Below are 55,748 nucleotides of genomic sequence, written 5' to 3'. Positions count from 1 at the left end.
CGATCCCCGGAAGCTGTCAACCGCAGCGTGGAATGGTGGTTCTGCAATGCAGAATTACTGGGATTTCCGTCTATGGGCTTTTCGCGACATGTCTTCAATGTCTACCCCGCCATAACCCGCCGAAATGCGAGGTCTGAAAGACAATGCATATGAGAACGCTTATCATTGCGGCTTTCACGGAATTCGCAGCAACATGAAGCAGGGCATTTCGACCGGTTATCGCGTGGCGGTCGCGTCGCGGGCGATCGCCGGCATCCTGGGCGGCTACGGGCTCGCAGCACTGGCCACGGGCTGCGTCTCGCTCGCGCTGGCACGCTGGACCGATATGGCGCGCGCCGAAGCGGTAGTCACCGCCTCCCTGCTGTCGTTCCTCTGGTACGCGCTGGCCGTGATCTGGGTGTTCGCCGTGGAGTCGGCATGGCGCGCGTGGATCGGACTGGCCGTGCCCTGCGCGGTCCTGGGACTGGGCTGGCAGGCCCTGCGGAGCGCGTAATGGCCGAATTGCGAAAGGGTCAGGGGCTGCGCCAGTCGATGGCGTGGCTGCATACGTGGGCGGGCCTGCTGGTGTGCTGGGTGCTGTTCCTCGTCTTCTGTAGCGGCACCGCCAGCTATGTGAAGGACGAGATCACGCTCTGGATGAAGCCCGAACTGCACGCGCGGCTGGGTGGCGACACAGACGCCGACGCGACCCGTCGGGCTGCCGACGGCGCCATCGCCTTCCTCCGCGAACAGGCACCCAATGCCGAGCGCTGGTTCATCAATCTCCCCGACGACCGCCGTCCCACCACCTCGGTGTTCTGGCTGCGCCAGCCGCGCCCCGAGGATGCCGGCAAGGGCAACCGCGCCCGGCTGGAGACGCGCACGCTCGACGCCGTGACCGGCACGCCCGTGCCCGGCGCCCGCGAGACGCGCGGCGGCGAGTTCCTCTACCGCCTGCATTTCGATCTCCACTACATGTCGGCGATCTGGGCGCGCTGGATCATCGGCTTCTGCACGATGTTCATGCTGGTGGCCATCCTGAGCGGCGTGATCACCCATCGGCGCATCTTCGCGGACTTCTTCACCTTCCGCGCCCGCAAGGGCCAGCGCTCGTGGCTCGATGCGCACAACGCCACCGCCGTGCTGGCGCTGCCGTTTCACCTGATGATTACCTACACCGGCCTCGTGACGCTGCTGTTCCTGTACATGCCGTGGGGCGTGCAGGCGGTCTATAAGGGCGATACGAAGCGGTTCGACACCGAGCTGGGCCTCCGCGCCCCGCGCGTGCAGGCGTCTGGCGTGCAGGTGCCGCTGGCCCCGGTGGGCCCGATGCTGGCGCAGGCGACCGCCCGGTGGGACGGCGTGGCCCCGGCCCGGATCACGGTGGAGCGCCCCAACGACGCCAACGCCCTCGTCACGATGACGCGCGATGCCGGGCGCAGCCTGTCGTCGGTGCAGCCGACCGTCCTGTTCGCCGGCACCACCGGCGCGCTCAAGGAAACCTTCGGCGACGATCCGGCCAATGCCAGCGCCACGCGTGGCGTGATGGTGGGGCTGCACATCGCGCACTTCGCGCCGCCGCTGCTGCGCGGGCTTTTCTTTGCCTCCGGGCTGGCCGGCTGCCTGATGGTGGCGACCGGCGCGCTGCTCTGGGCCGTGAGGACGCGCAAGAGCCACGCCCACACGATTGCTGCCACGGGCCGCACGCCGTTTGGGCTGCGGCTGGTGGAAGCGCTCAACCTTGGCGTGATTGCCGGCCTGCCGATCGCATTCGCCAGCTACTTCTGGGCCAATCGGCTCGTGCCGGTGGGTATCGCGCAGCGGCCCGACATGGAAATCCGCATGTTCTTCGCGGCCTGGGCCATCGCGGCGCTGGTCGCCCAGATCCGCCCGACGCGCGGCATGTGGCGCGTGCTGCTGGGCATCGGCGCCGTGCTGTTCGCGGGCCTGCCGCTGCTGAACGCGCTGACCGGCACCGCCCATCTGGGCGTGACGCTGCTGCAAGGGCCGGCGGTGCTGGCGGGCTTCGACCTGACGGTGCTGGCGATTGGCCTCGGGCTGGGCGCGGCGGCGTGGTGGCTCGGGCGGACTCGTCCGGCGGCACGCGGCGCAGACGCGTCGGCGCGCACCGGTGCCATGGGGGAGGCGTCATGAGCGCACCCGCCATGTGGCCGGCCTGCGTGGCCGGCATCGGATTCGCCGTGGGCGGCTTCACCTGGCTGGCCCAGACCATCGACCGGCATCACGCCGACATCTTCGGCCGGGGCGCCGCGCCCCCGCCGGCCCGCGTGCGCCGCCTGCGCTGGCAGGGCTGGATCGCGCTGGCACTGGCGCTGGCGGCCTGCGTGGCCGCCCAGGGCTGGGCCTTCGGCGTGATCTATTGGGCCGGCCTGCTCACCGTCAGCGCCCTGACAGTGGTGGGCGCCTTCTCTTATGCACCGCAGGTCACGCCGCGCATCGCGCGCGGGGCGATCGGCATCGGTGTGGCGGCTGCGCTGAGCGCGATCCTGATCGTGCAGGCGTAGCGGCACAAACGAGCGTCGCCGTCAGAGCGACGCCACCATCCAGACGGATACGGGAAAAAACCCGCCGGCCGCGATCAGCGGCGCGGACGGGCATGAAATCGTTTTACTTGGGAGTGTCACCTTGTCTTATTCCGTACCGCGTGCCGGACGTGCATCCCGCACGCCGCTGCGCCATCTCGTGGCCGCGCTGGCCGCCGCCGGCGTGCTGCCGACCATCGCCTTCGCCCAGGAAGCGGCCCAGCCCGCCGCCAGCGCGGAGAGCGCGACGCTGCCCGCCGTCACCGTGCATGCCGACGCCTCGGCAGACCAGCTGCCCGCGCCCTACGCCGGCGGGCAGGTCGCACGCGGCGGCCGCCTTGGCGTGCTGGGCAACCAGGACTTCATGGATGTGCCGTTCAGCGTGRCGTCGTACACGTCCCAGCAGATCCAGAACCAGCAGGCGCGCAGCATTGCCGGCGTGCTGGCCGATGATCCGGCGATCCGCACCGCCTACGGCTTCGGCAACTTCGCCGATACCTTCGTGGTGCGCGGCTTCCCGCTGACCACCGACGACATCCAGTACAACGGCCTGTTCGGCATCGCCCCGCGCCAGCTGGTGGCCATCGAAGGGCTGGAGCGCGTGGAAGTGTTCCGCGGCGCCAGTGCCTTCCTGAACGGCGTGTCGCCGAGTGGCTCCGGCACGGGCGGCATGATCAACCTCGTGCCCAAGTACGCCACGGCGGCGGACATCACCCAGGCGACCATCGACTATACGAGCGACTCGCAGGTGGGCGGCCATGTGGATGTGGGCCGCCGTTTCGGCAAGAACAAGGAATTCGGCGTGCGCGTCAACGCCATGGCGCGTGGCGGCGATACCCCGGTGGACAACGAGAGCCGGCAGCAGCGCCTGTTCACGCTGGGCCTGGACTACCAGGGCGACGCGTTCCGCGTGAATGCGGACTTCGGCTACCAGAAGCAGCGGATCAACCAGGGCCGCAGCACGGTCCAGCTGTCGGGCACGGCTTTGCCGGCGGTGCCGTCCGCCTCGACGAACTTCGCCCAGCCATGGACGTATTCCGAGCTGGAAGACACCTACGGCACGATCCGCGCCGAGTACGACATCACCAAGGACTGGACCACCTACGCTGCCTTCGGCGCGCACCACAGCAACGAGTTCGGTAACTACAGCGGCGCGAACGTCGGGAATAACGGCTTTGGCACGGCCACGCGGCTGACCGTTCCGTTCAAGCAGGATACCTACACCGGTGAAGTGGGCGTGCGTGGCCGCTTCGAAACCGGCCCGGTCAAGCACACGGTGAACCTGAGCTGGTCCGGCCTGGAGCAGGAGAAGAGCAGCGCCTTCCAGTCCTCGCCCGCGTTCCCAACCAATCTCTACAACGCGCCGACCGTGCCGTACCCGGCCGCCCCGACCACCGGCAATATGGCCGATCCGAACGTGACGGGCCGGGTCAACATCAACGGGGTGTCGTTCTCGGACACGCTGTCGTTCCTGAACGACCGCGTGCTGCTGACCGGCGGCGTGCGCCAGCAGGTGATGAACATCCGTGGCTACGCAACGGCCACGGGCGTGCAGACGGCGAACTACAGCGAGTCCGCCACGTCGCCGATGTTCGGCCTGGTGGTCAAGCCGCTCCAGAACGTCTCGCTGTACTACAACTACATCGAGGGTCTGGCGCAGGGCGGCACCGCGCCGTCCAACACAATCAACGCCGGGCAGGTGTTCGCGCCGGCCAAGTCGAAGCAGCATGAAGTGGGCGCGAAGTACGACGCGGGCAGCTTCGGCACCACGCTGGCGTTCTTCCAGATCGAGCAGCCGACGGGCGTCACGCAGGGCAATGTGTTCGCCGTGCGGGACCAGCGCAATCGCGGCGTGGAGTTCAGCGTGTTCGGCGAGCCGCTGCGCGGCGTGCGCCTGCTGGGCGGCGTGTCCCATATCGACTCGAAGGTGTCGAACACGGGCAACGCCAACACCGAGGGCAAGCCGGGCGTGGGCGTGCCGATCTACACGCTGACGATGAGCGGCGAGTACGACCTGCCGTTCCTCCCGGGCGCGACGGTGTCCGGCCGCTATATCCAGACCGGCCGCCAGTCCGCCAACACGACCAACACCATCAGCCTGCCGTCGTGGAACCGCTTCGATCTCGGGGCGCGCTACGCCTTCAAGGCGTCGCAGCTGCGCTATACGGTGCGGGCGGGCGTCGAGAACATCGCGGACAAGGACTACTGGGCGTCGTCGAGCGGCGGCATCCTCGTGATCGGCCAGCCGCGTACCTTCAAGCTGTCGATGACCGTGGACTACTGAGTCCGCAACCAGTCGCGCGGGGACTGGCCGACCTTGGCCAGGAACGCGCGCGACAAGGCCGACGGGTTGGCGTAGCCCAGCGCGTCGGCCATCAGTTTCAGCGGCACGCCGTCACGCAGGCGCGCCTGCGCAAGGCTGATGCGCCAGTCGGCCAGATAGTCGGCTGGCGTCTGCCCCACCACCTCCCGAAACGTCGCCGCGAACGCGCTGCGCGACATCCCGGCGCAACCCGCCATCGACTCCACGCTCCATGCCTCGCCCGGTGCCTCGTGCACGGCCACCAGCGCCCGCGCCAGGCGCGCATCGGACATGCCCGTGATCAGGCCCGGCTGGATGCCGGCTTGCTCGGGATGGTCGAGCAGCCAGCGCAGCAGCTGGATCAGCACCACTTCGAACAGCCGGTCGGCCAGCAGGCGCTGGCCACAGCGCACGCGCTCCGTCTCGGCGAACAGCAGCGCGAGCGCGGGATCGAGCCCATCTACCTGTGCCAACGGCAGCACGATCAGGGGCGGCAGGGCGCGTGCCAGCGGATTCATGGCCCCGCCATCGAAATCGAGCGTGGCGCAGGTGAACTGGGAACCCTCCACCGGCGGATTGTGGAAGGTGTGGACGGCGTAGCGCGGATAGAACAGCAGCGACGGTTCCTCGATCACCAGCCGGGTGGGCAGGGCGCTCGCGCCATGGGTGACCTCGGTGCGCCCTTCGCGCAACACGTGCAGGAAGCCGCGGCCGGCTTCATCGAAGCGCGTGACGCCGCACAGCGGCCCGGCATGGAACAGGTGCGCGCGGACGCGGAAGCGTTCGAGCAGCGCGGACAGGCGATCGGGCGGGGATTCCGGCAGCGAGGACATGGGTCTGGACGGTCTGGACGATCTGGACGAATAGGATGATTTCGTGGAAGAATTGTATCCCTTCGTACGATGCCTGCGGCCATAGTAGAGACACCCCGGACGCCAGGCGATTCAGCCGGCACCCCGGGAGCCTCTCTCACTGTCGCTCTATATATAGGAGTTCATCATGACCGCACGTGTTTCCCTGCCCAACCCCAGCAACGCCCCCGCCGGCAGCGCCGCCGCCCTGGCCCAGATCCAGGCCGCCTTCGGCACGACCCCGCAGATGTTCCGCGCCGTGGCCAATTCGCCGGCCGCGCTGCAATCGATGTGGGGCGCGTTTGGCGCGCTCGGCAGCGGTGTGATTCCGGCGCAACTTGGCGAGAAGATCGCCGTGGCCGTTGCCGATCGCAACCGCTGCGATTACTGCCTCGCCGCCCATACGGCGCTGGGCCGCAAGGCCGGCGCCACCGCTGAGGAGATGGCCGCCGCCCAGGCTGGGCGCGCCGAGGATGCCCGGACGGCCGCGGCGCTGGCCTTCGCGCTGAAGCTGGTGAACGACCGGGGCCAGGTGTCGGACGCCGACGTGGCCCAACTGCGCGAAGTCGGCTTCGGCGACGAAGAAATCGTGGAAATCGTCGCCCACGTGGCCCTGAACCTGTTCACCAACTACATCAACGTGGCGCTGAACGTGCCGGTGGATTTCCCCGGCGTGAAGCTCAACCCACGTTGAGCCGGTAAGCCGCCGTCTAGCGCAGCAGGTTCGACCGCGCCAGCTCGATGACCTCGTCGGCGCGGCCGTTCATCACGGCCTTCATCGCCCACAGGCTGAAGCCCTTGACCTGCTCCGCCTTCAGGGACGGCGGCATCGCCAGTTCCTGCGTGTTGGTCACCACGTCGAGCAGGGCCGGCCCGTCATGCGCCAGCATGGTGGCGATGGCCTCCGGCAGCAGCAGCGGGTCTTCCACGCGCTGGGCATGCACGCCGATGGCGCGCGCCATGGCCGCGAAATCGGGGTTCTGCAGCGACGTGCCCGACTCCAGGTAGCCAGACGCCTTCATCTCCAGCGCGACGAAGCCAAGCACGCTGTTGTTGAAGATCACCACCTTGACGGGCAGGCCCTGCTGGGAAAGCGTCAGGAAATCGCCCATCAGCATTGCAAAACCGCCGTCGCCGGACAGGCTGATGACCTGCCGCCCCGGATAGGCGGACTGGGCGCCAATCGCCTGCGGCAGCGCGTTCGCCATCGACCCATGCGCGAGCGAGCCGATCAGCCGGCGCTGGCCGTTCATGCGCAGGTAGCGCGCGGCCCAGATCGTCGGCGTGCCGACGTCGAAGGTGAAGACGGCGTCCTCGGCGGCCTGCTCGCTCAGCAGGCGGGCCAGGTACTGCGGATGGATGGGCTTGCGGCCACTGTCGCCCGTGGCGAGGTCGTCCAGTTGACGGCGTGCGTCGCGATAGTGGCCCAGGCTCGCCGCCAGATGGGCTTCGTCGGCCTTGGGGGCCAGGCGGGGCAGCAGGGCGTCCAGCGTGGCGCCGACATCGCCGACCAGCCCCATGTCCAGCCGCGTGCGGCGCCCGAGGTTTTCCGGACGGATATCGATCTGCACGACCTGCGCGCCCTCGGGGTAGAACTGGCGATAGGGGAAATCGGTGCCGAGCATCAGCAGCGTGTCGCATTCCTGCATGGCGTGGTAGCCGGAGCTGAAGCCGATCAGCCCGGTCATGCCCACGTCGTACGGATTCTCGTATTCGATGTACTCCTTGCCGCCCAGGGCGTGCACCACGGGTGCCTTCAGCGTGGCCGCCAGTTGCACCACCTGGTCGTGCGCGCCGGCGCAGCCGCGCCCGCACAGCAGCGTTGTGCGCTGGCTGCCGCGCAGCAGGCTGGCCAGGGCGTCGAGCGAGTCGGCGTCCGGCGTGACCACCGGGGGCCGCAAGGCGATGGCGGCGGGCGCGGACTCGGCGAACGTGCCCTCGCGCAGCGCCACATCGCCCGGAATCACGATCACGGCCACGCCCCGGTGGCCCACTGCCGCGCGGATCGCGGATTCGAGTACGCCGGGCAATTGCTCGATGCTGGTGACGAGTTCGCAGTAGTGGCTGCACTCCCGGAACAACTGCTCGGGATGCGTCTCCTGGAAGTAGCCGCGGCCGATTTCGGCGCTCGGGATATGGGCGGCGATGGCCAGCACCGGCACGCCGGAGCGGTGGCAATCGAACAAGCCATTGATCAGATGCAGGTTGCCGGGGCCGCAGCTCCCGGCGCAGACGGCCAGCTTGCCGGTCAGGTGCGCCTCGGCGCCCGCTGCGAATGCGGCGGTCTCCTCGTGGCGGGTATGGATCCAGTCGATGTCGCCGCGCTGGCGCAGCGATTCAGTGATGCCGTTGAGGCTGTCGCCGACGACGCCGTAGATGCGTTCGACGCCCACTGCGTGCAGGACGCGGGTGATGAGGTCGGCTGCGTGGTTGGCCATGGTGCTCTCCTTGTACGATCGGTGCCTGCGAGCGAGGCGGAATCCCAAGGTACAAGGGTAGGCGGTGATGGCCGGGGAGGATAGCGCGCGGGGCCGGTCCTGTCCGATCCGCACGGCGCGTCGGCATGTCGAATGCGCCCGGACCATGAAAAAGGCCGCCATGGCGGCGGCCTTGCGGGGGCGCGGCGCGTCGCTTAGGCGTGCAGCGCGGCCGGTTGCAGCGATTTGCCGGTCAGGCTGGCTACGGCGACGGCCATGGCCTGCTCGCGGGCCTCGGCGGCGGCCGGCGCGGGCATGAAGCGCTCGGGGGCTTCGCGCGCCAGTTGCTGGAGGTGGCGCAGCTTGGCCTGGAGGCCGGGTTCCACGCGCGAATCGGGCGTCACCGTCGACGGGCAGGCCACGCCGAGGATGTCCAGTGCCTGGCGGAAGTTCTCTACCGTCAGGCCCTCGACCGGATTCACCTGCACGAGGTGGCGGCGCTGCGCATCCGTCATCGAGGCCGGTGCGGCCGTCGACAGGATCACCCAGCTACCCGGCGCGGCACGCTGTGCGAACCAGGCGTCGATCTCGGCGCCATGGCCGCCCGCCACGCGCGGGGTCATGCCTTCCACCTGGAGGTCGAGCTGTTGCAGGATCGCGGCCGGTGTGCCACGGCGCCAGGCGTCGGACACCACCACGCGGGCGCCGGCAATGCCGAACAGCCGGCGCAGGAAGCCCAGTGCGATCGGATCGAAGAAACGGACATCCCTCAGGGTGCCGCTCGTTGGCGTACCGCCCAGGCGGGCAGCGGAGCGGTCCGAGTAGAGGACGCCGGGTACGTCCAGCATGATGAGGCGTTCAGACATGATTTCCCTGTGGTAGTCGGTACTGTTTGGTCGAGACAAGCGTACTCGGCAATTCGGCTTCTGCGGCGACACAAAACGTGCGTAAGTGCAACAGTTCTGTAACTTCTACACCGGAGGCGTAAATGCCCGTTACCCCTTGTTCTCAAATGTTTCCGGCCGACACACCTGCCTGAATCCGGGGTCGATTCCGGCGCGGATGTGGGGCCAATGGAGAAGAAAACGAATGCACCAGCGCATCGGTTGACACGTCGCGATTAGGGGAATTACTAGGATTTACCCGAGGCGGGATTGGAGGCCGAGAAGGGGCGGGCAAGGACGGTGGGGCGATGGGGGGCGGTGAGGCGGCTTACCGCTTGCGCAGTAAACGCATTTCGAAATGCTCGAATGATTGCTGGCACGCCGCGCTGCAAAACAGCACGGTCGGGCCCACGGGTTGCTCGCAGCCATGACAGGCGCCGCACGGCTTGAGCCGTGGCGCCCAGTCGCGGCCCGCCGCGTCGAGATCATCATGAAAGGACGAATCGTCCTGCACTGCCTTGCGTAGCGCCATGCCTGGTCCTTGCTGTGCGTCTCGATTGAGAGGCAAGCGATCATGCTAGCCGGGCCGTGACCCGGGGAGAATCAGCATTCGCTTATTTACGACAGCAAAGACCGGAAACTTTAACAATGGCGTGACATTGCTGCGGTGCAGCGTGGCAGGGCTACTGGAACTGGAAGCGCGACACGTCAGATTCCAGCGCGGCGGCTTCCTCGTCGAGCCGGTTGGCGTGCTGTGCCACGGTGTCCACCAGCGCGCCGTTCTGCGCCCCGGTCTGCTCGAGTTCCGCGAGGGCATCGCCCACGGTGCGGATGCCGGCGGCCTGTTCCTCGGCCAGCGCGCGCAGATGGCCCGCGAGGCTGTGGCTGCGATCGACCGCCGACTCGATCCCTTCCATCGCCGCCACCACGGTGCCGCTGAGGCTGGCGCCGCGTTCGATCTCGCGCGTGGCGTCGCCGACGATGCCGCCGATCTCGCGGGCGGCGTTGGCGCTGCGCTGGGCCAGCGCGCGCACTTCCTGCGCGACCACCGCGAAGCTGCGCCCCGCCGCGCCGGCGCGCGCGGCTTCCACGGCGGCGTTGAGCGCGAGGATATTGGTCTGGAACGCAATGCCCTCGATCACCGTGACCACCTCGGCGATATTGCGCGAATGGCCCAGCACGTTGGCCATGGTCCCGTTCATGTCGCGTACCACCGCCATGCCGGCGCCCGATGCAGTGCGCGCCTGGTTGGCCATCGTGCTCGATTCATTGGCCTGCTCATGCACCTGTTCGACGAGCGCGGTCAGGCGAGTCATGCTGGCCGCCGCGTGGCGCAGTGCCTCGGCCTGCTGCGCAGTGCGTGCCGCGAGTTGCTGGTTGCCGTCGGCAATATCGCCGCTGGTGTCCGTGATCTCGTGCGCTGACTCCTGAATGCGGGCCAGCACGCCGGCCAGTTCGTCGCGCATGCCAGCCAGGAAATAGAGCAGGCTGGTCTGATCGTCCMTGCGCAGGTTGATATGCGCGGTCAGGTCGCCGCTGGCGATGCGGTTGGCTGCCGCCGCGGCGTCGCGCGGTTCGCCGCCGAGTTCGCGCGTCAGGCTGCGCGCTGCAAACCACGCCAGCGCGCCGGCCGCCACGAAGCTGGCCACGAGCAGCGCGGCCATCAGCGTTTGTGCGCCGATCTGGCTCGCGGCAACGCCCGCCACGGTGTCGGCGGCCTGCCGCTCCAGGCCGGCGCGCGTGGCTTCCATCAGCGCGCCGAGCTTTTGCAGTTGCTCGCCCAGGAAATGGCCGTCGACGGAAACGGCGCTGTCGAACTGCAGGGCGTCCAGCGGCTGCTTGTTGATCAGCGCCACGTAGCCTTGCATCAGTTCACCTGCCGCTGCGCGCTCCTTTTGCAGCGCCTGTGCCTGGCGCGGCGCGGCCTGGCGCACGCCGTCCACGGCGGCGTCGAGCTGGCGCATGGCCTGCTGGATGTCCGCGCCGGCAGCGTCGCGCTCGGTGGTGCTCGTGGCCAGCGTCAGCGCCAGCTGCGCGCGGCCCAGCGTAGCCAGCGCGGCCTGCGCGCGTTCCGCCGAAATGGCGCCGCGCATGTCGCGTTGATACAGGATGTCGGTGTCCTGCTTGAGGGAAACCAGATTGAGGATGCCGATCAGGCCGACCACGGCGCCGAAGACATAGACCAGAATGAATGCGGCGGACAGCCGCGCCGCCAGCGGCAGTCGCACCAGCCGTTGCCACACGGCTTCGCCGCGTGCGCGCGGCAGACTCAGTTGGATGGCTTGCAACACGAAACAGACTCCTGCCGGGATTGCCCCGGCCATGCCATGACCCGATGCCCGCCGCGTGGCTGCCTGACCGTGCCGCCCGGTGTGGACGACCGGGGCATATTCCCGTTGCGGTGCGCCGCCATGCTCGGCGAACGGTGTGACGCAGGCGTGACACCCTCGCACAACGGGGAGATCGGCGCAGGCCGCAGAGGGCGGGTTACGGCTGGAGCAACGGCTGGCCGGGCGGGCCCGTCAGGTCGGCGCGAACGGTCTGGTCGAGGATGTCGAGCCGGTAGCCCTGCGCGTACACGACATTGACGGTGACGCCGTTGGCCGGGCAGAGATCGAGCGTGCGGCGCATGCGCGAGACCAGCCCCGCCAGCGCGCGCGAGAGCGGTGGCAGGTCATGACCCCAGATCATATGTTCGATCCGCTTGCTGGCCAGGATGCGGCCCGCGTTGGCGAACAGCAGCGTGGCGAGGTCGAACTCCTTCGGCGTCATGGCGATGCGGCGCCCATTCAGCATGGCGAAGCGGCCGGGGCTGTTCAGCTCGTAGGGGCCGGCGCGCATCGGCAGGTTGTTGCGGAAGCGCGCGCCGCACATGCGCCGGCGCAGAGCGGAGATGCGCGCCAGCAGCACGCGGTTGCTCAGGGCTTCGAGCACGTAGTCGTCGGCGCCGGCGTCGAGCGCCTCCACGAGGTCGTTGTCGTTGTTATGCTGCCCGCCGATCATGATGATCGGCATGTCGCGGGCCCGCACGGCGCGCACGGCACGGATCACGTCGATGGCGGAAATGTCTTGCAGGTCGCGGTCGACCAGCAGCATGTCGTAGCTGTCATGGCTGAGGCCGTGGATCAGGTCCCGGCCGGCAAGGAAGAGGGTGCACTGGAAACCCGCGAGGGAGAGCAGGTCCTGGATGGGGTGGAGGCGGGCCGCGCGGCTGGCCAGTAAGGCAATGTTGGTCGAAACACTCATGCTACAACTACCAGAAAACTGAAACGGATTGACGGAGAGGAACCGTCAGAGCGTAGCGGCGGCATGCCCGGCCGGACAATCGCCATTCCCTTAAATGTGGGATCGCCGCGAACCGGGTCAGGCTTATCCACAGAACGTGTGGATAACTGGCGGGTGGGCGGAGGCGCACCGGCGCCGGCACGCCATTGCATCGGCGCGCCTAAAAATGAGGCAGCCCGACCGGCATATGGCGATCGGGGGATGCCCTCATGTGACGGGTATGCCAGAATACGGCTCATCCATGTACGGGCCCGCAGCGCCGAACCATCCGCCTATGTTGATGAGTCCTAGCGTGATCGCCGCAGTGATGGTCGCCTTCCATATCGTGGGCGTGATGGCCGCACTGCATGCCGTGATGACGGTCCGCACCGCGCCCGGCGCCATTGCGTGGGCGGGGTCGCTGGTGATGATGCCGTACTTCGCGCTGATTCCGTACCTGATCTTCGGCCGCAGCACCTTCGCCGGCTACGTCAATGCCCGCCGTTTCAATAATGACCGCCTGCGCGAGATCCGCCGTGGCATGACCGCGTCCGAGCGCGAGGCCATGTCAGCCTGCGTGGTGACGGCGCCGGCGCAGGCCTGCATGCGCGCGCTGCCCGGTCTGACCGGCATGCCGTGCCTGGCCAACAACGACGTGCGCCTGCTGATCAACGGCCAGCAGACCTTCGAAGCCATCTTCGCTGCCATCGACGCCGCCACGCAGGTCGTGCTGGTGCAGTTCTTCATCGTCCATGACGACGAACTGGGCCGCGAACTCCAGCGCCGCCTGTGCGAGCGCGCCCGCGCCGGCGTGAAGGTCTATTTCCTGTTCGACAGCATCGGCTGTCACGGACTCGGACGCGGCTATGTGCGCACGCTCCAGCAGGCAGGGGTGGAGGCGCGGCCCTTCGCCACGCATCCCGGCTTCGTCAATCGTTTCCAGCTGAATTTCCGCAACCACCGCAAGCTGGTGGTCGTGGACGGCGCGCGCGCCTTCCTGGGCGGGCACAACGTCGGCAACGAATACCTGGGCGCGCGGGCGCCGCTCTCGCCGTGGCGCGATACGCATATCGAAATTCGCGGCGCGGCGGTGCTGGAGCTGCAGATGGCGTTCGCCGAGGACTGGTACTGGGCCGCGAAGGAGGTGCCGTACCTGATGCTGCCGCCGCATGGCGATGTGGGCGAGATGATCTGCCAGGTCGTGCCGTCCGGCCCGGCTGACGCGCAGGAGACCTGCTCGCTGTTCTTCGTCGAGGCGATCCAGTCGGCGCAGAAGCGGGTCTGGATCACCTCGCCGTACTTCGTGCCGGACGAGGCGGTGTTCGCCATGCTGCGCCTTGCCGTGCTGCGCGGGGTGGACGTGCGCATCCTGATTCCATCGCGCCCGGACCACCTCGTGGTGTACGCGGCGTCCACCATCTACGCCTACCAGGCGGTGTGCGCGGGCGTGAAGGTCTACCGCTACCAGCCCGGCTTCCTGCATCAAAAGGTGATCCTGATCGACGATGAGGCCGCCGCCGTGGGCACCGCCAATCTCGACAATCGCTCGTTCCGGCTCAATTTCGAGATGATGGTGATGACCGCGCATCCGGCCTTCGCGCGGGACGTCACGCGCATGCTCGAGGCCGACTTCGCCGAGGCGCGCGAGATCAGTCGCGACGAATTTTTGGCCTCGCCCGCGCTGCTCCGGGTGGCGATGCACGTGGCCAAGCTGTTCGCCCCCATCCTCTGAGCAAATCCGCTGCCGCCGTTGTCCACATTGGCGGCTGGCGCTCCTTGTGTACACTGTCTACTATACAAAGCAGAATGAGTGGACGATGTCCACATGGGAGTTTGATATGAGCCGAGTCGCCGCCACGCCGCCCACGCGGAGCACTTATCGACATGGCGATCTACGGCGCGCCTTGCTCGAAGCCGGGATCGATCTCGCACGCACCGGCGGCCCGGAGGCTGTGGTGCTGCGTGAAGCCACGCGCCGCGCGGGCGTGGTGCCGAATGCCGCGTACCGTCACTTCGCGAGTCGGCAGGACCTGTTGGAGGCGGTGCGCGCCGCGGCCTTGTCCGGCCTGGCCATGGCCATGGAGACCGAACTGGCAGCGCTGCCCGCCAATGCCTCCGCCACCGAGCGCGCGCGCGGGAGCCTGCGCGCGGTGGGTGCGGGCTACCTCCGTTATGCGCTGGCCGAGACAGGCCTGTTCCGCACCGCCTTCTCGGTGCCGGACGATGTAGAGGACGACCCGGACCCCGCCAAGGCCGGCAACAGCGGCCTCAACCCGTTCCAGTTGCTGGGCGCCGCGCTCGATCATTGGGTCGATGCGGGCCTGCTGCCAGCGGCGCGCCGCCCCGGCGCAGAGTATGTCGCCTGGTCCGCCGTCCACGGGTTAGCCATTTTGTTGATCGACGGCCCCCTGCGCAGCCGCGCGCAGGAACAGGCCGGCATCATCGGTGCGCGGCTATTGGACATGGTGGAGAACGGCCTGACGGTGGCCTGAGACCAAAAAAATGCCACGTGGCGGGGACCACGTGGCATCCAAGTAAAAGAATGCCAGCGAGGGGTCAACTCTGGCACTCCATCGGGTACCTGCATTGCACAGGCGGGGCCAAGTGTAAGAAGACAATTCTGATTCGTGAATAGGAATAGTCCGAAAATGGATTTCCGCCCCGCAAATACTGTCTAACGGCCATGGGGCGACGGTCGAAGCCGCCCTCGGCTTTGATGCAGGTCAATGGGAGTGCACGATGAATGGGGCGCGCGGTTGGATGATGGCGGGCATTGCGGGCGCCACATGGATGCTGGGCGGCTGCGTGGCATATCCCGGCTATGACACGTACTACGGCAGCTATCCGTCCGGCTATGCCTCGTCAGGCTATGACTCGTCGGGGTACTACGGCGGCTACTACAGCGGCTATCCCGCCTATGCCTACGGCTATCCGTATGCCGGGTATCCGTATTACTACCGACCCTGGTATGGCGGCTTCTACGGCAGTGTCTGGTATGGCAGCGGCTATCGCGGCTACTACGGGCGTGGATATCGTGGCTATTACGGGGGCTACCACGGCTACCACGGGGGACACGGCGGGTACCACGGCGGGTACCACGGCGGCTATGGCGGCTACCGTGGCGGTGGTTATGGCTATGGCGGTGGGGGCGGGGGAAGAGGCGGCGGCGGGCGCGGTCGACGCTGAGCGCCAGCGCGCCCGCGCGATGCCGGCAGGAGCAATGCCTACGGCAACTGCCGAAGCTGTCCGATCACGGACATCAACCGCCCGTGTGCCACGATGACCGACGACTCGTCCTGCAGCGCCTCCTGATAGCGCTTGCGAAACGCCTCGTCCCCGCGCTCGCTGAACAGCTTCTGCGCGGCGGCGGCCACGGCCCGGCAGGTATCGTCATGATGTTCGTCGCCCTCGAGTTCTTCGTCGATCTCGATGATGAGGCGCGACAGCGGGTCCAGCCAGCGAAAGAAAGATTCTTCGGTGACCAGCTGCACGAACTGCCCGGCTGGAATCGGACCGTGCAGACGCTCGTATTGACCACGGTCGTAGCCGATGACTTCCTTGTGTACCTGGAGCAATGCCGCGCGCAGGGCGCGCAGGCCTAAGCGGCGGGTTTCCTGGGTGGCAAGGAACTGTTCGCTGGGCATGCCTTTTCTCCACTTTCCTGTTCCAGGGCAGGGCGTGTCGACATGACCCGTCGGCGGGGTCCTCCCGGGAACCGCCATCGCCTGCCCGATCGTTTTCGGTATGCATCGCCATGCGGCATGACATGGAGTATGCGTGAGTCAGTATAGGAAGCGCACGTGGCGCAGACCAGCGCGCAAGCCTAGCGAGATACCCGTATTGCGGCCCTGCGGCAAACCGTGGCGGCCATGTGGGTGAGTCTGAAACAAGATGTCGATGGTGCGATGCAAGGCACCGCTCAGGCACCCGGACCTTGCAACGATGCCCCCGCCGTGGCGATGATTTCCTCTGGGGAAGGATGCGCGCGCGCAGTCAACCGCATGCGTGCGAGCAGCGGAAGATGATCGGACGCCAGCCGCGTCAGCGCGCTGCGATGGCCCGCCACCGACACCAGGTGCGCGCGTGGCGAAGTCCAGATCCGGTCCAGCGCGAGGAAGGGCCAGCGCGACGGAAATGTCGAGACATGGGGTGTGCGTTCGAAGTACGCATGCAGCCAGCGCAGCGGGCGCCCCCACAGGAACCACTCGTTCACATCGCCGAGCAGGATGGTGGGCTGCTCGGGCGCCTCCGCCAGCGCGGTGAGCAGCCGGCGCACCTGCCAGCGCCGCTCGCCGGGCATCAGTCCGAGGTGCGTGGCAATCACGCGCAGCGCGAAAGTGTCGTGCTCCACGGCGTTGCATTCGAGCATGGCGTCGATGGCGCCGCGCGGCTCATGCCCCTTCACGCTGAGGTCGATATGGCGGATGCGCAGCGGCCGGTAACGCGTGAGCAGGCCGTTGCCGTAGTCGCCGTCCTCGCGGACCAGCGTGGGGCCGGGAATGGCGTGCAAGCCGCTGTGCGCGGCGAGGAAGCGCAGCATGTCGAAGCCGGTATGGCGCGACTCCACTTCCTGCAGGGCGATCAGGTCCGCGCGCAGTTCCGTCACCACATCCGCGATGCGCTTCGGTACGAAATGCCCATCGGTGCCCACCCCGCCGTGGATGTTGTAGCTGGCCACGGCGATCTCCGCGTGCAGGGAACCCGAGGGGTCCGATGCGGGATTCGATGCGGGATTCGATGCGGGAGGCAACGGCGCGTTCATCAGGCCCCCTCGCGCGAAGGCGCGCTGGTGCACGGTGGCGGGTGCCGCGCCGCCGCTGTCGCGACCGTCGCAGCCGTCGCTGCCGCATGGAGTTCGGCGTTCGCCGCACGCTCCCGGCGCTTGCGCCGCCGGCGCAGCAACACTGCCACGGTGATCGGAATCAGCAGCACCAGCGCCAGCAGGGCGAAGGTGCCCGCGCCGGGGTCTTTCGCCACGGCGGCAATCCGGTCCACCAGCGAGGCCGTGACAACAATGCCCGGCGTCATGCCGATGGCAGTGCCGAGCAGGCAGTCCCGCAGCCGGATGCGCGACGCGCCCACCACCAGGTTGACCAGCGTGAACGGCGCCACGGGCACAAGCCGCAGCACCACCATCGCCAGCACGCCATGCTGGCGCACCTTCTGGCTCACGCGGTTCAGCCGGCGCCCGCCAAGGCGCCGCACCGCGTGGCGGCCCAGCAGGCGGCCGGCCGTGTAGCCGCCGGCCGCACTCAGCACCGAGCCGCACAACGCCAGCAGCGCGCCGTACCACGGCCCGAACACGACCAGCGTGACCACGATCAACAGCGTCACCGGAAACATCACCAGCCCGCCCGCCACGAAGGCGGCCATCATCGCGCCCGGCGCAAACGGCATGTCGCGCACGCGCTCGATCATCGTCAGCAGGTAGCGGAAATCGGCCCACTCGCGCAGCGGCGTATAGCGCCACGCGAAGGCCATGCCGCCCAGCACGAGTACCAGCAGCACGAACACCGCCACCCGGTTGGCCGCGTGGGGGCGGGCCTCCTGGCTGACGAACTCGGCCATGATCTGCTCGCTGTCGATGGGCTCGATGGGGTCCAGCAGCCGTGCATCGGGCAGCGCGGCATCCACTTCTTCCGGCACGGTCGGCGAGAACCGCTCCAGCGTGCGCCCGTCGCTGCGGTGCAGGGTTTCGATGGCGGCGTGCAGGCCGCCGGCATCCGCCAGCGCGGTGTCGAGTTCCTCCGGCGTGACGGCGAGGTGCTCGCTCAGCAGCCGCCCGCGCATGGCCCGGATGCCGGCGGCGATCTTTGGATGGCCGTTGGCCTCCACCACGAGGTTGCATTCGGTATCGAGCCCGAACGAGCGATTGCTGAGATTGGCCGACCCGATGGTCAGCAATTGGTCGTCCACCACCATGACCTTGCTGTGGACGTTGACGCAGGCATCGCCAAGGTCCGGCACATGGGGGCAATACAGGTGGAACCGTTCGTGCTGGTCGGCGCCGCGCAGCCGCCGGCAGAGCCGCGCGCGCAGCACCCCCATGCTCGCTTCTTCCAGCCAGCCGCTCTCGGTGCGCCGCGAGACCAGCGCAATCTCCGGCCCCTCGGGCTCGCGCAGGCGCTTGGTGAACGCGTCGGCGATCAGGCCGGAGCTGAAATACTGGTTCTCGAGGTAGATGCCCTCGCGCGCCGCGCCGATGGCATCCAGATACAACTCGCGGATCTCGGACACGCCGGGATCGTCCTCGCACGCCGGCGCGGTCCGGCTGATGCCGACGTCCACATTGGTGAGGTCAGGCTCGACGCTCTCCGGCCACGCATCCCCCAGCGGCTGGTCCGGCACGCGCGGCTGGCGGCCCGTGGCGCGCAGCCAGCGCGCCGCCGCCAGGTCGCCCAGCGCGGCGGCGGCATCGCCATCGACCACGCACTGCACGTCATGGAAGGGCGGATAGGGCTTGCCGTCCAGATCCACGCGGCGCGGGTCATCGGCCAGATGATGATGGGTGTCCCAGCGCCGGATGGTCAGGTCCAGGCCGCCCACGAAGGCCACCTGATGATCGACCACGACCACCTTCTGATGGTGCGAAGCCCCAGGCGGATGGTTGCCATCGAGCCGGAAAGACAGTCGCCGATGGGTCTGCCAGTGCATCTTGGCGTCGGGCAGCCACTCGCGCTCCAGCGCGAACACCATCGCGAAATCCCAACTCAGCACGTAGATCCGCAGCCCACGCCGGCGTTTGCACAGCGTGTTCAGGAACTCGCGCAGCGTGGGCGGCAGGCCATCGGGCGGGTCATCGCCGCCCGGGTTCATCACCATCCGGCTGTCGATGTCCCAGCCGAGGATGAACACGCTGTGCGTGGCCTTGGCCAGCGCCTCGCGGAGTGCGGAGAAATACGCATCGGCGTCGACCAGCATCGAAAACCGCTGGCACGGCTCCACCCGCCAGCAGTTGTGGCCGGGACGCAGGAGCGGGGAATTAGGAAGGGCGTCGGACATTACCCCGCCACAGGCGCAAGTTTTGTACCGGATGGGGATCTGGGGCTGAGGCTAGGTTCTGGCGATGGCGGAGCACCGCCGCCGGTGTGCGCTTTACTCGGCTTTGTAATTTTGACAATCGACGGAGAGGGATGGCGAGCGCGTCAGCCGCGCCGCGCCGCCTCACGCCAAGCCCCCGGCGGCAGGCCGAAGCGGCGGGCGAACGCGCGGGTAAAAGTCGTCTGGTCGGGATAGCCGACGCCGAAGGCGATGTCGGTCAGCGGCATCGTGCCGGCCATCAGCCATTGCACGGCCTGATCGAGGCGCAGGCGGGTCTGGTAGCCGTGCGGCGTGTCGCCGAAGGCTTCGCAGAACAGGGTATGGAAGTGGCGGGCGCCCCAGCCGAAGCGGCTGGCGAGTTCGTCGGCGCGGGGTGGTTCGGCGAGGCTCGCGCGCAGGCAGGCGTCGATCGCCATGACCGGGAAGCGGGCGGCGTCGTGCCGGGCGAGGTCCTGCCCGAGCGAGGTGGCCAGGTTGCCGGCGAGGATGGCCGCGCGCTGCCAGTCGTGCTGCGGCGGGGCGCCGGGCCGGGTTTTCGGGATGGTGACGAGCGTGCGCACCTGCGCGGCGAGCGGGCCCTCCAGCGCGAAGGTGCGCGGGCGGGCCATCAGCCGGGCCGGCAGGGCCACGGAGCTGGCCGGGAAGTCGGCCACAAGCTGCAGGTTCTCGGTCAGGCCCACGCAGACATGGTGTTCGCCACCGGGCACGACCAGGCCGTGTTCGGCATCCACACGATAGGCGTGACCGTCGATTTCCAGTTCGATGGCGCCGTCCACGCCGAACAGCAACTGGTGGTAGTCGTGCGCATGGCCGAGCGGCTGCGGCTGGAATCGCCGCGGCTCGACCAGCGGGGCGGCGTGGTCAGCGCGCTTCGGCACGTTGCGTCCGTCCCTGGGTCTGGCACAGCCACACGCCGGCGCCGGCCACGGCCATGCCGAGCCACTGGAGCGGCACCAGATGGTCGCCAAACAGCAGCGCAGCCTGCACGGCGGCCAGCGGCGGGGCGAGGAACATCAGCGCGGCGGCGTTGGCGGCGCGCCCGCGGCGCACCAGCCCCAGCAGCAGCCACGTACCGAGCCCCGACAGCACCAGCGCGGCATAGGCCAGCGACGCCCACAGCGTGACGCCCGGCTCCCAGTGCAGCGCGCCCGGGCCGCCGTTGACCGTGACCAGCGCGCCGGCCACCAACATCGCGCCGGCATTCTGCCAGGCCGAGCTGGCGCGAATGTCGGCCTTGGCGATGGAGGTCTTCTGCAAGAGCGTACCCATGGTGATGGAAACAATGGCCAGCAGGCCGATCAGCACAATCCACGGCGACACCGCGTGCGGCGCGCCGGCCCGCATCGCCGGCAGGACGACCAGCCCCACGCCGGCCGCGCCGAGCGCGAGCCCGCGCCAGGTGCGCATCGAAGGTAGCTCTTTTAATAGTGGGATGGCAAGCAGCGCGGTCAGCAGCGGCTGCAGGGCGCCCAGCAGCGCCATCACGGACGGCGACAGCCCGTGCGCCACGGCGCCGTAGCCGGCACACAGGTAGATGCCCTGCATCAGCGCGCCAGCCAACAGGTGGCGGGGCACCTCGCGCGCCGCCGGCCACGCCGCCCCGGCCAGCGCCGCCGCCATGGTGAACATCAGCCCGGCCAGCGCAAAGCGGGCGAGCAGGAACAGGCTGGTGTCGGCCACGGGCACGACTGCCTTGCCGACGATAAAGCCGGTGGACCAGATCAGGACGAAGGCCAGGCCAGGCAGCCAGGCGGGCAGGGGGCGCGACATGGAAGCGGTACTCGATCAGATTCCGGGCGGCCGGTCAGTGGCCGCATTGGGGGAGATTGTCCGGCAGGGTAGCGGGGCGGGAGGGGGCTGTCTTGGCGATTCCTGCAATCGATCTTCAGACAAATCCGATGGACCTCATGGACAATATGCGCCTTGTCCACGTCTTCCGGCCCCGATCGGGCCGCGTTCCCGCCATGCCAACGACCGCGCCGCATCACCGCCTGATCCAGGATCTCGGCCTCGTGCCCCATCCGGAGGGGGGATTCTACCGGGAGACCTACCGCGACGCCGCGCGGGTCCGCCGGGCCGACGGCGTGGAGCGCGCCGCCTCCACGGCCATCTATTACCTGCTGTGCGATGACGCGTATTCGGCGTGGCACCGCATCTGCGCGGACGAAGGCTGGCATTTCTACGCCGGCGGGCCGCTCGACGTGCATGTGATCGATGCCGCAGGCCGGTTGCACACCCACCACCTCGGCAACCCGCTGAACGACGCGGGCACCGTGTTCCAGGCGATGGTGCCGGCCGGCTGCTGGTTCGCGGCCGAGCGCGTGGCGGGCTACGCCGGCGGCTACTCGCTGGTCGGCTGCACGGTGGCGCCCGGCTTCGAGTTCAGCGAATTCGAACTGGCCGATGCGGCCGCCCTGGCCGCGCTGGCCGCCGCCCATCCGCATCACGCCGAGGTGATCGCCCGGCTGGCGCCCCGGCTCCCGCAGGGCTGACCGGCCGCGCTCCCTACGTTCGCCGGCAAGTTTTACGCGTAGCGGGCGGGCCTGGCCGCTGCCGCACGCCGATTTGGCGGCGTGGGGCGGCCGGGAACGGCTTTTGCAGAACCGGTCCACGGACCCGTTTTCGCAATGTCCGCATCCCCACCCCGCAAAAACCCCACAGAACGAGGAGTCATCATGGATAAGTCCAAGATCCCGGTCGGCCAGCGCCCGGCCCTGAGCCTGTTGCTGGACGACCACCGCGCCGTCAAGAAGCTGTTCAAGCAGTTCGAGGAAGCCAAACAGGACAGCGCCAAGCAGTCGATTGCGGCGGAAACCTGCCACGCGCTGAGCATCCACGCCCAGATCGAGGAGGAGATCTTCTATCCCGCCCTGCGCGGCGTTTCGGACAAGATCGACGACATGCTGGACGAAGCCAAGGTCGAGCACATGGTGGCCAAGCAGTTGATCGCGAAGATCGAATCGGGCGATAAGGCCATGCTCGACGCCAACTACAAGGTGTTGACCGAGTACGTCGGGCACCACGTGGAGGAAGAGGAAAGCGAGCTGTTCAAGGCGGTGATCCAGGCCAAGGTCGACCTCAAGGCGGTGGCGGCGCAGCTTGAGGAGCGCAAGCACGAACTGGAAGGCGTGACGGCCTGACCGTTGGCGCGGACGAAGAAAGGCCCATCCGAGGTGGATGGGCCTTTCTTTATCGCTGCGACGCGTGGCGTTTAGATCGCTTCATCGCCCTTAACCTTGATTGGCGAGCAGATCGGCCAGTTCATCGGCGTGTTCTTCCTCCACGGCCAGGATCTCTTCCATCATGCGACGCGTGGTCGGATCCTTGTCGCCCAGGTACTGGACGATCTCGCGATAGCTGTCGATCGCAATCCGCTCGGCCACGAGGTTCTCGCGGATCATGCTGGCGAGGTCGTCGCCCTCGGAGTACTCCGAATGGCTGCGCGTCAGCAGGCCGTCCGGCGACAGGTTGGGTTCGCCGCCCAGTTGGACGATGCGCTCGGAAATCTGGTCCGCGTGGCCTTGCTCCTCGTTGGAATGCTGGAGGAATTCGTCGGCAACGCTCTTCGAGTTCGGGCCCTTGGCCATGAAATAGTGGCGGCGATAGCGCAGCACGCAGACGATTTCCGTGGCGAGTGCGGTATTGAGCAACTCGATCACGGTGTTGCGGTCGCCGTCGTAGCCCTCGGTGACGGCGCCGTCTTCGATCTTCTTGCGGGCACGTTCGCGGAGAGTCTTGATGTCGGTGAGGAAGGGTTGGGATTGCATTGTGATGGACTCCTTTGCCAACCGTGAGCGGGGACTTGTGTGGGCACTTTATGTGGGGATTTGGTGCGTATCTATCTTAGAGTTCCGCGCACGCCGCGCGGCGTCAGCCCGTGCCCCATTCTGCTATCGGGTTCGGTCCTACAACCCGCCCGCCGGGGCTAGGCCGGCAGCAGCCGCGCGCGCAGGAAATCCACAAAAGCAGTGACTTTGGGCGATGCCACGCGGCGGCGCGGGAACACCGCGTGGAAGTCCTGCGCCGGCCCGGTCCACGCCGGCAGCACGCGGCGCAGCCGGCGCGCGGTCACGTCCGGGGCGAGGCTGCGGTCCATCGCCAGCGAGAGTCCTTCGCCGGCACACAGCGCGTCGTGCAGCAGCGCGGGGTCGCTCGCCACGATCACCGGATCGATCGGAAAATCCCGCGCACGGCCGGCGGCCTGCCGCAAGGGCCACGCATAGCCGCGCTCGCGCCGCGCCTGATGAAGCGCCAGCGTCGCGTGGTCGAGCAGGGCGGCGGGATGGTCTGGCACACCGTGCCGCTTCAGGTAGGCGGGGCTGGCATAGACGCCGGTCGGGAAACTGCCGAGCCGGCGTGCGATGAGATCGGAATCGGGCAGCACGCCGAGGCGCAGCGCCACGTCGATCTCTTCGGCAACGAGGTCGAGCGGCACGTGCGAGGCAAGGATCTCCAGACGCACTTCGGGATAGGCCGCACGGAAGGCGGCTAGCAGCGGGGCGATCCACGTGGTGCCGAACGAGTATGGCAGCGTCACACGGAGCCAGCCGCGCGGGCCGTGCTGCAACTGCTCGACGGCGGCCTGGGCGTCGTCGAGGTGGCGGGCCAGGAGCTGGCTGTGCTCGAAGTAGGCCGCGCCGGCGTCCGTCAACGCCAGCCGGCGTGTGGTGCGGAGGAGTAGCTGCGTGCCGAGCTGGGCCTCCAGCGCCATCACACGCCGGCTGACCGTGGTCTTGGGCATCTGCAACGCGCGCGCCGCCGCCGTGAAACTGCCCGATTGCACCACGCGCACGAAGATCAGCGTGTCGTTAAGGTCTGCCGCCATCGTTCTGGTCCCTGCTAAGGCCCGCTTTTAGGAGAAATGCGATTGTCCCATCAATGGGCCAATGCTGCCCGGATCCGGGGACTAATCACGACGCCACTCGCTCCGTAAGATCGCCCCATCGAATCCAACAAGGCAGGAAGGCGATCATGAAATTGAGCGAATACGTGACCTATGACGCGGTCGGGCTGGGCCAACTGGTGGCGCGCGGTGAGGTGAGTGCGGGGGAACTGGCGGAAGTGGCCCGCCGTGCGATTGCCGCCGTGAATCCGAGGATTGGCGCGGTGGTGGAGGACTGGCCGGCCGATGCAGCCGGGTCTTCGGCGGCACCCGGCAGTGGGCCGCTGGCCGGCGTGCCGTTCCTCGTCAAAGATCTCGCGCTGTCGATGGCGGGCAAGCGGCTGGAGCTGGGCTCGCGGCTGGCGGCGGGCCTCGTGGCGCCATCGGACTCGTTCCTGATGCAGCGGCTGCGCGCCGCCGGGCTGGTAACAATTGGCCGAACGGCTACGCCGGAGATGGCGTTCAGCACCGCGACCGAGTCCGTGCAGCAGGGCGCCACGCGCAACCCCTGGCAGCCGGCGTTGAGCGCGGGCGGTTCCAGCGGCGGGGCCGGTGCCGCCGTGGCGGCCGGTATGGTGCCGCTGGCGCATGCGACTGATGCCGCTGGGTCGATCCGCGTGCCGGCGGCGTTCACCGGCCTGTTCGGGCTCAAATCCACGCGTGGCCGGGTCTCGAACGGTCCCGGGCTGGACGAAGTCTTCGCCGGGCTCGGCGTGCAGGGCGGGCTGAGCCGCACGGTGCGCGACAGCGCCGCGCTGCTCGACGCCATGCACGGCACCGCCGCCGGCGAGCCGTATCACACGCCCGCGCCGTCCCGACCCTTTCTCGACGAAGTGGGGCGGGAACCGGGCCGGCTGCGCATCGGCGTGATGGTGCCGCCGTTCAACGGGGCTGGCGTGGCCCCGGTCATGGCGCAGGCGGTGGCGGGCGTGGCCGCGCAGTTGGCAGGGCTGGGCCACCATGTCGATGACGTCACGCTGCCGCTGGGCGCATCGTGGGAGGCGGTCGTCCTGGCGAATGCGCGCATCTGGTGTGCCACGCTGGTCGGCTGGATCGATGGCGTGGCAGCGGCCACCGGGCGCCCCATCGACGCCACCACGCTGGAGCCGCAAACACTGGCGGCGTACCGCTACGGCCGGCGCGTCACCGGCCCCGCCTTCGCGGCAGCGCTCGACGTGCGCAACGCGGTGACGCGGGCCACGGCGACCTGGTTCGATGACATCGACGTCCTGTTGACGCCAACGATGCCGGCCCTGCCTGAGCCGGTGGGTACCTATGCCGCCGGCGCGGAAACCATGGATGGACTGGACTGGACCGACCGCGTGTTCCGGCACTCGCCCTACACGCCGGCGTTCAACGTGGCGGGGCTGCCGGCGATGTCCGTGCCGCTATGCGTGGACGCGGCGAGCGGGCTGCCGATCGGCATGCAGTTCGGGGCGGGGTTCGCGGAGGAGGGGGTGCTGTTCCGGCTGGCGGGGCAACTGGAACGGGAGATGGGCTGGGCGGGACGCCGGCCAGCCGTCTGGGCTGGCGCGGCGCAGGCTTGATGGGCGATCAATACCCGTAACGGTTGTAACCGGGGTTGTAACCTTGGTTGTAGCCCTGGTCATAGCCCTGCTGGTACTCGACCTGCCCGTAACCCGCCGGTGCGGCCGGCGCGCACGGCACGTAGGCGCGCTGGTAGTTGCTGTAGCAGTATCCCGGTGGCACCTGCGGGGCGGCGTAGGCCACCGGCTGCGGCGGCGCGTAGACCGGCGCCGGTGCAGCCACCACGGGCTGGCTGAAGACCGCCGCGCCGATGGCCAGCGCCGCGATGGCGCCCACCGCCAGCGCAGCCGCGGCGCCGTCCGACCCGCCGCCACCGTGATGGCGGCCGCGGGCCGACGCCGGCCCGGCGGCCAGCATGGCGGCGCAGAGAACGGCAATACCGGTGTAACGAATCGATTGGCGCATGTCGGGCTCCTTGTCGGCCGATGATCGGCCTTGCTCGATGGAAGCCATCATGCCCTGCGACGCATTACAGTGGGTTACGCGATGGTGAGCAGATGTTACGGCTGCAACATATGGCGCCGTGCCCGGAAGCGACCCCGCTTACTCGCTGGCTTCGGCCAGGAACCAGGCGCGGCGCTGGGCCTCGTCGATCCAGTTCTCGAGCAGGCTCGCCGTGGCCACGTCGCCGTGGTCGTCGCAGACGGCGTGGGCGTCGAGCATGATCGCGGCCAGTTGCAGATTGTCGGCGCGCAGTTCCGCCAGCATGTCGCGCGGGGCCACGCGGTCGGCATCGTTGTCACGCAGGCGCTGCTGGCGGGTGACATCGCCGATGGAGCGCAGCGTGGTGGCGCCGAGCTTGCGCACCCGCTCGGCAATGTCGTCGGTGATGGCGAAGATCTGCGCCGACTGCTCGTCGAGCATCAGGTGATAGTCGCGGAAGTGCGGGCCGGACATGTGCCAGTGAAAGTTCTTGGTCTTCAGGTAGAGCGCGAAGACATCGGCAAGCAGCGGGTTGAGGTGCGCCGCGATGGCGGCGACGCCCTTGGCGTCCGGGACGGACGTGGCGACGGTGGTGGCGGTGACGAGGGAGGGTGCGGGCATGGTGGCTCCTGGTTGTCAGGGTTCGGCCCGCCATGATCGGGCCACGCCCCGCGCCGGCGTTGCCGCCGGCCCCCGGAATTGTCGATAACGCACGTTGGCGCGTCGGGCCGGGGGCGGCCGGGCAGGCTACCCGCCGAGCCGGACCAGACTATACATACATATAGTTCCGCCGCAGGGACGGGCCTCGTATCATGCCAGCACGCATCCCGGCAAGTCGGTCCGGGCCCGCTGCGTGTTTCAGTCCGGTCGAGGTAGTCGCTTTGCACAACAAACAATTATTGGCCATCGTTGACGACGACGACTCCGTGCGAGTCGCCACGTCGCGCCTGGTTCGCTCCCTGGGCTGGGAAGTCATCCTTTTCGACACCGCCACGGCATTCCTGAACTCCGGCTGTGCCGCCGAGGTGGATTGCGTGATCTCCGATGTCCAGATGCCCGGCATCACTGGCATCGAGATGCATCGCCGGCTGACAGAAGCCGGCGTGCACGTGCCCGTGATCTTCATTACCGCGTTTTCCGTGGAAGCCACGCGCAGGCAGGCGATGAAGAACGGTGCACTTTCCTTCCTCAATAAGCCGGTGGACGGCGCCGCACTGCAGGCGTGCCTGGATCGGATCGGCAAGGCGGCGCCGAGCGCATAAGTGCCGTGCCCTGCGGTGCGTCACTTTTGCCACCCGCTATGTATAATTCCTGCGCACACATCCCGCGGGATCGATGGCACGTCCGTGCCCGATCGCACCACGACTGTGCAAGCGACCGCCCCGCAAGACTGCCGACGGCCAGCGGTAGTTGAAACCGCCGAAGTCCCCCCCGAGGAGCCACCCCGAGCATGTCCGAGCCAACCGCCGTGCACAGGCCGAAATCCGAGAATCCGCGCGCGCTGCTGACCCTGGCGGCCCTGCTGACGCTGGGGATTTTCCTGATCGATGTCCTGACGCCGCTGACGATTGCCGTCGCCGTGCTCTACGTGGTGGTCGTGCTGCTGGTGGCTGCCACCGGCTCGCAGCAGGCCACGCTGTATTCGGCCATCGGCTGCGCCGCGCTCACCATCTTCGCCTTCCTGTTCCAGCGCACGGTCACCGAGGACGCCGGCCCGCTGGCGCGCTGCGTGTTCAGCCTGCTGGCGCTGGCCAGCACCTCGCTGCTGGCCATGCGCAACCTCGCCAAGACCGCCCAGCTCCACGAGGAAATGCAGATCCGCGCCACGGCCGAGGCTGCGCTCGCACGCAGTGAAGCCTTCCTGGCCGAAGCGCAGCAACTGAGCCAGACCGGCAGCATCGCCATGCGCGTGCCCGGCGACACGATGACGTGGTCCGACGAGGCCTACCGGATCTTCGGCTACGACCGCACGGTGACGCCGGGTCCGGACCTGGTCCTGGCGCGCGCCTATCCTGAAGATCTGCCGCTGGTGATATCCGTGCGCGACCAGATGCGGCAGGGCGTGCACCTGATCGACGTGCGGCATCGGCTGCGCATGCCGGATGGCACGGTCAAGCACGTGCACCTGGTGTCGCGCCTGCGCGAGTCGGCGTCGGACTATACCGAGTACGTAGGCGCGCTGATGGACATCACCGCCGCCGTCCAGACTCAGCAGGCCTTGCAGCGCACCTCCACCGAACTCGCGCACGTGATGCGCATGACCACGCTGGGCGAGCTGGCGGCGTCCATCGCCCATGAGGTGACGCAGCCGATCGCGGCCATCGTCACCTGTGGGGACTCCGCGCTACGCTGGCTGAACCGGGCGCAGCCGGACGTCGCCGAGGCCACCCAGTCCATCGACCAGATGATCCGCGACGCGCGGCGCTCCAGCGACATCATCCGGCAGATCCGCTCGATGGCGCAGAAGCGCGATCCGGTCTACGCCGAGACCGCGCTGGACAGCCTGGTGCGCGAGTCGATCGAACTGATGCGCCGGGAGCTGCAGGACCACCATGTGGAGTCGGCGATCGACCTGGCGCTGCCGGACGCGATGATCTGCGGCGACCGCGTGCAGCTTCAGCAGGTGCTGATCAACCTGCTGCTGAACGCCGTGCAGGCGATGGAGGGCACCGGCCGCCCCCGCAAGCTTTGGGTCAACACCGCGCTGGCCGAGTCGCGCCAGGCGCAGGTCACCGTGCGGGACGCCGGCAAGGGCATCGCGCCGGAAGAGGCCGGGCGGCTGTTCAGCGCGTTCTTCACCACCAAGGCCGAGGGGATGGGCATGGGCCTGTCGATCTGCCGCTCCATCGTCGAGGCGCACGGCGGCCGCATCTGGGCCGACTCGCCACCCGAGGGCGGCGCGGCCTTCCACATCATGCTGCCGCTGCATCTCGCCGATGCACCGGACGGCGAATGCGCGGCCCTTCAGCAGACCGCGGAAGCAGGGAGCGAACATGGGCAATGAGTCGGGCGCGGTCAACGAGGCGGCGAGTGGCGTGGTCTATGTGGTCGATGACGACGAGTCGATGCGGATTGCCGTGGCGATGCTGCTGCGCTCCGTCGGCCATCAGGTGCAGACGTTCGCCTCCGCGCAGGAATTCCTGGCGTGCGAGCGGACCGACGCGCCGAGCTGCCTGATCCTCGATGTCCGGCTCAAGGGCCAGAGCGGCCTCGCAGTGCAGGAGCAGATCGGCGCGGACCAGGTCAGCATTCCCATTGTCTTCATGACCGCCCATGGCGACATTGCCATGTCGGTCAAGGCGATGAAGGCGGGTGCGACGGACTTCCTCGCCAAGCCGTTCCGGGACCAGGACATGCTGGACGCCGTGAACAGCGCCCTGGCGCGCGACGCCCAGCGGCGCGTGGCCGATCAGTCGAGCGCGGACTTGCGCCAGCGCTTTGCCACGCTGACCCAGCGTGAGCGGGAAGTGATGGCACAGGTGGTGCGCGGGCTGATGAACAAGCAGATCGCGTCGAACCTGGGCCTGAGCGAGATCACGGTAAAGATCCACCGTGGCCAGGCCATGAAGAAGATGGGCTCGCGTTCGCTGGCCGACTTCGTGCTGAAGGCCGAAGCGCTCGGCATGACGCCGGCGGCTTCGCAGTAAGCCATCAGCGATCGCGTCAGACCGGCGCCCACGTCGAGATCAGGGCCGCCATGCCGCAGCAGGCGGTGCAGACACCAAGCCAGTAGCAGATCATCTTGCGTTCGCGTCGCGTGACGGCGACGGGGTAAGACACGTGCTGGGCGGACATGGTCGGGGTGTGGATGTGCATGATGGGCTCCGGGGGGCAGGCCGGAGCATCGGCGTGCCGGATGCCTGTCGCGATGGCCCGCTGTCGGGGCATCGCAAGAGGCGGTCGCTGGGTGCTTGGGCCTGGACTCAGGCGTCCGACTTCTCGGGCGATGCCGAGACGCCGGTCAGGTCGCGCCCGGCCAGTTGCAGCGTGGCGGAGGCATTCGCGGGCTGGTCGAAGCGTGCACCCTGGGTGTACGGGTCGCGCGGGGAATCGACACGGGCACCATCGGTGTAGGGGTCGCGCGGCGAGTCGACGCGGGCACCGTCGGTGTACGGGTCACGCGGCGAGCTGACGCTGGCGTGGGCCACGGAGGCGAGGCCGCCGAGGCTGCCCAGCACGAGCAGGGCGGTTGCGGAAACGATGCGTTGGGTGCGTGTGGTCATGGGAATCTCTCCATCAGTGAGGGTGCAGCTTTGGGTTTCCTGGCGGCTGCCGCGCATTGCTGGCTGCCTGGAATCAAGCTTAGAGACTCACGCCCCGAAAATCATTTGTACATCCGTCGCCGGCGATAGCGCATTCGTTGCGGGACCTCATCCTTAGGTTTAACTCGCCGCAACCCCGGCCACGACGGCCTGCGTGAGCAGGACGTCGGCGAGGATCATCGCGTCGGCATTGCGCGCACGCGGACGCTGCGGGCGGGGCTTGTAGATGGCATCGCCGGGCTCGATCTGGCGTCCACTCATCGCGCAGAAGCCCGCCACGCGCGCGAAGGCCGTGCCCCATTGCTGCTCGCCGTAGCGGCAGTGGGTGGCATCGTTCCACGACAGCACAGCGGTGTGCGAATCGGGCATGTCGATGATGCGGATCAGCACGCCGGCCAGATCCTGGCGACCGCAGCGCTGGTAGGACACGGGGCTGCCGGCCGGTTGGTCGGACTGCGCAAACAGCAGCCCGAGTGCCTGCTGCCAGGGGTCGGGGCGGTTGCGCGTGGGCGCAACCTGGTCTGTCACGAGGTTGTCTGCAAGCATGATGGGGCTCCGGGTTGAGGGCGACGGCTGCTCAGGCAGCCTTGCGCTCCAGGCTGCGTTTTACGCGCCAGTTGTAGGGGGTCTCGCCCACAAAGCGCTTGAACACGGTGGTGAAGTGCGATTGCGAGCGGAAGCCGCAATGCATGGCGACGTCGAGAATCGACTGGCCGCTGGCGCTCAGCAGCGACTGCGCATGTTCCACGCGCCGCCGCAGCAGGTATTCGTGCGGCCGCAGGCCGGTGGCGCGGCGGAACTGCGCCGCGAAGTGCATGCGGGTAAGGCCGGTGCTCTGCGCGATATCGGCCAGACCAATCGCTTCGGACAAATGCGCGTCGATGTAGTCCGTGGCACGGCGCAGGCGCCACGGCGGCAGCGGCGCCAGGCTGCCGCCCGGGGCCTCCGTCGCACCGGCCTGGAAATGCCGCGCCACGAGGCGCGAGACGATGGCCAGGCTCACGCTCTCGACGAAGATGCGGCTCGCGCCGGCGTCCTGCACCTGGGTCATCGCTAGGGCCTGGCCGAGCCGTTCGAGCGCCGGATCCTGCAGCAGCTTGGGCGAGTCGAGCACGATGTCGCCGGCATGGGGGCGATCGAACAGGTCGGCGTGGCATTCGGCCAGCACCGCCTGCGTGGCGTAGAGGTGGAGCACGTCGGCGGGCGCCTGGAAGGTGGCGCGCACCGGTACGCCCGGCGCGGTCACCTGCACGGCCCCGGCGGTGACCCGCCCATCCACCAGCGGCCGGCCCGCATGCACGAACGCCAGCGTGGTGCAGCGCAGGTTCATGGCGATGCAGTGGTGGGCGTCGGCGCCGGGATGGGAAACCTGGAACGGTTCGCTGGGCTCGAGCGTCCAGCGCGAGACCGGGATCTGGGCGCCCGTGTCGTGGGAAGGTGCGCGCCACTGCTGCTCGGCGCCGATGAGTCCTGGTGGCGCGGGTAGGCGGGCGGTACTGACCGGGAAGAGCGAAGCGTGATGCATGACGGCCCCTTTGAACTGAACGTTGAAGCGGTTCTGGGCCGCTAGACCCAGCATGGCTTCAAGGTATATCAGGCAAAGAAGGCCGAATAGCCCTACAAACGGTTGCGCACGGTGTCAAATGGTTTGCGCAACTCATACCTTGGTTTAGTCGGCGGGGGACCGGCCACCAAGGGAAATGGGCTTCCGAAGAAGCAAAACGGGCTTCCGAGGAAGCCCGTCGCCCGCTAGATATTACGCGGTCTCATAAGGATATGCGTTCAGGCGCTGACGGGCGCGCCGCCCGCCGCCGATTCCTTGGCGAACAGGCTCTTGGACGTCGCCACATGACCGGCCAGCACCGGCCGCAGCACCACGATGGCCAGGAAGGCCGCCGTCAGGTCCATGCCGGCCACGGTGTAGAGCACCGTGGACCACGTGCCGGTGGCCTCCATCATCAGGTTGCCGATCGGCACGAACAGCGCGCCAATCCCCTTCGCCGTGTAGAGCACGCCGTAGATCTTGCCGATGTGCTTGGTGCCGAAGGCGTCGCCGGCCAGTGCCGAGAACAGCGAGTAGACCTCGCCCCAGGCCAGGAACACCACGGCGGACAGGATCAGGAACGCGTACGGGTTGCTGCCGAAGTACCCCAGCGCGATGATCCCGATGCCCTCCAGCGTGAAGGCGATCACCATCGTCTTCTCCCGGCCGATATGGTCCGAGATCCACCCGAACATCGGCCGCGAGATGCCGTTCATGATGCGGTCCAGCATCAGCGCCAGCGGCAGGGCCGCCATCACGAAGAAGTGGAGATCGACCTTGAAGTCCTTGACGCCGAGGTCCTTGGCGATGACGCCAAGCTGGGCCACGGCCATCATGCCCCCCGTCACGACCAGGATGAACATGATGAACATCAGCCAGAACAGCCTGGTGCTCATGGCCTCCTTGAGCGTGTAGTCACGCGTGGCCTGGGCCAGTTTGTTCGACGCCCGGGTTTCCTGGCTACGCGGCGAACGCAGGAACCACGCGGCAACAAACGCGATGGAGCCTTGCAGCACGCCGAAGAAGAAGAACGTGTCCTGGAAGCCGGACGTCTCGATCATCGCCGCGATGGGCAGGATCGTGGCCGCCGAGCCCGCGCCGTAGCCGCCGGCGGTCAGGCCAACCGCCAGCCCGCGCCGGTCCGGGAACCATTTCAGGGCATTGTTGATACAGGTGGCATAGATCGACCCGACGCCAATCCCGCCCACCGCCGCGCCGAAGTAGAAGCCCGCCAGCGTGGTGGCCTGCGAGTTGATGATCCAGGCCGCGCCGATGAACAGTGCGCCGAACGCCACCATCAGGCGCGGGCCGAACTTGTCGATGAAGTAGCCCTCGATCGGCGCGAGCCAGGTCTGGACCAGCACGAACAGCGTGAACGCCACCTGGATCTGCGCGCGCGGCCAGCCGTAGGTCTGCTGGATTTCCGGCACAAACAGCGTCCAGGCGTACTGGATGTTGGCCGTGGCGACCATACAGACGACGCCGAAGGCCAGCTGGATCCAGCGGGTCCGTTCCGATGCCTGCTGGTTCGGGGTGAGTGCGGCGGAGGATGGACTAGTCATGGCGCGCTCCCTGGGTGGTTTGTTGTGGCATGTTTTGTCTCCTGTTTCCTGGATGCGATGTGCGCTCGCGAAAAGGAATAAATCGTATGCCGGCCCATTTATCGATTGGGCGGTCAAATACAAAGTATGTGATATACCAGCGCAGCGCAAGAGAAAGACGCAGCAGGGTTTTCACCAAATACAGTGATTATCGGAATCAATGTGGCTGGCTCAGATGAGGGACGAATCAATAATGGCAAAAAAAAATGCCCGCAGGCGTCCCGGCGGGCGGAGGCACGTTGCGTGACACCAGTCCGCAGCATGTAGTCGCAGTTATACGCACAAAATAAAGGGCGCGTACGTGGTTTTCCGCCAAATGACAAAAATGTAATGGAGATAATCCAGGCAGGGCGATGGATTAAATCGCAAATTGACGCGATGCGGAAAAATGAAAATAAGTGGGAATAAGCGGCGGGACGTCGCGCGGGAATAAATGCGGCCAGTCCGATTGATGGATTATCAGCGGGGACGAATCAGATTAACTCATGAATCCGCGCGGCAACGCGCGGCGGGGGCGAGGGAAACCTCAACCCCAGTGCCGCACCCGCCCGGTATCCACGTGCACGAAGTTGTCGCGCGTGTAGATGCCCACGCCGCCGCCGCCCAGGGACACCGCCGCGTCGCGCAGGTCCGCCAGCGGCACGCCGGGCAGGCGGATGTCGATGGCCATGCCATCCATGTGCAGGCTGCGCCGGGCCACGCCACCGCCCCGGGTCTTGCGCAGGCGCTCATTGGTGACCGGGCTGCGGTAGCCGGAAATCACCTCGTACGCCTGCTCGGCGCCCAGCACCCCGCGCAGGTCGGAGAGCAGCCCGAACAGCTTCGGGTCGATGTTGCCGACGTCGCCCGAGTAGTGGTCGCGCAGGAAGCGGTTCAGCGCCTGCTGGGCGTCCGGCAGCACCTGATCACCCATCGCGTAGACCAGCGAGATCTGCTCGCCGGTATGCGTATGCGAGAACGACAGCGCCCGCGCGCCCGGCACGCTGGCCAGCGCCAGACGCGGTACCGACAGCGCTGACAGACCCGCAGCTAGGGCCACACCGCCGGACTGGCGGAGGAAACGGCGACGGGCTGGCGTGTTGTTGGAATGCGTCATGGCGATGGGGGCGAAGGGGCGATCCGCAAAACCGGGAGGTCAGGAAGGACGCGCCGCGCTCGCGGCAGCATCGGTCGTGGGGCTTTGCCGCCGCACGGCACGCTGCTGTAGCGCCTGATCGAGCACTTTGTCCTGCCCATAAATGTCAGCGAGGAAGTATACCCGGCCATCGGCCCGCGCAATCGCCGTGCCGTAGGCCAGCACCACTGGCAACGGCGCCTGCAGCGACACCGTGTTCGAGCTGCCCTTGGTCATGGCCTGACGGATGCGCGCCTCGGTCCAGTCCGGCTTGTCCTGCAGGACGAACTTGGCGAGTTCGACCGGCGCCTCCACCCGGATGCAGCCATGGCTGAAGTCGCGCCGGTCGCGCTGGAACAGCTGCGGCGAGGGCGTGTGATGGAGGTAGATGTTCTGGTTGTTCGGAAACACGAACTTGATGTCGCCCAGCGCGTTCAGCGGCCCAGGCCGCTGGCGGATGCGCATCTTGCCGGCCAGCACCGCGCTCAGGTTGGCCTCGTTCAGCGTCGGCACGGCCGTGGTGCCGGACACGAACTCGAAGCCCTGCCGCGTGAAATAGCCCGGGTCGCGCCGGAAGTGCGGCACCAGTTCGGCCCGCGCGATGGAGGGCGGCACGTTCCAGTAGGGGCTGAACTCGATGTAGCGCATGTCCTCCTCGAACAGCGGCGTGCGCGTGTCCAGCGCCTTGCCGACGATGACCTTCATCTCCAGCCGGATGTCGAGCTTGCCGTCGCGATAGTCGTAGGCGCGCAGCACGAATTCCGGCACGTTGACCACGATCATGCGCGGGCTGTCGGCCAGCGGGGTCCAGCGCAGCCGCTCCATGGTCAGCGCGATCTGCCTGACGCGTGCCGACGGGGGCGTATTCAGCTGGACCAGCGTGCCCTTGCCGATCACCCCATCGGCGGTCATCCCATGACGGGACTGGAAGGTCTTCACGGCCTCCACCAGCGCGCCCTTGTAGCCATCCGGTGCGGGCGTGCCAGCCGGCAGGTCGCCCAGCGCCGCCAGCCGTTGGGCCAGTTGGGGCAGGGCGCTGTAGGGCTGCCCCGGCGTCAGCTTGCCGCCGGGCGGCGCGGGCAGCGGTGCATTCCACAGCGGCTCGGCGGCCAGCGCGCGATAGCGGGCCAGCGCCGTGCGCAGCGTGCCATAGAGCGGGAACGCCGGCGGCGCTTCGCGAATCGCATCGGGCAGCCGGTTGGCGGCCAAGGCGGCGCGCAGGGTGGCGTCCGGGTCGAACGGCTTTTCCTTCGAGACATCGAAGCCCGCATGCACCTTGCGCGGATCGACGCGCCCCCGGTGCAGATCGGACAGATAGTGTTGCATCGACTGGGTCAACGCCCCGTCGATACGCTCCACGGCTTCCGGCGCCAGCGCGGGTCCGGCAGCGGCCTGCGTGACCATGCGGCCCAGCGACTCGGCATCGTAGTCCTGGGCCTCGAGCCCATCGGCGCCCGCATCGCTCAGTGCCGTCACGGCCTGCCGCGCGGCCTGCGTCGGCTTGCCATCGACAAACCAGAGCGGCTCCGCCCACGCACTGGCCGCGCCGCAGAGCAGCCACGCCACGCAGGTCGCGGCAAGGCGGTAGCGGGCACGGGAGGGGGATGGGGCGGGCGGGATCGGCGGCGTTACGGCAAATGTCATCGTCATTGGCATGGGCGAGTGCATTGCGGGAACGGGGTATCGTACCCGATCGCCATGCGACGGTCGCTCACCCGGACGGCAATCTCCTCGTCGTGCGTGACCAGCATCAGTGCCGCGCCGGTGTCCGCGCAGGCTTCGAGGATCAGCGCCAGGGTGTCCTGCTGCGTTACCGGGTCCAGCCGCGAGGTGGGTTCGTCGGCGAACAGGAAGGCCGGCGTCAGCAGCAGCGCGCGCAGCAGCGCAAAGCGTTGGAGTTCGCCGCCAGACACCGCGCCCGGCCGCCGCGCGAGCAGGTGCGGCGCCAGTTTCAGCCGTCTGAGCAGCGGCGCGATGCGCGTCCGGTCGATCCGGTGCAGCGCGGCCAGATCCTCCAGCGCGCGGCCAATGCTGGTATGCGGGGCGAACGCGCCGGCCGGGTCCTGATAAAGTTTTTGATAGCGCACTTTTGCGATCCCATCCGGCCGATGTACCGTGCCGCCGTCCGGTGCGACCAGCCCGAGCAGCACGTTGCCGAGGGTCGATTTGCCGCTGCCGCTGGGCCCGGTGACCGCCAGTCGCTCGCCGGCGTGCAGGGTCAGGTCGAGGGAACGGAACAAGGTCCGGTCGCCGAATTGCTTGGTCACGCCGCACGCGCGCAGGATGTCATCGCCACCGGGCGACGGGGCGGTCAGCGGCGGCCAGTTCGCTGGCTCGGCGGCCACCAGCGCGCGGGTATAGGCATGCCCGGGCGCACCGAGGACCGCCGCGGCGTCTCCCCGTTCGACCAGCTTGCCGTCGAGCATGACCGCCACATCGCCGCCCAGCGCACGGGCCACGGCGATGTCGTGCGTGATCGTCAGCAGCGCGCACCCTTCGCCGAGCGCCGCCTGCAGCCGGGCCACCAGTTCATCGCGCCAGACGCGGTCGAGGCCTTTGGTGGGCTCATCGACAATCAGCACCGGCGCGCCGCCCGCCCGCGTGATGGCGAAGGCCACCCGCTGCGCCATGCCGCCGGACAGCGTCGTCGGCCACGCCTGCGCCGCGTGGGCCATGCCCAGCCCGTGCAGGTCGTGCAAGGTACGGCGCCACGCCTGCGCGTTGCCGATCCCGGCCAGCGCATGCGTCTCCGCCAGTTGCCGGCCCACCCGCATGGTTGGATCGAGCGCGAACCACGGCTCCTGCGGCAACAGCGCCAGTTGTCGGCCCCACATCGCCCGCCGCGTGGCGGGGTCGGCGGCGTCGCAGCGGCGGCCATCGACCGTGAGGGTGCCGCCCGCGCGCAGGCCGCGCGGCAGCGTGCCCATCAGCGCATGCGCCAGCAGGCTCTTGCCGGAGCCGCTTTCGCCGAGCAGCGTCAGGGCGCGTCCGGCCTCCAGCGTGAACGACACCGGCGCAAGCAGCTGGCCGTCGGCGCTGTCCACGGTCAGCGCATCCACGGCCAGCAGGGGATGGGTGTCGATGCGGGTCATGCGTCGGCCTCCGCCGGCGCGCCGGTCGATACCAGCACCAGCCCCAGGATGGCGATCCCGAGCAGCAGGATCGGCCAGGCGATGATCCACGGCGCCTCCGCCGCATAAGGGAGCAATTCGGTCATCATCAGCCCCAGTTCAGCCGCCGGCGGCTGCGCGCCCAGGCCGACGAAGCCCATCGCCGCCAGCGCCAGCACCGCCGCGCCGGCGCCAAAACTCATCAGCGTGGCCAGCAGCGGCGCCAGCTCGGGCAGCAGATGCCGCCGCACGATATAGCCGGGACCGAAGCCGAGCAGCCGCGCCGCTTCCACATGATGGCTGGCCAGTACCACGCGCGCCGTGGCCCGCGTCACGCGGTAGTACTCGACCCACAGCACCAGCGACAGGCCGACATAGAGCGGCCAGTAGTCGCCCGGCGCGAACGCGCTCAGCAGCAACACCAGCAGCAGGCCCGGCAGCGCCAGCACCGCGTCCGCCACGGCGCCGGTCAGGCGCTCGGTCCAGCCGCCGCGCCACGCAGCCAGCAGGCCCAGCAGCGTGCCCGGCACGGCGGCGGACGCCACGCTCAGCAGCGCCAGCCCGAGCGACAGCCTTGCCGCGCTCGCCAGCCGCGCCAGCATGCTGCGGCCCAGATGGTCGGTGCCGAGCGGCTCGGCCAGTTGCGGCACCTGGAGAATGCCGTAGAGGTTCTGCTCGAACGGGGCGCGCGGCGCCAGCCAGGGGCCGACGATGGCGAACAGCGCCAGCATCAGCAGCAGGGCGGCGCCGGCTTTGCGGCGGGGATGCCAGGTCATCGGCCCCTCCCGATGCGCACGCGCGGATCGATCGCCGCGCAGGCCAGATCCACCAGCGTATTGAGCGCCACGAACAGCAGTCCCATGACCAGCGCCGTGCCCTGGATCATCGGCACGTCCCGCCCGAAGATCGCGTGAACCAGCGCATGGCCGATGCCGGGCCATGCGAACAGCGTCTCGATCACCACCACGCCCTCCACCAGAAAGACCAGTTGCACGCCGAGGTAGGCCACCAGCGGCACGGCGGCATTACGCACGCCGTGGCGCAGCAGCGCGGCCCGGTCAGAGAGCCCCTTGGTGCGCGCGAACAGGAAATACGGCGAGGCGGTCACCGTGGCCATCGCATCACGTGCCACGCGCATCGCCGTGGCGGCGAGGCCCAGCCCCAGCGTGAGCGCCGGAGCGATCAGCGAGCCGTGCGCGGCATCGCCGCCGGCTGGAATCAGGCCGAGTTGGACCGCCAGCACGGCCACCAGCACGATGCCGAGCACGAACGGCGGCAGCGCGCGCAGCAGCACGGACAGCCACAGCGTCAGCCGGTCCAGCCGGCCTGCGGGCCGCAAGCCCGCCGCAAAGCCGAGCGGCACGGCGATGGCGCACGACACCGCCAGCGCCGCCAGCGCCAGCGACAGCGTATGGCCCAGTTGATGGGCGATTTCGGCGGCCACCGGCGCGCCCGTCACCGCCGAGACGCCCAGGTCCATCCGCAGCAGGTGCCCCCACCACGCCACGAGGCTCTCGAACCACGGCAGGCCGAGTCCCAGCTCCATGCGCACCGCTTCGGCGGCCTGCGCGGTGACCATGTCGTAGCCATAGCGGCCGGCGGCGATCCGGAACGCCATGTCGCCGGGCAACAGCCGCATCATCAGGAAGCTCACCGTGCCGACCAGCGCAGCCACCACGAGCGCCTGCACGCCACGCTGGAGCACGATGCGGCCAAGCTGGCGCGTGGTGTCGCGCCGGAAGGTGGCGGTAGGCACGGCCACCGGGTCGGCGCCGGGCAACGCGGCGCGGGTCAGGTTTTCCATTGCAGTTGCGTCAGCCGGTAGGAACGTTCGAAGGGATCGATGGACACCCCAGCCAGCCGGGGGCTGGCCGCCAGCGTCTGGCGATACCAGACCACGGGGATCAGCGGCATCGCGTCGTGCAGCGTGTCCGCCACCTGCCGGCGCAGTGCCTCGGCGCGCGGGCCTTCCGGCGTGGACGGCAACGCGGCCAGCGCGGCCGTCACCGCCGGCGAAGACCAGCGCATCGGCCCCCAGTCGCCGCCCTGGCCCGCGAAGTCCTGCGCCACCGCACCGAAGGCGTCCGGCACCACGCCGAAGTTGCGCGCCAGCAGGCCCACCTCGAGCGTGCCGTCGCGATGCCCGAACGGAATGTCGCTCGAATTGCCCACGGCTACGCGCACCGTCACGCCCACCTGCCGCCACTGCTCCTGGATGGCGGCGGCGATGACCGGCAGCTCGGGCCGGTCCGGGAAGGTGCGCAGCGTCAGCGCGAGCCGATCCGGGCCGCGCCGCAGGACGCCGTCGGCATCGGGCCGGAAGCCGGCCTCAGCCAGCAGGCCGCGCGCGGCGGCAGGGTCGTAGGGCAGCGCGGGGAGTCGCGGATCGTGCCAGCCGGGCAGGGCGGGCGGGAACAACTGGCCTGCTGCCAGTGAAGGATCACGCAGGATGGCGCTGGCGATGCCGCGCCGGTCCAGCGCCAGTGCCAGCGCGCGGCGCACTCGCGCATCGGCCAGCAGGGGATGGCTGGCATTGAGCTTCAGCAGCGTGGTCCGGGGAATCGTCACGGCATGCACGGCCACGGCGCGGCCACGCTGGAGCCGTGCGATGCTGCCCGGGTCGAGTCCATAGGCCAGATGGGCTTGTCCGGCCTCGGCCATCAGCGCGCGCATCTCGGCGCGGCCCACTGACAGATACTCGGCCCGGGTCACGGCTGGCCGGGCGCCGTGCCATCCGTCGAACGCTTCCACGGCGAAGTGCTGCGGCGGCGCGAGTTCGGTCACGCGGTACGGGCCCGATCCGATGATCGCGCGCACCGTGCCGTCGGCGCCGAACGAGGCCGGCGCCAGCACCTGCGTGCTGCTATGGGAGAGCAACGCCGGCAGGGGGGCGAAGGGGCGCGTGAGCCGGATGCTTACCGCACCGGTTTCGGCATCGATCCCCGCGATCGGCGCCGCAGCCAGCACCCCGGCGGCATGGCGGGCGCGTCCGAGGGCGGCGACCACATCGGCGGCCATCACCGGCGTGCCGTCATGGAAACGCGCGCCCGGCCGCAGCGCGAAGCGCCATTGCAGGCCGTCTGGCGACATCTGCCAGCCGGCCGCCAGCCCCGGTACCGGCACGCCGGCCGGGGCGTAGTCGACCAGCGTCTCGGTGACCTGCATGCGCGAGAACAGGTAGCCGTTGCGCAGCGGATCGAGGCTGGACAGCTCCCACGGCCCGATCACGCGCAAGGTCGGCCGCGGCTGCGCGAACACGGCTTTCCCAGCGCCCACCGTCGACACAATCGGTGCCGCCAACGCAGCCTTCAGCAGCCGCCTGCGCTTCCCAATGTTCCCCATGGCGTCAGTAGCTGAGCCGCAGGCCCAGCCGCACCGTGCGGCCCGCGCCCGGCAGCACCCAGACGCTGCTGTAGGAACTGGCGTACCAGGTCTTGTCGAACAGGTTGTCCACGTTCAGCGTCACGCGCACCGTCTTGCTGTACTGCCAGTAGGCCAACAGGTCTGCCAGCGTGTAGGCGGGCAGCGAGAAGCTGTTCTGCGCATCGCCCGACCGTTTGCCGACGTAGCGCACGCCGCCGCCCACGCCGTAGCGCTGGCCGATGGGCGCAGCGTCCTCGTAGACCGCCATCAGGCTGCCGCTGGTGCGCGGGATGTTGAGCAGCGGCGTGCCGACGGGCAGCGTGCTGTCCTCGGTGATCTCGGCGTCGGTATAGGCCAGGTTGCCGCTCAGGCGCCAGTGCTTGCCGAGCTGCCCGGCCACGTCCAGTTCCACGCCCCGGCTGCGCGCCTCGCCGGCGGCCACCGAATAGGATGGATCGACCGGGTTCGCGGTCAGCACGTTGCGCTTGCGGATCTCGTACACCGCCAGCGTGCCGCCGATGCGGCGGTCGTCGCTGTCCACCTTCACGCCGGCCTCCACGGCGCGGCCGTGCTCGGGCGAGAACGCGTTGCCTGCGGCGTCGCTGCCGGCGTTGGGCCGGAACGAGCGGCTGGCGTTGGCGAACAGCGACACGTTGTGGCTGGCCAGATAGGTCAGCCCCACGCGCGGCGACACCGCCGTCTGGTGCTGGCTCGTCTCCGTGCCGCGCAGCCGGTTGTCGAGCGACTGGTTGAACGTATCGAAACGCACGCCCGCCAGCAGCCGCCAGCGCTCGCCCAGCCGCAACTGGTCCTGCGCATAGAGGCCGAGGCTGGTCTGGCGCTCGTAGGTGTCGGTGTTGGGGGCCAGCGCGGGCGGCGTCTGGCCGTACACGGGCCGATAGATGTCGATGGCGTAGGGCGCGGCGGCGCTGGGGTTGCGCCGCAGCTGCACCTGCGTATTGGCGAAGCGGTAGGTGTCGATGCCGACGATCACCTCGTGCCCGACCGGCCCGGTGTTGAACTTGCCGGTCACATCGGCCTGCAGCGACACATCGTCGGACTGATAGTCCCGATAGCGCCGCTGCCGCGTCAGCGTACGGTTGTCCGCCTGCAGCGCGCTCGCCTCGGTCGAATAGCCTTCCAGGCTGCCGCCGCGATAGGCCACGGCCAGCCGGCCCTTCCAGACGGGTGAGAACTGGTGCTCCACGCTCAGTTGGTGCGACTGGCTGTCCAGCCGCATCGCGCCGTCATTGGGCTCGCCCAGGAAGCGCGAGCGCGGCACCGCGCCGAGCCGTCCCTGCACCGCCACCACGCCACGGTCCAGCGGCGTGGTGAAGCGCTGGAATTCGCCCGCGTACTGGACGATGGTGTCGGCGCCGAGCATCCACGTCAGGGACGGCGCCACCAGATAGCGCTGGCTGTCGATGAAGTCCCGCGTGCTGCCCTGGTGGTCGGCCACGGCCACCAGCCGGCCTGCCAGCGTCTCGGTAATCGGCCCGGTGAGGTCGGCGGCGGCGCGGTAGCCGTCGCGGCTGCCCACCTGGAGATCGTAGGTCTGGCCGGGCTGGAAGCGCGGCTGCTTGGTGACGATGTTGAGGCTGCCGCCGGGCTCGCCGCTGCCATAGAGCGACGAGGTCGGCCCCTTCAGCACCTCCACGCGCTCGATGGTCGCGGCATCGCGCGGGGCGGTGAAACCCCGGTTTGCCGTGAAGCCGTTGACCAGATAGGCCGCGCCGGTGTTCTCGTTGCCGGAGAAGCCGCGGATCGCGTAGTTGTCCCAGAGGCCGCCGAAGCTGTTCTGGCGCGCCACGCCGCTCGCGTAGTCGAAGGTCTGGTCCAGCCGCGTGGCGCCGATATCGTCCAGCAGCGCGCGCGGCAGCACTCGCACGGACTGCGGCACCTCGCGCAGCGGGGTCTCGGTGCGCGTGGCGCCGCTGGCCAGCGCCGGCGCGTAGCCATCGTCCGCCTGGCTGACTACGGACACCTCGGGCAGGAGCGGGGCGTCGTCGGCCTCGGCGGCAGTGGCGGCCATGGCGGTGGTCGTGACAAGCGCGGCGTAGCGCAGCCGGTGGCGGCGAGCGGAAAAATAACGAGTTCGCATCGGAAAAGATGGTCGGCGAGGGAAAAGGGACAACTTCCTTTTTGCAACAGAATTGCATTATAGGGAAATTTGCGACGAATACGCCACCACTTTTTCCGCAGATCGACAGGCGAAACAACCGCAACAAAACTATTGAAAAGGCCCCCGAAAAAATTGACTTCAGCCGCGCGGGCCGGGGGCGTAGCCTGTGCGGATCCCTATCCTGACCGCCCCCATGCCCGAGCTGGCCGACCTCGTCACGCCTTCGCCGCCCTCGTGGATGCCGCAGACCATCGGCTGGCTCGTGGTGGGACTGGTCATCCTGGCCGGTCTTGCCTGGCTGGGCTGGCGCGCCGGGCGGCGCTGGTATGCCAATCGGCATCGACGCGCGGCGCTGGCGGAGCTGACGCGCTGGACGCCCCGGCTGGCCGGCGACGACCACGCCCGGGCGCAGGCCCTGCTGGCGCTGGCCGAACTGCTCAAGCGCGTGGCCTTGGCCGAATGGCCGCGCGAGGCCGTCGCGCCCTTGTCCGGCCCCGGCTGGCACCAATTCCTCCACGCCCACGCGGGCACCGCCGCCGACGCGGTGCCCGGGCTCGCCGCGCTGGTCGATGACGCCGAGTACCGGGGCGCCACCGTGCTGGCCGCGTGGCCGCCGCAACAGGCCCATGCCACAGCCGATGCCTGCCGCCGGTGGATCGCCGCCTACCGTCGGGATAGCCGGGATAGCCGGGAATTGCCACCCAACCGCCGATGATCGTCTTCGCCTATCCGTGGCTGTTCGTGCTGTTGCCCCTGCCGCTGCTGGTCTGGTGGCGGCTGCCGCCGTACCGGGAGCGCAGCGCCTCCGTGCGACTGCCGTTCTTCGAGGAAGTGGCCGATGCGGTCGGCCTGAAGCCGGCCACCGGCGCCCACGTGCCGCGCCGCAACCTCGTCCAGCGCGTATTGGCCCCGATTGCCTGGGCGCTGGTGGTCACGGCGCTGGCCCGGCCGCAGTTCCTGGAGCCCCCTCTATATAAGAAGGAGCCCGTGCGCGACCTGCTGGTGGCGCTGGACCTCTCCCAGTCGATGGACACCCGCGACTTCCGCGATACCGCCGGTGCGCTGGACACCCGCGTGCATGCCGTGCGCCAGGTGGTGGGGGATTTCGTCGCCCACCGCCCCGGCGACCGCATCGGCCTGATCGTCTTCGGCGACGCCCCGTACCCGCTCGCCCCCTTCACGCTGGACCACGCGCTGGTGCGCACGCTGATCGCGGACATGGTGCCGGGCATGGCCGGCGCCAGCACGGCGCTGGGCGATGCCATCGGCCTCGGCATCAAGCTGTTCGACAACAGCCACGCCGCCGAGAAGGTGATGATCGTGCTCACCGATGGCAACGACACCGCCAGCCGCATGCCGCCGGCGCAGGCCGCCGAGATTGCGCGCACGCGCGGGGTGGTGGTGCATACGATCGGCATCGGCGACCCGGCGGCCACGGGCGAGGCCAAGGTCGACCTGGATATGCTCAAGCGCATCGCCGGTAGCACGGGCGGGCGCTATTTCTTCGGCGCCGACCAGAACGCGCTGGCGGCGATCTACGCCACGCTGGACCGCGTCACCCCGCATCAGGAGAAGACCCTGAGCTGGCGCCCGCGCCGTGAGTTGTTCATGTGGCCGCTCGGCGTGGCGGTGCTGATCGTGCTGGGCTACCAGCTGGCGATGGCCGTCTACGCGCGCTGGACCTTCCGCGCCGCCCCACGCGCCTCCCGGGAGCCTGCCGCATGAGCGCGCTGTTCGAATCGCTCGCCCAGTTCCACTTCCTGCGCCCGTGGTGGCTGCTGGTGCTGCTGGCCGCCGCGTGGCTGCCGTGGGCGGTGGGGCGGCAGGGGGATGTGCGCCGGCGCTGGCGCGGCACCATCGCCCCGCATCTGCTCGATGCCCTCGTGGTGGGCGAGAAGCGCCGCCGCGCAGTGCGCCCCGTGCATGGGATTGCCGCGCTGCTGGCGCTGGGCGCCATCGCGCTGGCCGGCCCCACCTGGGAGCGCGAGCGCCCGCCGTTCCTGGCTGACAAGGCGCCGCTGGCCATCGCCATCGACCTCGGCACGACCATGGACGCCATCGACGTCAGTCCCACCCGCCTGGAGCGCGCCAAGCTCAAGGTCAAGGCGCTGCTGGCGCACCGCGACGGCGGCCGCACGGCGCTGTACGCCTACGCCGGCTCCACGCATATGGTCCTGCCGCTGACGGACGATGCGGACCTGCTCCAGACCTTCGTCGATGCGCTCCAGACCCGCATCATGCCGGTGCCCGGCAAGGACACCGCGCTGGCCGTGCGCACCGTCGACACGGCGCTCGCCAAGGAGCCGGTGCCCGGCACGATCCTGTTGCTGACCGATGGCGTGGAAGGCGGCGCCGCCAAGGCGATACAGGCGCAGCACGGCAGCCGGCGCACGCAGGTGGTGGTGCTCGCCATCGGCACGGCGGAGGGCGGGCCGCTGCGCGCGGGCGACGGCGCCGCGCCCGGGCTCGATGCCGATGGCCTGCACGCGCTGCGGGACAGCGGTATCCCGGTGGCCACGCTGACCACGGACAGCGACGCCGACGTGACCTGGGTGCAGCGCCATGTGCAATCGCATGTGGAGCAGACCCACGCCAGTGACACGCAGCGCTGGCGCGACGCCGGCTGGCCCCTGACCATCCCCATCGCGCTGCTGGCCGTGCTCTGGTTCCGCAAGGGCTGGTCCGTGCGATGGATCGCCGGGCTGGCCGTGGCGATGGCGCTTGGCGCGCCGCCTGCGCCTGCACAGGCTCAGGCTCCAGCCCAGGCCGAAGAGAAATCATGGACCTGGGCCAACCTCTGGCTTACCCCCGACCAGCAAGGCCGGCGCGCGTTCGAACGCGGCGATTACGCCACCGCCGCGCAGCGCTTCACCGATCCGATGTGGCGCGGCGTGGCCTACTACCGCAACGGCCAGTACGCGGAGGCCGCGCGCGCCTTCGGGCAGGTCAACACGACGGATGGCCAGTTCAACCTCGGCAACGCGCTGGCGCGGCAGGAAAAATATAAGGAAGCCTCGGCGCGCTATCGGCTGGTGCTGCAACAGCGGCCCGGCTGGCAGCCGGCGCAGAAAAACCTCGCGCTGATGACGCAGATGCTGGCGCGCAAGCCGCCCCCGCAGAGCGACGAGGAGTCGCCCGACATCCCGCCAGACAAGATTGTCGACGACCCGAGCAAGCCCCCGCCGCCGCCCAGCGACCAGACCCAGCAGATGGGCCGCGTGCAGCAGAACGCCGAGATGTGGATGCGGGCGATCCAGACCTCGCCCACGGAGCTGCTGGCGCGCAAGTTCGCGCTGCAGGAGGGCAAGCCATGAGCGGGTGCCGGATGCGTCACGCCGTGGGCGTGGTCCTGCTGTGTGCCGCTACGTTCGCCCACGCGGCCGGGCCCACTGTGCACGTGAAGGTGGTCGGGCCGCAGCCGGTGGTGGCGGGCCAGTCGGTGCAGGTGGAAGTCACCGTGCTCGCGCCGAATTTCTTCCTGTCCGCGCCGGCCTTCCCGGTGCTGCAGATCCCGGGCGCGGTGGTGACCATGCCCGACGACCGTGGCATCAACTCCACCGAGACCATCGACGGCGCCAGCTTCGCGGGCATCCGCAAGACCTACGTGGTCACGCCGCAGGGCGCCGGGGACTTCGCGTTGCCGCCCATCGAGTTCCGCTTCACCCACGCCGGGAGCGATGGCAAACCGCAGACGGCTACCGTCACGCTGCCGCCGACGACGATCCACGCCAGCGGGCAGGCGGGAAAGAGCGGGCAGGGCACGGCGACGCTTCCGGCTGGCGCGCTCCAGGTGACCCAGCAGTTCGACAAGCCCATCGACGAGGACACCAAGCTGCGCGCTGGCGACGCGCTGGTGCGCACCATCACCATCGTCGCGCCGGGCACCCCAGCGATGATGATCGCCCCGCCGGCCCCGCCCGCCCTGCAGCCGCCGCGCGGCGTGCGCCAGTTCCGTGCCGATCCGGTCCTGCAGGACGACGCCTCCGGTGGGCGCCGCATCGAAACCATTACCTATGTGTTCGAGGACAGCGGCCGCCACACCTTGCCGGCGGTGCCGGTGAGCTGGTACGACGCCGCCACGGGAAGGCGCGCGGCCTCGACGGCCCCGGCGGTGACCGTGAACGTGGCGCGCGCGGCACCCGGGCTGGGGCTGTCGCCGTCGGGCGGGCTGGCATGGCGCCCGCCGGCCTGGCTCGACGAGGTCGACTGGCGCATCACCGGCGCCATCGTCCTCGGGGTGCTGGCGCTGGGCTACGGGATCTGGCGATGGCGTAGGGGGCACGGTGCCGCCAGCGCCGCATGGCGCGCGCGCTGGCATCGCACCACGGAGACGTGCAGCAACCTCTGGCACCGCTCCGGCCTGCCGCCGCTGAATCCCGGCCAAGGTCCCGGCCAGGACTAGTTCTTTTCCGAAATCATTCAGATCGCACAAAAAAAGTTTGCATTCCTTTCGCTGCATGGAGCCTGCAAACTCCTCAGTGTTCACTGAAGTGCACTGGACGAGGGGTGGCATGTCACAGGGGCAGCGAGGGAAAGCTAAGTTGGGTGCGAAGGTGGCCCACGAATCCACATGGCGCGGCCGACTCTGGCTGGTGGCCCTGGCGGGCGCGATGGCGCTGGCTGGCGCGGGTGGCTCGTACTGGTATGCCTCGCGCAGCGGTCCAGGCGCGGGTGCGGGTGCATCGGCCGTCAAGCCGGGCGATGGCATCAGCGGGCCGCTCGGCATGGTCCATGTGCCCGGCGGCGAGTTCCTGATGGGCAGCGACCACAAGATGGCCCAGCCCAATGAACGTCCGGCCCACAAGGTGCGCGTGCCGGGCTTCTGGATGGACCAGCATCACGTCACCAATGCCGAATTCCGCAAGTTCGTCACCGCCACGGGCTACCTGACCACAGCCGAGCGCGCGCCTGACTGGGAGACCATGAAGGTCCAGCTTCCGCCCGGCACGCCGCGTCCGCCCGATAGCGCGATGGTGGCCGGCGCGATGGTCTTCGTCGCCACCAATGGCCCGGTGCCGCTGCGCGAGAACTGGCGCTGGTGGCGCTTCGTGCCCGGTGCGGACTGGCGCCATCCCACCGGCCCCGGCAGCAGCATCGAGGGCAAGGACGATCATCCCGTGGTGCAGGTGTCCTATGAGGACGCCGAGGCCTACGCCAAATGGGCCGGCAAGCGCCTGCCGACCGAGGCCGAGTGGGAATTCGCGGCGCGCGGCGGGCTGGAGCAGGCCACCTACGCCTGGGGCGACCAGTTCGCGCCCGATGGCCGCCAGATGGCCAACGTCTGGCAGGGCCAGCAGGTGCAGCCGTTCCCGGTGGTCAGCGCCAAGGCCGGCGGCGCGGCGGGCACCAGCCCCGTGCGCACCTTCCCGGCCAACGGGTACGGGCTCTATGACATGACCGGCAATGCGTGGCAGTGGGTGGCCGACTGGTATCGCGCCGACCAGTTCCGCCGCGAGGCCGCCGAGATGAAGACCGTGGTGCTCAACCCGGCCGGCCCCCGTGACTCCTGGGACCCGAGCGAACCCGGCGTGCCCGTGAAAGCGCCCCGGCGCGTCACGCGCGGCGGCTCCTTCCTCTGCAACGAGGACTTCTGCCTGAGCTACCGCCCCAGTGCGCGGCGCGGCACGGACCCGTACACCAGCATGTCGCACCTCGGCTTCCGGCTGGTGATGGATGACAGCCGATGGACGGCCCTGCGCAAGCAGCCGGCCACCGCGATGCAGCCTCCCCAGGACAGCGCGACCTCGCTGTCCGCCCAACTTTCCTCAACCGGAGTCAATCGATGAACGCGAAAGGACTTCCCTCGCAGCGGGCTACGGCGCGCCGCTGGCAACTCGCGGCCACGGCCGTCGTCGCGGCGCTCGCGATAGCGGGCTGTAAGCGGGCCGATGAGAACAAGCCTGCCGAGACGCAGGCCCCGGCCGCCCCGGCTGCTCAGGCCCCGGCCCCGGCAGCGCCGCCGCCCGTGACATCGACGACACCTGCCCCCACCACCCCCGTCCCGGCCACCGCCCCGGCGCAGGGCGCCTCGCCGGTGGCCGCCGCCCCGGCTGGCGCACGCAGCGGCAAGCCCAACATCGTCGTGATCTTTGGCGACGATGTTGGCCTCGGCAACGTCAGCGCGTTCAGCCACGGCGTGGTCGGCTACAAGACGCCGAACATCGACCGCATCGCCAAGGAAGGGATGATGCTGACCGACTACTACGCCGAGAACAGCTGCACGGCGGGCCGCTCCACCTTTATCACCGGACAGACCGTGTTCCGCACCGGGCTCTCCAAGGTGGGCCTGCCAGGCGCGCCGGTGGGCCTGCAGGACCGCGACATCACCATCGCCCAGGCCCTCAAGCCGCTGGGGTACAACACCGCGCAGTTCGGCAAGAACCACCTGGGCGACCAGGACCGCTTCCTGCCCACCAAGCACGGCTTCGACGAGTTCTTCGGCAACCTGTACCACCTGAACGCCGAGGAGGAACCCGAGCGCCCGTACTGGCCCAAGGACAACCCCGACTTCCTCAAGTACTACAACCCGCGCGGCGTGATCCACAGCACCGCGGACGGCAAGATCGAGGACACCGGGCCGCTGAACCGCAAGCGCATGGAGACCATCGACGACGAAACCACCGGCGCGGCGATCCAGTACATCCAGAAGCAGGCGCAGGGGGACAAGCCGTTCTTCCTGTGGATGAACTTCACGCGCATGCACCTGTTCACGCACGTGCGCCCCGAGTACCGCGGCAAGGCCGGGCTGGGCGGCGGCCACGAGTACGCGGACGGCATGTGGGAGATGGATCAGAACGTGGGCAAGCTGCTCAAGTCGATCGATGACGCCGGCATCACCAACAACACCATCGTGGTCTACACCACGGACAACGGGCCGAACTTCTTCACCTGGCCGGACGCCGCCAATACGCCGTTCCGTAGCGAGAAGGATTCGAACTGGGAAGGCGCCTACCGGGTCCCCGCGATGATCCGCTGGCCGGGGAAGATCCAGCCGGGTACGGTTTCCAACGGGCTGATGTCCGGGCTCGACTGGTTCCCCACGCTGCTGGCCGCCGCCGGTGACGGCGACGTCAAGGATCGCCTGGTCAAGGGCACCACGCTGGGCGGCAAGAGCGCCAAGGTCCACCTGGACGGCTACAACCAGTTGCCGATGCTGACTGGCCAGACCGAGAGGAGTGCGCGCAACGAGTTCTTCTACTTCAACGACGATGCCGAACTCGTGGCCATGCGCTATGACGTGCTCACGCAGGGCGCCACTCAGCCCACCGCGTGGAAGGTGGTGTTCTGCGAGCAGCGGGCGCGGGGCGGTTTCGAGGTCTGGAAGGAGCCGTTCACCTGCCTGCGCGCGCCAAAGTACTTCAACCTGCGCATGGACCCCTACGAGCGCGCGGACACCGGGCCGACCAATCTTTACCACCAGCTCGAAACCGAGAACCCGTACCTGTTCATCGAGGGTAACCGGCGCGCCATCCAGTTCCTGCAGACCTTTGTCGACTATCCGCCCAGCCAGTTGCCGGCCAGCTTCACGATTGACCAGGCCGAGGCAAGCGTGAAACGCAAGGTGGCCGAGCAGATGGCCAAGGCACAGTCCGCCCAACCGCAGAAGAAGTGACGGCGGCGGACCGGAAGCTGGAACCCGCCATGGGCGCGCGCCAGAGTCGTGGCACGCGCACCGCCGCCCAGGCGGCGGTGCGGGCCGGCACGGCCTGGCGGGTGCCCGCCGCGCTGCTGGTCCTGTCCGGCGCAGCCGGGCTGGTCTATCAGGTCCTGTGGGTCAAGCAGCTCTCGCTGGTGCTCGGCGTGGATGTGCACGCCGTCACCGTCGGCGTCAGCGCGTTCTTCGCCGGGCTGGCGCTGGGCGGCTGGACCATTGGCCGATGGGCCGACCGCGCCGCTTCGCCCTGGCGGCTCTACCTGTGGCTGGAATGCGCGATTGCCGTGCTGGCGCTGGGCGCTACCCTGGCGCTGGCCCACGCGGCGGCGCCGTTCGCGTGGCTGGAAACCCGCGCCGGCATCGTGGCGTGGGCCTTGCCCGTGCTGCTGGTGGCCCTTCCGGCCGTGGCCATGGGCGGTACCATGCCCGTGCTGCTGCGCGCGATCCGTCCTTCCGGAGAACTTGGCGCCCATGGCGGGCGGCTCTATGCCGCCAATACCGCCGGGGCGATTGCCGGCACGCTGCTGGCGGCGTTCGTCGCCATTCCGCTGCTCGGTGTGTTCGGCAGCGCCTGCGCGGCGGCAGGGCTGAACCTGCTGGCTGGTGCCGGGGCGCTCTGGCAGAGCCGGCGCGTGCAGGCCGTCGCTGTTGCCTCTCCTTCGCCATCCATCGCACCTGCCACGGGCACCGCGCAGCGGCGGCTGGCGCTGGGGCTCTACGCCGTGGCGGGCGGCATCGCGCTGGGCTATGAAGTGGTCTGGTCGCAGGCCATCGTCCAGTTCCTGAGTACGCGGGCGTTTGCCTTCGCGGTGGTGCTGGCGACTTATCTGGCCGGGCTGGTGCTCGGCAGCGCGCTGGTGGCGCGCCGCGTGGACCGTTCGCGTGACCCGTGGAGTGCCTTCGCGCTGCTGGTGGTCGGGGCGGGGCTGGTGGCGCTGGTCGAATTCGCGTGGCTCGGGGAATGGCTGCCGGCCCTGCAAACCGCCGCCTACGCGCGGGTGCTGGAGGGCACGGGCAACCTGCTCGCCGCCTCCAGCGTGCGCTTTGCCGTGGCGGCGCTGTGCATCGTCTTCGTGCCCACCGTGCTGCTGGGCGCGGCGTTTCCGTACGCGGTGCGGCTCTCGGTCGATCCGGCACGGGTCGGGGCCGGGCTGGGCGCCGTGCTGGCGCTCAACACGCTGGGCGGCATCGCCGGATCGGTGCTGGCCGGCGTGGTGCTGGTGCCGTGGATTGGCGTGGTGCATACGCTGGGCGTGCTCGCTGCCGCCAGCGCGCTGGTAGCCGTGCTGGCGATGGCCTTTGGCGATGGCGTCACGCGTCGCGCCCGCGTGGCGATTCCGCTGCTGGCCGTGATCACGCTGATGGTGGCCGTGGCCACGCCCGCAGACCGGCTGGCTCGCCTGCTGGCGCAGGCGCGTGGCGGCGAACTGGTGTTCTACGAAGAAAGCCGGGGCGCCACGGTGGCTGTCGTCGAGCAGTCCAAGGGCACGCAGAGCTTCCGGCGGCTCTATATCCAAGGGGTGTCGAACTCGGGCGATACCATGACGTCGCTGCGCTATATGCGCCTGCAGGCGCTGTTGCCGCTGATCGTCCACAACGGCACGCCGCGCTCGGCGCTGGTGATCGGGCTCGGCACCGGCATTACCGCCGGCGCGCTGCTCCAGTACCCGGGCCTCGAACACCGCGTGGTGGCGGAGCTGCTGCCAGCCGTGGTGCGCGCCGCGCCGAACTTCCGGGGCAATTTCGACGCCAGCCACGACAAGCGCATCGACATCCGCCTGCGCGACGGCCGCCGCGAACTGCTGCAGGGCACGCAGCGCTACGACCTCGTCACGCTGGAGCCGCCGCCGCCGTCCGCGAGCGGCGTGGTCAACCTCTATTCGCGCGAGTTCTACCAGTTGGCCGCCAGCCGCCTGCAACCGGGCGGCATCGTCGCCCAGTGGCTGCCGCTGCCGACCCAGAACCGCGACGACACCCGCTCGCTGGTGCGCAGCTTCCTCGACGTCTTCCCGCATGCCTCGCTCTGGACTACCGAACTCCACGAGATGCTGCTGGTGGGCTCGGCCGAACCGCTGAAGCTCGATGCGCCGACGATCGCCGCCCGCTTCCAGCAGCCCGAAGTCGCCAGCGCGCTGCGCGCCGTCGGCGTGGCCTCGCCGGCGGCACTGCTGGCCACCTACATTACGGACCGCGATGGCCTCGACTGGTTTGCCGGCGATGCCCCCGCCGTGACCGACGACCGCCCGCGCATCGAGTACACCGGCTGGGTGCGCCAGAAGGCGTTCGTGCCAGTGCTGCGCGAGCTGCTGGCGCTGCAATCGGACCCGCCGCTCACCGGCGGCGACGATGCCCTGCAACAGGCGATCCGCCGGGAGCGCGACAACCTCCAGACCTTCTACGCCGCCGGCCTGGACGCCTACGAGGGCAACCGGCAAGCCTGGAGCCACCACATCACCGAAGCGATCCAGGCCGACCCCGACAATCCCTACTACCGCTGGTTCACCGGAGGCGGCCGATGAGTGCCCGCGACGACATCCTCACGCTGCAGGCCCGCATGGGCGAGTCCATCGTCGGGCAGGCGCGCATGATCGAACGGCTGCTGCTCGGCCTGCTGGCGGATGGCCACCTGCTGGTGGAGGGCCTGCCGGGGCTGGCCAAGACCCGGGCGATCAAGAGCCTTGCGCGCCATCTGGACGCGCGGCTCTCGCGCATCCAGTTCACGCCCGACCTGCTGCCGGCCGACATCACCGGCTCCGATATCTATGTGACGGACGCCGGCCGGGGCGACTTCCGCTTCCAGGCCGGGCCGATCTTCGCCAACCTGATCCTCGCCGACGAGGTCAACCGCTCGCCCGCCAAGGTGCAGGCCGCGCTGCTAGAAGCCATGGAGGAGCGGCAGGTGACCGTGGGGGGCCAGACGCACAAGCTCGAGCCGCTGTTTCTGGTCATGGCGACGCAGAACCCGATCGAGCAGGAGGGCACTTATCCGCTGCCCGAGGCGCAGATGGACCGCTTCCTGATGCATGTGAACGTGGGCTACCCCGAGGCCAGCGCGGAGGCCGAGATCATCCGGCTGGCGCGCAGCGAGGAAGCGCCGCCGCCGCAGGCCGCTGGTGGCGCCACGGCGGACAAGCTCTCGCCCGAGTCCGTGTTCGCGGCGCGGGCGGCCATCCACGGCATTGCCGTCAGTGAGCCGGTGGAGCGCTATATCGTCGCGCTGGTGCAGGCCACGCGTGACCCGGGCCAGTTCGACGATGACCTCAAGCGCTGGATTCAGGTGGGCGCGAGCCCGCGCGGGTCGATCGGGCTGGACAAGGTGGCGCGCGCCATCGCCTGGCTGCGCGGGCGCGATCACGTGACCCCGGACGATGTGCAGGCCGTGGTGCACGACGTGTTCCGCCATCGGCTGATCCTGTCCTACGAGGCCCACGCCGCGTCCGTCAGCGCCGATGCGGTGATCGACCGCCTGCTGCAACGCGTGGCCGTGGCCTGACAGCCACCCCACCATGCCGCGCGACTTCGCCGCCCGCGACCGAGCCGCCACCGGTGCCGGCGCGGCCCCCTCGACCGCCACGCCGGGCGTCAACGTCGACATGAACGCGCTGGCCGCCCTGGAGGCCACGGCCCGCGACTTCCACTTCCGCACGCGCCAGCCGGTGCACAGCCTGCTGTCCGGCCGGCACGGCTCACGGGTGCGCGGGCGCGGGCTGGCCTTCGAGGAGGTGCGCGGCTACCTGCCCGGCGACGATGTGCGGACCATGGACTGGCGCGTGACGGCGCGCACCGGCAAGCCGCACGTGCGCGTCTATGCCGAGGAGAAGGAGCGCCCGGTGCTGCTGGTGGTGGACCAGCGCATGAACATGTTCTTCGGCAGCCGGCGCGCGATGAAATCGGTCGTGGCGGCAGAAGTGGCCGCACTGGCCGCGTGGCGCATCGTGGCCGATGGTGATCGCGTCGGCGGCATCCTGTTCGGCGATACCGACCTGACCGCCAGCGCGCCGCGCCGCAGCCGGGATGCCGTGCTGCACCTGCTGGGCGATCTCGTCGCCCATAACCGCCGCCTGCATGCCGAGGCAACCGCCCGGCGCGGCGCCGACCAGTTCAACGCAGCGCTGGAGCGCGCGGTGCGGCTGGCGGGCCACGACCATCTCGTCATCGTCATCAGCGACTTCGACGGCGCCGACGACCGCACGCGCCGGCTGATGCTGGCGCTGCGCAGCCGTAATGACGTGCTGTCGGTGCTGGTCTACGACCCCTTCCTGCTGGAGTTGCCCGATTCCGGCCACCTCGTGGTCAGCGACGGCGAGCTGCAGGTGGAACTGGGCTTCGGCCGCGCCACGCTGCGCGACCAGATCGGCAGCTTCGCCAGCCAGCACAGCCAGGCGCTGTTCGACTGGCACCACGGCATTGGCGTGCCGCTGCTGCCGGTGTCCGCCGCCGAGGACGTGGCGGTGCAGTTGCGGCGGCTGTTGGGGTAGCTAGCACGCGCAACGCGATAGCCATATGCGACAAGTCTCATTTTTGCGGGACGGTCGACCTTCGACAAGAAACGGCTGAATAGTCGGGCAAGGCCGTTTTCCCCCCATGGAAAAGTGTTTACCGTGCAGCGCGCGGGGCGTCGCATCGCCCCTGCCGCCAGTTCAAACACGCGAACCTTGGGGACCTGACGTCTATGGCCATCGAAAAGACATGCGGCTACTGCGACAAGCGTGGCCTGCTCATCCTGCCCGTGCGCTATGCGATAGCACCCATCGACATGGGGCTACCGGCGGTCACCGCGCCACTGAAGGTGGAAGACACCGCCCGTAGCGTCGGCAAAGGCCAGAAGCAGGACCTGCAGGACCT

General features: G+C 68.9%; 50 protein-coding genes. 23 read left to right on the top strand and 27 right to left on the bottom strand.

Annotated features, from left to right (window positions below; translation table 11 throughout):
* The first annotated feature begins 193 nt into the window (after nucleotides 1-193).
* From AC1DP9_RS20995 to AC1DP9_RS20980, 4 genes are all read left to right on the top strand, one after another.
* Complete coding sequence (locus AC1DP9_RS20995) at nucleotides 194-493, top strand: DUF3649 domain-containing protein (protein ID WP_477108377.1); 300 nt, start codon at nucleotides 194-196, stop codon at nucleotides 491-493.
* Nucleotides 493-2,133, top strand: coding sequence for a PepSY-associated TM helix domain-containing protein (locus AC1DP9_RS20990; RefSeq protein WP_477108376.1), 1,641 nt, complete (start codon nucleotides 493-495; stop codon nucleotides 2,131-2,133). Before AC1DP9_RS20995 ends, AC1DP9_RS20990 begins: the two co-directional genes overlap by 1 nt.
* Nucleotides 2,130-2,504, top strand: a complete 375-nt coding sequence (locus AC1DP9_RS20985; protein WP_092296600.1) for a DUF3325 domain-containing protein — start codon at nucleotides 2,130-2,132, stop codon at nucleotides 2,502-2,504. The genes AC1DP9_RS20990 and AC1DP9_RS20985 overlap by 4 nt, the downstream gene beginning before the upstream one ends.
* Nucleotides 2,505-2,625: 121 nt before the next feature.
* On the top strand, nucleotides 2,626-4,806 hold the full coding sequence (locus tag AC1DP9_RS20980) for a TonB-dependent receptor (RefSeq protein WP_477108375.1): 2,181 nt from the start codon (nucleotides 2,626-2,628) through the stop codon (nucleotides 4,804-4,806).
* Here AC1DP9_RS20980 and AC1DP9_RS20975 read toward each other — a convergent pair.
* Nucleotides 4,800-5,657 (bottom strand): AraC family transcriptional regulator, encoded by an 858-nt coding sequence (locus AC1DP9_RS20975; protein ID WP_477108374.1) that lies wholly within the window; start codon nucleotides 5,655-5,657, stop codon nucleotides 4,800-4,802. The two genes, AC1DP9_RS20980 and AC1DP9_RS20975, sit on opposite strands and share 7 nt — an antisense overlap.
* Before the next feature lie 166 nt (nucleotides 5,658-5,823).
* Between AC1DP9_RS20975 and AC1DP9_RS20970 the strand changes: the two genes are divergently transcribed.
* Nucleotides 5,824-6,369, top strand: a complete 546-nt coding sequence (locus AC1DP9_RS20970) for a carboxymuconolactone decarboxylase family protein (RefSeq protein ID WP_477108373.1) — start codon at nucleotides 5,824-5,826, stop codon at nucleotides 6,367-6,369.
* 16 nt (nucleotides 6,370-6,385) lie between these two features.
* On the opposite strand, the gene poxB is transcribed toward AC1DP9_RS20970, so the two are convergent.
* The 5 genes from poxB to AC1DP9_RS20945 all read right to left on the bottom strand — a co-directional run bounded on the left by poxB (nucleotide 6,386) and on the right by AC1DP9_RS20945 (nucleotide 12,222).
* Nucleotides 6,386-8,113: a ubiquinone-dependent pyruvate dehydrogenase gene (gene poxB / locus AC1DP9_RS20965; protein WP_477108372.1), complete on the bottom strand. Its 1,728-nt coding sequence runs from the start codon at nucleotides 8,111-8,113 to the stop codon at nucleotides 6,386-6,388.
* Between the two features lie 194 nt (nucleotides 8,114-8,307).
* The gene (locus tag AC1DP9_RS20960; RefSeq protein ID WP_454757868.1) at nucleotides 8,308-8,958 is read right to left on the bottom strand and encodes an HAD domain-containing protein; all 651 of its coding nucleotides are present in this window, start codon (nucleotides 8,956-8,958) and stop codon (nucleotides 8,308-8,310) included.
* A 346-nt stretch (nucleotides 8,959-9,304) separates the two neighbouring features.
* Nucleotides 9,305-9,508: a hypothetical protein gene (locus tag AC1DP9_RS20955; RefSeq protein WP_092296587.1), complete on the bottom strand. Its 204-nt coding sequence runs from the start codon at nucleotides 9,506-9,508 to the stop codon at nucleotides 9,305-9,307.
* A 151-nt stretch (nucleotides 9,509-9,659) separates the two neighbouring features.
* Nucleotides 9,660-11,267, bottom strand: a complete 1,608-nt coding sequence (locus AC1DP9_RS20950) for a methyl-accepting chemotaxis protein (RefSeq protein ID WP_477108371.1) — start codon at nucleotides 11,265-11,267, stop codon at nucleotides 9,660-9,662.
* Between the two features lie 196 nt (nucleotides 11,268-11,463).
* Complete coding sequence (locus AC1DP9_RS20945; RefSeq protein ID WP_092296581.1) at nucleotides 11,464-12,222, bottom strand: response regulator transcription factor; 759 nt, start codon at nucleotides 12,220-12,222, stop codon at nucleotides 11,464-11,466.
* Nucleotides 12,223-12,535: 313 nt separating this feature from the next.
* Between AC1DP9_RS20945 and cls the strand changes: the two genes are divergently transcribed.
* The 3 genes from cls to AC1DP9_RS20930 all read left to right on the top strand — a co-directional run bounded on the left by cls (nucleotide 12,536) and on the right by AC1DP9_RS20930 (nucleotide 15,426).
* The gene (gene cls / locus AC1DP9_RS20940) at nucleotides 12,536-13,972 is read left to right on the top strand and encodes a cardiolipin synthase (protein ID WP_092296578.1); all 1,437 of its coding nucleotides are present in this window, start codon (nucleotides 12,536-12,538) and stop codon (nucleotides 13,970-13,972) included.
* Between the two features lie 106 nt (nucleotides 13,973-14,078).
* Nucleotides 14,079-14,732, top strand: a complete 654-nt coding sequence (locus AC1DP9_RS20935) for a TetR/AcrR family transcriptional regulator (RefSeq protein ID WP_092296575.1) — start codon at nucleotides 14,079-14,081, stop codon at nucleotides 14,730-14,732.
* 247 nt (nucleotides 14,733-14,979) lie between these two features.
* Nucleotides 14,980-15,426, top strand: coding sequence for a hypothetical protein (locus AC1DP9_RS20930; RefSeq protein WP_477108370.1), 447 nt, complete (start codon nucleotides 14,980-14,982; stop codon nucleotides 15,424-15,426).
* 38 nt (nucleotides 15,427-15,464) lie between these two features.
* On the opposite strand, the gene AC1DP9_RS20925 is transcribed toward AC1DP9_RS20930, so the two are convergent.
* The 5 genes from AC1DP9_RS20925 to AC1DP9_RS20905 all read right to left on the bottom strand — a co-directional run bounded on the left by AC1DP9_RS20925 (nucleotide 15,465) and on the right by AC1DP9_RS20905 (nucleotide 21,051).
* Entirely contained in the window at nucleotides 15,465-15,884 is a 420-nt protein-coding gene (locus AC1DP9_RS20925) for a hypothetical protein (protein WP_092296569.1), read from the bottom strand.
* A gap of 275 nt (nucleotides 15,885-16,159) precedes the next feature.
* On the bottom strand, nucleotides 16,160-17,002 hold the full coding sequence (locus AC1DP9_RS20920) for an endonuclease/exonuclease/phosphatase family protein (protein WP_477108369.1): 843 nt from the start codon (nucleotides 17,000-17,002) through the stop codon (nucleotides 16,160-16,162).
* Nucleotides 17,002-19,242 carry a VTT domain-containing protein gene (locus tag AC1DP9_RS20915; RefSeq protein WP_477108368.1) on the bottom strand — a complete coding sequence of 747 codons (2,241 nt, stop codon included), beginning with the start codon at nucleotides 19,240-19,242 and terminating at the stop codon, nucleotides 17,002-17,004. Before AC1DP9_RS20915 ends, AC1DP9_RS20920 begins: the two co-directional genes overlap by 1 nt.
* 143 nt (nucleotides 19,243-19,385) lie before the next feature.
* Nucleotides 19,386-20,159, bottom strand: coding sequence for a helix-turn-helix domain-containing protein (locus AC1DP9_RS20910; protein WP_477108367.1), 774 nt, complete (start codon nucleotides 20,157-20,159; stop codon nucleotides 19,386-19,388).
* Nucleotides 20,143-21,051: a DMT family transporter gene (locus AC1DP9_RS20905; RefSeq protein ID WP_477108366.1), complete on the bottom strand. Its 909-nt coding sequence runs from the start codon at nucleotides 21,049-21,051 to the stop codon at nucleotides 20,143-20,145. Before AC1DP9_RS20905 ends, AC1DP9_RS20910 begins: the two co-directional genes overlap by 17 nt.
* Before the next feature lie 194 nt (nucleotides 21,052-21,245).
* Here AC1DP9_RS20905 and AC1DP9_RS20900 point away from each other — a divergent pair, with 194 nt between their 5' ends.
* Together AC1DP9_RS20900 and AC1DP9_RS20895 are read left to right on the top strand one after the other, a co-directional pair.
* Entirely contained in the window at nucleotides 21,246-21,773 is a 528-nt protein-coding gene (locus AC1DP9_RS20900) for a cupin domain-containing protein (protein WP_477108365.1), read from the top strand.
* Nucleotides 21,774-21,956: 183 nt separating this feature from the next.
* Nucleotides 21,957-22,421: a hemerythrin domain-containing protein gene (locus AC1DP9_RS20895; RefSeq protein WP_092296557.1), complete on the top strand. Its 465-nt coding sequence runs from the start codon at nucleotides 21,957-21,959 to the stop codon at nucleotides 22,419-22,421.
* 90 nt (nucleotides 22,422-22,511) lie between these two features.
* On the opposite strand, the gene AC1DP9_RS20890 is transcribed toward AC1DP9_RS20895, so the two are convergent.
* Together AC1DP9_RS20890 and AC1DP9_RS20885 are read right to left on the bottom strand one after the other, a co-directional pair.
* Complete coding sequence (locus AC1DP9_RS20890; RefSeq protein WP_441593218.1) at nucleotides 22,512-23,048, bottom strand: ferritin-like domain-containing protein; 537 nt, start codon at nucleotides 23,046-23,048, stop codon at nucleotides 22,512-22,514.
* A 158-nt stretch (nucleotides 23,049-23,206) separates the two neighbouring features.
* Entirely contained in the window at nucleotides 23,207-24,106 is a 900-nt protein-coding gene (locus AC1DP9_RS20885; protein ID WP_092296552.1) for a LysR family transcriptional regulator, read from the bottom strand.
* A gap of 146 nt (nucleotides 24,107-24,252) precedes the next feature.
* On the opposite strand from AC1DP9_RS20885, the gene AC1DP9_RS20880 reads away from it, so the two are divergent.
* Nucleotides 24,253-25,710: an amidase gene (locus AC1DP9_RS20880; protein ID WP_477108364.1), complete on the top strand. Its 1,458-nt coding sequence runs from the start codon at nucleotides 24,253-24,255 to the stop codon at nucleotides 25,708-25,710.
* A gap of 7 nt (nucleotides 25,711-25,717) precedes the next feature.
* Here the strand turns inward: AC1DP9_RS20880 and AC1DP9_RS20875 are convergent, their stop codons facing one another.
* A complete protein-coding gene (locus tag AC1DP9_RS20875; RefSeq protein ID WP_092296849.1) occupies nucleotides 25,718-26,116 on the bottom strand; it encodes a mechanosensitive ion channel protein MscS in 399 nt (132 codons plus the stop codon).
* A 138-nt stretch (nucleotides 26,117-26,254) separates the two neighbouring features.
* Complete coding sequence (locus AC1DP9_RS20870; RefSeq protein ID WP_092296546.1) at nucleotides 26,255-26,755, bottom strand: Dps family protein; 501 nt, start codon at nucleotides 26,753-26,755, stop codon at nucleotides 26,255-26,257.
* A 191-nt stretch (nucleotides 26,756-26,946) separates the two neighbouring features.
* On the opposite strand from AC1DP9_RS20870, the gene AC1DP9_RS20865 reads away from it, so the two are divergent.
* From AC1DP9_RS20865 to AC1DP9_RS20855, 3 genes are all read left to right on the top strand, one after another.
* Complete coding sequence (locus AC1DP9_RS20865) at nucleotides 26,947-27,396, top strand: response regulator transcription factor (RefSeq protein WP_369823483.1); 450 nt, start codon at nucleotides 26,947-26,949, stop codon at nucleotides 27,394-27,396.
* A 188-nt stretch (nucleotides 27,397-27,584) separates the two neighbouring features.
* Nucleotides 27,585-29,138: a sensor histidine kinase gene (locus AC1DP9_RS20860; protein WP_477108363.1), complete on the top strand. Its 1,554-nt coding sequence runs from the start codon at nucleotides 27,585-27,587 to the stop codon at nucleotides 29,136-29,138.
* On the top strand, nucleotides 29,128-29,781 hold the full coding sequence (locus AC1DP9_RS20855; RefSeq protein WP_092296537.1) for a response regulator transcription factor: 654 nt from the start codon (nucleotides 29,128-29,130) through the stop codon (nucleotides 29,779-29,781). The genes AC1DP9_RS20860 and AC1DP9_RS20855 overlap by 11 nt, the downstream gene beginning before the upstream one ends.
* Nucleotides 29,782-29,797: 16 nt before the next feature.
* Here the strand turns inward: AC1DP9_RS20855 and AC1DP9_RS20850 are convergent, their stop codons facing one another.
* The 12 genes from AC1DP9_RS20850 to AC1DP9_RS20795 all read right to left on the bottom strand — a co-directional run bounded on the left by AC1DP9_RS20850 (nucleotide 29,798) and on the right by AC1DP9_RS20795 (nucleotide 43,228).
* Complete coding sequence (locus tag AC1DP9_RS20850) at nucleotides 29,798-29,950, bottom strand: hypothetical protein (RefSeq protein ID WP_177219953.1); 153 nt, start codon at nucleotides 29,948-29,950, stop codon at nucleotides 29,798-29,800.
* Nucleotides 29,951-30,057: 107 nt separating this feature from the next.
* Nucleotides 30,058-30,357: a hypothetical protein gene (locus AC1DP9_RS20845; protein WP_441593209.1), complete on the bottom strand. Its 300-nt coding sequence runs from the start codon at nucleotides 30,355-30,357 to the stop codon at nucleotides 30,058-30,060.
* Nucleotides 30,358-30,516: 159 nt separating this feature from the next.
* The gene (locus AC1DP9_RS20840) at nucleotides 30,517-30,942 is read right to left on the bottom strand and encodes a DUF3331 domain-containing protein (protein ID WP_092296528.1); all 426 of its coding nucleotides are present in this window, start codon (nucleotides 30,940-30,942) and stop codon (nucleotides 30,517-30,519) included.
* Between the two features lie 31 nt (nucleotides 30,943-30,973).
* Nucleotides 30,974-31,921 (bottom strand): helix-turn-helix transcriptional regulator, encoded by a 948-nt coding sequence (locus tag AC1DP9_RS20835; protein WP_092296846.1) that lies wholly within the window; start codon nucleotides 31,919-31,921, stop codon nucleotides 30,974-30,976.
* Between the two features lie 257 nt (nucleotides 31,922-32,178).
* Nucleotides 32,179-33,501 (bottom strand): oxalate/formate MFS antiporter, encoded by a 1,323-nt coding sequence (oxlT, locus tag AC1DP9_RS20830; RefSeq protein WP_441593207.1) that lies wholly within the window; start codon nucleotides 33,499-33,501, stop codon nucleotides 32,179-32,181.
* A gap of 565 nt (nucleotides 33,502-34,066) precedes the next feature.
* Nucleotides 34,067-34,636 carry a YcbK family protein gene (locus AC1DP9_RS20825; protein WP_477108362.1) on the bottom strand — a complete coding sequence of 190 codons (570 nt, stop codon included), beginning with the start codon at nucleotides 34,634-34,636 and terminating at the stop codon, nucleotides 34,067-34,069.
* Nucleotides 34,637-34,675: 39 nt separating this feature from the next.
* Nucleotides 34,676-36,298 (bottom strand): L,D-transpeptidase family protein, encoded by a 1,623-nt coding sequence (locus AC1DP9_RS20820; protein WP_477108361.1) that lies wholly within the window; start codon nucleotides 36,296-36,298, stop codon nucleotides 34,676-34,678.
* 2 nt (nucleotides 36,299-36,300) lie between these two features.
* Complete coding sequence (locus tag AC1DP9_RS20815; protein ID WP_477108360.1) at nucleotides 36,301-37,746, bottom strand: ABC transporter ATP-binding protein; 1,446 nt, start codon at nucleotides 37,744-37,746, stop codon at nucleotides 36,301-36,303.
* On the bottom strand, nucleotides 37,743-38,540 hold the full coding sequence (locus tag AC1DP9_RS20810; protein ID WP_092296516.1) for an ABC transporter permease: 798 nt from the start codon (nucleotides 38,538-38,540) through the stop codon (nucleotides 37,743-37,745). Before AC1DP9_RS20810 ends, AC1DP9_RS20815 begins: the two co-directional genes overlap by 4 nt.
* Complete coding sequence (locus tag AC1DP9_RS20805) at nucleotides 38,537-39,568, bottom strand: ABC transporter permease (protein WP_477108359.1); 1,032 nt, start codon at nucleotides 39,566-39,568, stop codon at nucleotides 38,537-38,539. Before AC1DP9_RS20805 ends, AC1DP9_RS20810 begins: the two co-directional genes overlap by 4 nt.
* The gene (locus AC1DP9_RS20800; RefSeq protein WP_477108358.1) at nucleotides 39,556-41,022 is read right to left on the bottom strand and encodes an ABC transporter substrate-binding protein; all 1,467 of its coding nucleotides are present in this window, start codon (nucleotides 41,020-41,022) and stop codon (nucleotides 39,556-39,558) included. The genes AC1DP9_RS20805 and AC1DP9_RS20800 overlap by 13 nt, the downstream gene beginning before the upstream one ends.
* A gap of 88 nt (nucleotides 41,023-41,110) precedes the next feature.
* On the bottom strand, nucleotides 41,111-43,228 hold the full coding sequence (locus AC1DP9_RS20795; RefSeq protein ID WP_477108357.1) for a TonB-dependent siderophore receptor: 2,118 nt from the start codon (nucleotides 43,226-43,228) through the stop codon (nucleotides 41,111-41,113).
* Between the two features lie 187 nt (nucleotides 43,229-43,415).
* Between AC1DP9_RS20795 and AC1DP9_RS20790 the strand changes: the two genes are divergently transcribed.
* The 9 genes from AC1DP9_RS20790 to AC1DP9_RS20750 all read left to right on the top strand — a co-directional run bounded on the left by AC1DP9_RS20790 (nucleotide 43,416) and on the right by AC1DP9_RS20750 (nucleotide 55,381).
* On the top strand, nucleotides 43,416-43,964 hold the full coding sequence (locus tag AC1DP9_RS20790; RefSeq protein WP_477108356.1) for a DUF4381 domain-containing protein: 549 nt from the start codon (nucleotides 43,416-43,418) through the stop codon (nucleotides 43,962-43,964).
* Nucleotides 43,961-44,974, top strand: coding sequence for a vWA domain-containing protein (locus tag AC1DP9_RS20785; RefSeq protein ID WP_477108355.1), 1,014 nt, complete (start codon nucleotides 43,961-43,963; stop codon nucleotides 44,972-44,974). The genes AC1DP9_RS20790 and AC1DP9_RS20785 overlap by 4 nt, the downstream gene beginning before the upstream one ends.
* The gene (locus AC1DP9_RS20780; protein WP_477108354.1) at nucleotides 44,971-46,563 is read left to right on the top strand and encodes a vWA domain-containing protein; all 1,593 of its coding nucleotides are present in this window, start codon (nucleotides 44,971-44,973) and stop codon (nucleotides 46,561-46,563) included. Before AC1DP9_RS20785 ends, AC1DP9_RS20780 begins: the two co-directional genes overlap by 4 nt.
* Nucleotides 46,560-47,651, top strand: a complete 1,092-nt coding sequence (locus AC1DP9_RS20775; protein WP_477108353.1) for a BatD family protein — start codon at nucleotides 46,560-46,562, stop codon at nucleotides 47,649-47,651. The genes AC1DP9_RS20780 and AC1DP9_RS20775 overlap by 4 nt, the downstream gene beginning before the upstream one ends.
* Nucleotides 47,652-47,859: 208 nt before the next feature.
* Nucleotides 47,860-49,035 (top strand): formylglycine-generating enzyme family protein, encoded by a 1,176-nt coding sequence (locus AC1DP9_RS20770; protein WP_477108416.1) that lies wholly within the window; start codon nucleotides 47,860-47,862, stop codon nucleotides 49,033-49,035.
* Nucleotides 49,032-50,861 (top strand): arylsulfatase, encoded by a 1,830-nt coding sequence (locus tag AC1DP9_RS20765; protein ID WP_477108352.1) that lies wholly within the window; start codon nucleotides 49,032-49,034, stop codon nucleotides 50,859-50,861. Before AC1DP9_RS20770 ends, AC1DP9_RS20765 begins: the two co-directional genes overlap by 4 nt.
* Before the next feature lie 29 nt (nucleotides 50,862-50,890).
* Nucleotides 50,891-53,422, top strand: a complete 2,532-nt coding sequence (locus AC1DP9_RS20760; RefSeq protein WP_477108351.1) for a fused MFS/spermidine synthase — start codon at nucleotides 50,891-50,893, stop codon at nucleotides 53,420-53,422.
* Nucleotides 53,419-54,396 carry an AAA family ATPase gene (locus AC1DP9_RS20755; protein WP_441645646.1) on the top strand — a complete coding sequence of 326 codons (978 nt, stop codon included), beginning with the start codon at nucleotides 53,419-53,421 and terminating at the stop codon, nucleotides 54,394-54,396. The genes AC1DP9_RS20760 and AC1DP9_RS20755 overlap by 4 nt, the downstream gene beginning before the upstream one ends.
* Before the next feature lie 13 nt (nucleotides 54,397-54,409).
* The gene (locus AC1DP9_RS20750; protein WP_092296487.1) at nucleotides 54,410-55,381 is read left to right on the top strand and encodes a DUF58 domain-containing protein; all 972 of its coding nucleotides are present in this window, start codon (nucleotides 54,410-54,412) and stop codon (nucleotides 55,379-55,381) included.
* Nucleotides 55,382-55,748 lie beyond the last annotated feature (367 nt).

The organism is Cupriavidus sp. 01L43, from assembly GCF_056399925.1.
This window is presented reverse-complemented; position numbering and strand designations above follow the sequence as displayed.

What these genes read in the sequence shown, in the direction of transcription:
- AC1DP9_RS20860 (WP_477108363.1), top strand. Translation starts at nt 27,585, where the DNA reads ATGTCCGAGCCAACCGCCGTGCACAGGCCGAAATCCGAGAATCCGCGC.
- AC1DP9_RS20780 (WP_477108354.1), top strand. Translation starts at nt 44,971, where the DNA reads ATGAGCGCGCTGTTCGAATCGCTCGCCCAGTTCCACTTCCTGCGCCCG.
- AC1DP9_RS20890 (WP_441593218.1), bottom strand. Translation starts at nt 23,048, where the DNA reads ATGCAATCCCAACCCTTCCTCACCGACATCAAGACTCTCCGCGAACGT.
- AC1DP9_RS20775 (WP_477108353.1), top strand. Translation starts at nt 46,560, where the DNA reads ATGAGCGGGTGCCGGATGCGTCACGCCGTGGGCGTGGTCCTGCTGTGT.
- AC1DP9_RS20990 (WP_477108376.1), top strand. Translation starts at nt 493, where the DNA reads ATGGCCGAATTGCGAAAGGGTCAGGGGCTGCGCCAGTCGATGGCGTGG.
- AC1DP9_RS20765 (WP_477108352.1), top strand. Translation starts at nt 49,032, where the DNA reads ATGAACGCGAAAGGACTTCCCTCGCAGCGGGCTACGGCGCGCCGCTGG.
- AC1DP9_RS20850 (WP_177219953.1), bottom strand. Translation starts at nt 29,950, where the DNA reads ATGCACATCCACACCCCGACCATGTCCGCCCAGCACGTGTCTTACCCC.
- AC1DP9_RS20820 (WP_477108361.1), bottom strand. Translation starts at nt 36,298, where the DNA reads ATGACATTTGCCGTAACGCCGCCGATCCCGCCCGCCCCATCCCCCTCC.
- AC1DP9_RS20760 (WP_477108351.1), top strand. Translation starts at nt 50,891, where the DNA reads ATGGGCGCGCGCCAGAGTCGTGGCACGCGCACCGCCGCCCAGGCGGCG.
- AC1DP9_RS20895 (WP_092296557.1), top strand. Translation starts at nt 21,957, where the DNA reads ATGGATAAGTCCAAGATCCCGGTCGGCCAGCGCCCGGCCCTGAGCCTG.
- AC1DP9_RS20975 (WP_477108374.1), bottom strand. Translation starts at nt 5,657, where the DNA reads ATGTCCTCGCTGCCGGAATCCCCGCCCGATCGCCTGTCCGCGCTGCTC.
- AC1DP9_RS20935 (WP_092296575.1), top strand. Translation starts at nt 14,079, where the DNA reads ATGAGCCGAGTCGCCGCCACGCCGCCCACGCGGAGCACTTATCGACAT.
- AC1DP9_RS20905 (WP_477108366.1), bottom strand. Translation starts at nt 21,051, where the DNA reads ATGTCGCGCCCCCTGCCCGCCTGGCTGCCTGGCCTGGCCTTCGTCCTG.
- AC1DP9_RS20900 (WP_477108365.1), top strand. Translation starts at nt 21,246, where the DNA reads ATGCCAACGACCGCGCCGCATCACCGCCTGATCCAGGATCTCGGCCTC.
- AC1DP9_RS20985 (WP_092296600.1), top strand. Translation starts at nt 2,130, where the DNA reads ATGAGCGCACCCGCCATGTGGCCGGCCTGCGTGGCCGGCATCGGATTC.
- AC1DP9_RS20770 (WP_477108416.1), top strand. Translation starts at nt 47,860, where the DNA reads ATGGCGCTGGCTGGCGCGGGTGGCTCGTACTGGTATGCCTCGCGCAGC.
- AC1DP9_RS20825 (WP_477108362.1), bottom strand. Translation starts at nt 34,636, where the DNA reads ATGACGCATTCCAACAACACGCCAGCCCGTCGCCGTTTCCTCCGCCAG.
- AC1DP9_RS20840 (WP_092296528.1), bottom strand. Translation starts at nt 30,942, where the DNA reads ATGCTTGCAGACAACCTCGTGACAGACCAGGTTGCGCCCACGCGCAAC.
- AC1DP9_RS20750 (WP_092296487.1), top strand. Translation starts at nt 54,410, where the DNA reads ATGCCGCGCGACTTCGCCGCCCGCGACCGAGCCGCCACCGGTGCCGGC.
- AC1DP9_RS20865 (WP_369823483.1), top strand. Translation starts at nt 26,947, where the DNA reads ATGCCAGCACGCATCCCGGCAAGTCGGTCCGGGCCCGCTGCGTGTTTC.
- AC1DP9_RS20785 (WP_477108355.1), top strand. Translation starts at nt 43,961, where the DNA reads ATGATCGTCTTCGCCTATCCGTGGCTGTTCGTGCTGTTGCCCCTGCCG.
- AC1DP9_RS20955 (WP_092296587.1), bottom strand. Translation starts at nt 9,508, where the DNA reads ATGGCGCTACGCAAGGCAGTGCAGGACGATTCGTCCTTTCATGATGAT.
- AC1DP9_RS20925 (WP_092296569.1), bottom strand. Translation starts at nt 15,884, where the DNA reads ATGCCCAGCGAACAGTTCCTTGCCACCCAGGAAACCCGCCGCTTAGGC.
- AC1DP9_RS20970 (WP_477108373.1), top strand. Translation starts at nt 5,824, where the DNA reads ATGACCGCACGTGTTTCCCTGCCCAACCCCAGCAACGCCCCCGCCGGC.
- AC1DP9_RS20960 (WP_454757868.1), bottom strand. Translation starts at nt 8,958, where the DNA reads ATGTCTGAACGCCTCATCATGCTGGACGTACCCGGCGTCCTCTACTCG.
- AC1DP9_RS20885 (WP_092296552.1), bottom strand. Translation starts at nt 24,106, where the DNA reads ATGGCGGCAGACCTTAACGACACGCTGATCTTCGTGCGCGTGGTGCAA.
- poxB (WP_477108372.1), bottom strand. Translation starts at nt 8,113, where the DNA reads ATGGCCAACCACGCAGCCGACCTCATCACCCGCGTCCTGCACGCAGTG.
- AC1DP9_RS20795 (WP_477108357.1), bottom strand. Translation starts at nt 43,228, where the DNA reads ATGCGAACTCGTTATTTTTCCGCTCGCCGCCACCGGCTGCGCTACGCC.
- oxlT (WP_441593207.1), bottom strand. Translation starts at nt 33,501, where the DNA reads ATGACTAGTCCATCCTCCGCCGCACTCACCCCGAACCAGCAGGCATCG.
- AC1DP9_RS20810 (WP_092296516.1), bottom strand. Translation starts at nt 38,540, where the DNA reads ATGACCTGGCATCCCCGCCGCAAAGCCGGCGCCGCCCTGCTGCTGATG.
- AC1DP9_RS20815 (WP_477108360.1), bottom strand. Translation starts at nt 37,746, where the DNA reads ATGACCCGCATCGACACCCATCCCCTGCTGGCCGTGGATGCGCTGACC.
- AC1DP9_RS20835 (WP_092296846.1), bottom strand. Translation starts at nt 31,921, where the DNA reads ATGCATCACGCTTCGCTCTTCCCGGTCAGTACCGCCCGCCTACCCGCG.
- AC1DP9_RS20945 (WP_092296581.1), bottom strand. Translation starts at nt 12,222, where the DNA reads ATGAGTGTTTCGACCAACATTGCCTTACTGGCCAGCCGCGCGGCCCGC.
- AC1DP9_RS20995 (WP_477108377.1), top strand. Translation starts at nt 194, where the DNA reads ATGAAGCAGGGCATTTCGACCGGTTATCGCGTGGCGGTCGCGTCGCGG.
- AC1DP9_RS20870 (WP_092296546.1), bottom strand. Translation starts at nt 26,755, where the DNA reads ATGCCCGCACCCTCCCTCGTCACCGCCACCACCGTCGCCACGTCCGTC.
- AC1DP9_RS20805 (WP_477108359.1), bottom strand. Translation starts at nt 39,568, where the DNA reads ATGGAAAACCTGACCCGCGCCGCGTTGCCCGGCGCCGACCCGGTGGCC.
- cls (WP_092296578.1), top strand. Translation starts at nt 12,536, where the DNA reads ATGTTGATGAGTCCTAGCGTGATCGCCGCAGTGATGGTCGCCTTCCAT.
- AC1DP9_RS20915 (WP_477108368.1), bottom strand. Translation starts at nt 19,242, where the DNA reads ATGTCCGACGCCCTTCCTAATTCCCCGCTCCTGCGTCCCGGCCACAAC.
- AC1DP9_RS20875 (WP_092296849.1), bottom strand. Translation starts at nt 26,116, where the DNA reads ATGCGCCAATCGATTCGTTACACCGGTATTGCCGTTCTCTGCGCCGCC.
- AC1DP9_RS20930 (WP_477108370.1), top strand. Translation starts at nt 14,980, where the DNA reads ATGAATGGGGCGCGCGGTTGGATGATGGCGGGCATTGCGGGCGCCACA.
- AC1DP9_RS20755 (WP_441645646.1), top strand. Translation starts at nt 53,419, where the DNA reads ATGAGTGCCCGCGACGACATCCTCACGCTGCAGGCCCGCATGGGCGAG.
- AC1DP9_RS20920 (WP_477108369.1), bottom strand. Translation starts at nt 17,002, where the DNA reads ATGAACGCGCCGTTGCCTCCCGCATCGAATCCCGCATCGAATCCCGCA.
- AC1DP9_RS20880 (WP_477108364.1), top strand. Translation starts at nt 24,253, where the DNA reads ATGAAATTGAGCGAATACGTGACCTATGACGCGGTCGGGCTGGGCCAA.
- AC1DP9_RS20855 (WP_092296537.1), top strand. Translation starts at nt 29,128, where the DNA reads ATGGGCAATGAGTCGGGCGCGGTCAACGAGGCGGCGAGTGGCGTGGTC.
- AC1DP9_RS20845 (WP_441593209.1), bottom strand. Translation starts at nt 30,357, where the DNA reads ATGACCACACGCACCCAACGCATCGTTTCCGCAACCGCCCTGCTCGTG.